This window comes from Arthrobacter sp. NPDC058127 (assembly GCF_042884555.1).
Taxonomy (GTDB): Bacteria; Actinomycetota; Actinomycetes; order Actinomycetales; family Micrococcaceae; genus Arthrobacter.
Window position 1 is genome coordinate 1 of sequence record NZ_JBHVTT010000028.1, and the last position, 55,527, is coordinate 55,527.

Consider the following 55,527-nt stretch of genomic DNA (forward strand, 5'->3'; position numbering starts at 1 on the left):
CCTTCTACACCCGCGGCAAGGTCATCACCTCCCGCTGGCCCGAACCCACCCACGCCTCCGGCGCCTCCTACAACTTCCCCTCCAACTGACCACCCGCCCAACTACCTAGCAGTAGATGTCGTTATGAGCCCTCATAACGACAACAAATGCGAGTCAGTTGGGCTGCGGCCCCCGGTGGGGAGCAGTCAACGTTAAGGATTGAGCAATGACAGAGAACAAACTCATCATCGGCACGGCCCCGGACTCCTGGGGCGTCTGGTTCGCGGATGACCCCAAGCAGACCCCGTGGGAACGCTTCCTGGACGAAGTGGCTGAGTCCGGCTACAAGTGGATCGAACTTGGTCCCTACGGCTACTTGCCGAACGACCCCACCCGCCTCGCCGAGGAACTCAAGCAGCGCGACCTCAAGGTTACGGCCGGAACGGTCTTCACGGCGTTCCACCGCGGCGCCGCACAGTACGAGGAAGCCTGGGAGCCGGCACGCAAGGTGGCCGAGCTGACCGCGGCCATGGGCGGCGAACACATCGTGGTCATCCCAGCCATGTGGCGCGACGACGTCACGGGCGAGGCTGTGGAGAGCGGGGAACTCACCGAGAAAGCCTGGAGCGACCTGTTCGCCGGCCACAACCGCATGGGCAAAGTGCTGCTGGAAGACTTCGGGCTCAAGCAGCAATTCCACTCCCACGCAGATTCCCACGTCGGCGCCCAGGCCGATATCGAAACGCTTCTGGCGTCTACCGATCCCCAGTACCTGAACCTGTGCCTGGATACCGGGCATGCGGAATACTGCGGAGCGTCCAGCCTGGAACTGATCAAAAACTACCCGGACCGGATCGGCTACCTGCACCTGAAGCAGATCAACCCGGAAGTCTTGAAGAAGGTCAACGAGGAGAACATGACCTGGGCCGCTGCCAACCTGGCCGGTGTCATGACCGAACCGCCGAACGGACTGCCGGATCTTCGCGCAGTCATCGAAGCCGTTGAAGGACTTAACCGCCCGATCTTTGGCATTGTGGAACAGGACATGTACCCCGTGGCCTTCGACGTCCCGATGCCCATCGCCAAGCGCACCCGAAACTACCTGCTCTCGTGCGGCTCCCGCACGACTGTCAACTAACGCTGCCTCTCAAGCACAGACAACTAAGGACAGAAACAATGACTGACATTCTCCGCGTGGCCGTCATCGGCGCAGGCCGCATGGGCGCCGACCACATCAAGCGGCTCAGCACCCGCATCCACGGCGCCGAGGTGGCCGCCGTCGTCGACGTCGACCTCGCCCGTGCGCAGGCCGCCATCGCAGGGATCGACGGCGCCGTCGCCCTCGCCAGCGCCGATGAGGCCCTCAACAACGGCGACGTCAACGCCGTGCTGATCGCCACGCCCGGTTTCCTGCACGAGGAAATCCTGTACAAGGCACTGGAGAAAGACTTCCCGATCCTCTGCGAAAAGCCGCTGACTCCGGATGCCGAAAGCGCTTGGAAGGTTGTCCAGGCCGAAACGGCACTCGGCCACAAGCGCATCCAGGTGGGCTTCATGCGCCGCTTCGACGCCGAATACGCCGCCTTGGGTTCCGTGATCCGCGATCGTGAACTCGGCGAGCTGCTCATGCTGCACCACCAGCACCGCAACCCGGACACTCCTCAGGGCTTCACCAACGAGATGCTCATCAACGACTCCGTGGTCCACGAATTCGATGCCATCCGTTTCTTCACGGGTGAGGAAATCACCTCTGTGCAGGTCCGCCTGGGCAAGGCGACGCGCAATGCCCCGAACGGCCAGCACGACCCGCAGCACGTCCTGATCGAGACGGAGTCCGGTGTCCTGGCCGACGTCGAAATTTACGTGAACGCCAAGTTCGGCTACGAAGTCGCCACCCAGGCGTCCTTCGAGGACGGCATTGTGAGCATCGGTGGCGACGGCGGTCCTTACGTCCGCAGCGCCGGCCGCTGGGGCGGCAAGGTCACGCCAGGTTTCGAAGAGCGTTTCGGTGCCGCGTACGACGTCGAGGTCCAGGCTTGGGTTGACGCCGCCCGCCGCGGCGAAATCGGCGGCCCCACCGCCTGGGACGGCTACGCCACCGCTGCGTGCTGCGAAGCCGGCGTTGAAGCCCAGAAGTCGGGCGAAAAGGTTGCGGTACAGCTCAACACCAAGCCTGAGCTGTACAAGTAGGAGTGACCATGAAGATTGCCCTCGATCCCACACCGTTCCACCACAGCCACAGCCTGCTGGAGTTTCCGCGGCTGGCCGCCGACCTCGGCTACAAGTACCTCCAGCTGACCCCGCACGCGGACTTCATCCCGTTCTTCAACCACCCGAAGGCCGACGACGAACTTGTGGGCCAGCTGAAGAAAGCCTGCAAGGACGCCGACGTCGAGATCGCCTCGGTGCTTCCCGTTCTGCGCTGGTCCGGACCGGACGAAGACGCCCGCGAGGCCGCTGTCCGTTACTGGAAGCGTGCCATCAAGATCACTGTTGATCTTGGCGTGCAGACCATGAACACCGAATTCAGCGGCCGCCCGGAGAAGGCAGAGGAGTCGGAAAGGGCCTTCTACCGCTCCATGGAAGAGCTGCTTCCGATCATCGAGCGCGAGGGCCTGGACGTCCTCATCGACCCGCACCCGGACGACTTCGTGGAGGACGGACTCGCCGCCCTGCGCGTCATCCGGGGCGTGAACTCGCCTAACATCGGCATGGTCTACGTTGCGTCCCACACGTTCCACATGGGCAACAAGGCGCTCGACATCATGCGGGCCGCGGGGGACAAGCTGCGCCTGGTCCACGTGTCCGACACCATGGACCACCACGCCTCGCACGGGCTGCGCTACATCACCAACCCGCCCGGAAACGCCGTGCGCGTGCACCAGCACCTCAAGATCGGCGACGGCGACGTCAACTGGGACGAGTTCTTCGGTGGACTCAAGGAAATCGGCTTCCTGGACAAGGACAACACCGTCATGGTGTCCAGCGTCTTCGCCGAGGACGACAATGCCAACGAGGTGTCCCGCTACCAGCTGGAGACCATGGGCAAGTACATCGCGAAGGTCCAATAAGGGCATACAACAAAGGGGGGCGGCGACTCTATCGCCGCCTCCCTTTGTTGTGCTGGCTACCGAAGCAGGGACGCCAGGCAGGTGTTGTACCCGGTCATCACTTCCTCGAAGCTAAGCAGTCGCGGCCTGCCGTGAACGTCGCTTGTTTTGGAAAATGGAGGGAGTCCCTCTGGGGAGCACAAGATTGGTTCGCAGGTGCGCCCGGCGGCATTCAGGGTGGCGATGCCCCAAGGATGAACGGCCTGTGTGACAGTGATGCCGATGGTATTCAGCGGGTCGGTGAGGAGGTTGCGGGTGACCGACTTCCAAGTGGCAAGGAAGGATTCGCGGAGCATTTCGATCTTGTCGTTGTCTTCAAGGTCGTAGGTCCGGAGCAACTCCTCGGAGAGTGTGTCCCATTCCTCGGCGGACCGGACGAGCAGGTGGGCGGCCCGGATACGGGCGCTGGTTTCGTTCAATGAAGGCATTGGTCTTCTTTCAAGGATGGGGCGGACCGGCTGCGGCTGGACCGGTTTACGGGGTCTTGCCGGGGTTGCGTGCGCTGGCGGCGCGGGCGACGTGGCTTCGGGCATGCTCCACGGCGGGGCCCAGTTCGGTGAAGAGGTGTTTGTGGTGGCGAAGGGAGTCCAGAACCCCCACCTGGGTGACGAGCCTAAGGTGGCGCTCCTGGATCCCTTTGATTAGCACGGTGATTCCGCGGCGTTCCAGGGCCTGGACGATGTCTGTGATGGTTCTGGCACCGGTTGCGTCCAAGATCTGCAGCTGCGACATGCGGATGATCACGACGTCGACGTTCCGGATGGCGCTGACCCGCTCCAGGACGCGCTCGGCAGCGGCGAAGAATAGGGCTCCGTCGAGACGAAACACGGCGATGTGCTCGTCCCCTTCGTGGACCGGGCCGGGGATTTCTTCCCGGTGCACACCGCTGGACCGGACTAGGGCACGCAGGGCGAAGAAGGCAGCGACGGCGATCCCGATCTCCACGGCCTCGATCAGGTCGAAGGACACGGTAATCAGTGCGGTGACGAAGAACACGACCGTGTCGGCGCGGGTTGATCCGATCACGCTGCGCAGCGTCTTGAGGGAGACCATGCGCGTCGCGGTGACCATCAGCACCCCTGCGAGCGCGGCAAGGGGGATGCGGGAAACCGGGCCGGTGGCCAGGTACACCACGGCAAGCAGGACCAGCGCATGGGTAATGGCGGCGAGGCGTGTCCGGCCCCCGGAGCGAATGTTGACTGCTGTGCGGGCGATGGCACCTGTGGCCGGCATGCCGCCGAAGAATCCGGACGCGACGGACGCGAGGCCCTGGCCCAGGAGCTCACGGTCCGCGTCGTAGGGGCCGGTATCGGAGATCGACGCCCCGACCCGTGCCGAGAGCAGTGACTCGATCGCGGCCAGGGCTGCGATCGTAGCCGCGGACCCGGCCAGCGCGGTGATCGTCGCCAGGTCCAGGGAGGGGATCATCGGGACCGGCAGGGAATCGGGCAGGGCTCCGATCCGGGTCACCGGCAGGTCGAGGAACTGTGCGGCCACAGTGGCAATGATGATCGCGATGAGCGAGCCCGGGATCCGAGGGTGGATCCGCGGTGACGCAATCATGATGACCGCCACCAGAGCCACCACGGCAACCGGGGCAAGGACCGAGGCAGGGGACACGGTGCCGATGGCCTGGATCGCCGAGATGACAGCGTTGCTACTGGGCCCTGGCTTGGTGCCGAACGCGGCAGGGACCTGCTGTAAGAAAATGATTACCGCGATTCCGACGGTGAAGCCCTCAATCACCGGCCAGGGCAGGAGCGTCACGACCCGCCCGAGTTTGAGTAACCCGGCGGCCACCACTATGACCCCGGCAAGGACCGAGACCGCAGCCAGCGCCCCGAGCCCATGGGCGGCGATGATCGGGCCCAGAACCACGACCATGGCGCCGGTGGGTCCGGAGACCTGGATATTGGAACCACCGAAGACGGCCGCGATCACGCCGGCGATCACGGCGGTGATCAATCCGCTGGCCGCACCCGCGCCGGAGCTGACTCCGAACGCGAGGGCCAGCGGCAGCGCGACGATGCCGACCGTGACCCCGGCAACCAAGTCTCCTTTCCAGGTACCGGGCAATAGCGCGTAATCCTGCCGCCCTGGCAGCAAGGCCCGGACCGCGACTAGGGCCTTCACAGGGTGCTGGCCGCTGCGGCTGACGCGGGTGCAGTCGCTTCTGAGGTCTCAAGCTGCGCCCGGGTGGCGTGGAGCATGTCGTTGAGCAGCAGTCTGGCGACGGTGAGGAGTTCCGCGACCTGCGGGTACGCCAGGGTATAGAACATCTGCAACGCCCGTCGTTCTCCCTTGACCAGGTGATATCGGCGCAGTACCGACAGATGCTGGGACAGGTGCGAGGCCTCCAGGCCCGTTGCGGCCAGAAGCTCTGTCACCGACACCTCGGGCGCCGCCGACAGCAGCTCCAGTACCCGGATCCTGACCGGGTGGGCCAGCCCCTTGAACAGATTGGCCTTCACCTCATACAGCGGTGCCCGGAAATCCGCGAACTCTTCCATGACTACCTCCCTGGCCCAGACCACGAGTCTTTGCTTGACTATTTTATGGATTCATCATCCAGTGTAACAAGGGCTGGAACGGAAGCCCTGCGGGCCAACAAAAGGAGGGCTTCATCCGAAATCGGATGAAGCCCTCCTTTGCAGTTCGAGGAACCTCCTACGCCGTAACCTTCAGCGACGCCGTGAGCGCTGCGTCTGCGTCACGCAGGACCTTCGCCGCCACTTCGAGCCCTTCGATCCGGCCGAGGGAAGTGTCTTCGTGCTCGATGTTGACGAGCATGCCGGGGTCCACCTCGTGAAGCGCGCGCAGGAACTCGGTCCAGTAGGCGGTGTCGTGCCCGCGGCCGAGGGCAACGAAGTCCCACGCGGAGTTCTTGGGCCACTCGTTGGCCCATTCGTCGCCGCCGAGGTTGGTGCGGTTCTCATCCGGCGAGAGGCGTCGGAAGCTGTTGTCGAGAACCCCGTAGAGGGAGGCATTCGCGGTGTTGACGCGGACGTCTTTCGCGGCTGCCTGGAAGACCAAAGGCCCGAGTTCGCGGACCACGGCTACCGGATCCATCTGCTGCCAGAACAGGTGCGAAGCATCCAGTTCAACGCCCACATGGGTAGCTCCGGTGAGCTCGATGAGCTTGTGCACGTCGGCGGTGTTGAACACGATGTTCTGCGGGTGCAGTTCGAGGGCCACCTTGACGCCATGGTCGGCGGCCAGGTTATCGGTCTCGCGCCAGAACTTCGCCGCGACGTCCCATTGGTAGTCCAGCACATCCAAAGCCGCCGAATTCCAGGCGTTGACGATCCAGTTCGTCACGGTCGCGCCGGGCTCACCGCCGGGCAGGCCGGACATGGTGACCACTCGACTCTGGCCGAGACGCTCTGCAAGCCGGATGGAGCGGCGGATGTCCTCGGCATGCTTCTCGCCGATCTCGCGCTTCGGGTGCAAGGGGTTGCCGTTGCAGTTCAGCCCCGCAATCGCGACGCCGGTCCCCTCGAAGATCGCGAGGTAGTCGTCGCGGGCGGCATCCGATACAAGAATGTCGTCGAAGGCGGGGACGTGCACGGCTGGCAGGAATCCGCCGGTGTTGATCTCGATGCCGGTCAGACCTAGGTCCGCGATGACCTTCAAGGCCTCGGGAAGCGGGCGGTCGTGCAGGATTGCGTTGTAGACGCCGAGTTTCATAGCGTGATCGTCTTTCCGTTGTTGAGTGCGGATTCCGCGACGGCACCGAGCAGTTCCATGTTGCGGACGCCTTCATCGAACGTGGCGCAGCGGGGGAGGGACTCGGCCTCGGGAAGGCCGGCAACCTCTTCGAGGAACGCCCGGGCCTGGTAGCCGAAGGCATCGTTCTGGCCGAAGCCGACTTCGGGGGCGTCCATGGCGAGGCCGCCGGCGATGTAGGGGTGGCCCGGGCCGAGGATGACCTGGCGGTAGCCGTTCTCGTTGCCGGAGCCATCGTTAAGGAACAGCTGGATTTCGGAGGGGCGGCGCTGGTCGAACTTGGCCGCACCGTTCTCGCAGAACACTTCGAAGTTGAGGCTGTTGGCGTGGCCGGCGGCAACGCGGGAGACTTCGAAGCTGCCGGCGCCGGTTTCGAACTCTGCGTTGAAGGCGGCGTAGTCGTCGTTCTCCACGGCCTCGAAGGTGTCGCTGACAGCGGCGTGGTCGTGGCCCATTACGGCGGCGAGCGGCAAGGGGCGTTTGTCGATGACGGTGCTCAGGCGGCCGCCGCTGATGGACTTGATGTCGCCGCACAGGAACTCGGAAACGTAGGCCAAATGGCTTCCGACGTCGGCCAGTGCGCCGGAACCGGGGCCGCCTTTGTAGCGCCAGCTCATGGGAGCCGACGGGCTGAAGCCGTAGTCGGTCCAGTAGCGGCCGCTGAAGTGCAGCACCTTGCCGAGGACACCAGTGCGGATCAAATCGCGGATGTAGGCAATGCCGGGCGTGCGGCGGAACGTGAAGCCGATGCGCGCGATGCTCGAGGCGTTGCGGGCAGCATCGGCCATAGCGCGGGCATCCTCAAGGGAGTCGCTCAGCGGCTTCTCGCAGAGGACGTGCTTGCCTGCGGCCAGGAGTCCCTCGACCACCTCGCGGTGGAGGGAGTTCGCGATGACGACGCTGACGACGTCGATATCGTCCGCTTCCGCGATCGCTTGCCATGAGGTGTCATTGCGTTCGTAGCCGAAACGCCGGGCAGCGAGGGACCCGAACTCCGCGTTCACGTCGCCGATCGATACGAGGCGCACCGGCGGAAGCACGGGGCTATAAAGTGCAGACGCTGTGCGGTAGGCCGCCGCGTGTGCCTTGCCGGCCATTCCTGCGCCGATGACGGCGACCCCTAGGCTCTCAGCCATTGATTTCTCCTTCGAAATTCAGCCTGGGTGTCGAGCACACCGGGGCATTTTGGAGCGCTACAATTTAGCACTGGACTTACAGCGTAATCATGTGAGTATGTCCTGTCAATGTCTTGCGAATACCCTTGACGGCAGAGGAGAAAGGTTCCCGAACCATGAGTGCGACAAGTCCTAAAACCCGCCGCCCCACCATCTATGACGTAGCCAAGCTGGCTGGCGTCTCGCCGTCGCTGGTGTCCTTGGTCCTCCAGTCGCCGGAAAGGGTCAGCGACAAGCGCCGCCAAGCTGTCCAGTCGGCAATGTCTGAGCTCGGCTACCGTCCCAGCAGGGCCGCGACCACGCTGGCGAGCAATCGGACCAAGAGCATCGGCCTGCTCATTGACGACTACAGGAATCTTTGGTTCGTCGATCTCCTCAGGGGAATGGAGTCGGTACTTTCGGAGCTCGGTTACCACGTCACGCTGGCCGACTCCCAGCCCGGCGAAAACCGCATCAAGGAAGCAGCCGACGGACTTCTTGCCATGCATGTTGACGCGCTTGTCATCGCCGCAGAACCGAGCGATTCCATGCTGGCCAGGACGTGGGTTCCCACGGTGGTGGCCGGGTGGCGCAAGGGGGTACCGGTCGGTGCCGACCTCATCACCAACGACGACGACGGCGGCGGCGGCGTGGCCGCTGACCACTTGCTGGGGCTCGGTCATACCCGCATTGGCCATCTCTCAGGGTCCGACGGCGCGTCAGCCCATCGGCGTGCCGGTTTCCGGCGGCAGATCCAGGCGGCCGGCGTCGAACTCCTGATTGCCGAGTCCAAAGGTACTTCGGAGGAGGACGGCTACGCCGCGGCTTCTTGGCTCCTGGACCACCACCCGGACACGACGGCGATCTTCGCGGCCAACGACACCATGGCCGTGGGCGCCTTTGCCGTCCTCAAGGCCAGGGGCCTTCGCGTGCCCGGCGACATTTCGGTGATCGGCTATGACAATTCCCCGTTGGCCAAGTCGAGGTACTTGGACATCACTTCCGTCGACAACCGAAGCGACGTTGTCGGAATTAATGCTGCGCACAGGCTGCTCGCCAGGATTGAAGACCCCGCCATCAAGCCCGAGCGCACCCTGATTGATCCCGTCCTGGTGGTCCGCTCGACAACAGCGCGCCCCGCACCTTAATCCGGATCTGACGGTGATCACCGCGACCATCTCACGTAAAAACATCCTAATGTCAGGACAAAGTATTGACATATGTGAGGCTAGTCACCATGATCTGTGTAGAGGGCTTTGAGCTCCTGCAGAGTGGCAGGGCCACAACCCCAATCAAAGGAGATAAATCGTGAAGAAGTTTTCCTGGCGGAAGGCGGCACTCGTTGCGGCCGTCGTTCCGATGATGGCTCTTAGCGCTTGTTCCAGCCAAGGCGGAAAGCCGGCTGACACCGCCAACGCCGCCGGAGGCGGGCAAGCCGTCAGCACTCCGCGCATGAAAGTCGCCCTCATCACCCACGCGGCAGCAGGGGACACGTTCTGGGACATCGTCCGCAAGGGTGCAGAAGAAGCGTCTGCGAAGGACAATGTTGAGCTTCTCTACACAAGCGACCCCGAAGCCGGGCGCCAGGCCCAGCTCGTCCAGCAGGCCATCGACCAGAAGGTTGACGGTATTGCTGTCACCCTCGCCACCCCGGACGCCCTCAAGGACGTCCTCAAGAAGGCCACCGATGCCGGCATCCCGGTGGTGAGCCTCAACGCTGGTGAGGGCGTCTCGGCACAGCTCGGGGCTTTCACCCACTTCGGTTCGAATGAGAAGCTCGCCGGCGAGGCCGTCGGAACCAGGCTCGCGGCACAGGGCTTCAAGCACCCGGTCTGCGTGATTCAGCAGCAGGGCCACGTCGGCCTCGAAGCACGGTGTGCCGGCGTCAAGGCGAAGGTGCCCGGAACTGAGATCCTGTACGTCGATGGCAAGGACATGACGGCGGTCCAGTCCACCGCCACCGCGAAGCTCCAGGCAGCCAAGGATGCAGATGTCATCATCGGCTTGGGCGCGCCGATCACCCTCACGCTCCTCAAGTCCGTCACGGACGCCAGCAGCTCGGCCAAGGTTGCCAGCTTCGACCTGAACGCGGACCTCGCCCAGAAGATCGTGGACGGCTCTGTGATCTTCACAGTGGACCAGCAGCCGTGGCTCCAGGGCTACATGTCCGTCGACTCCCTGTGGCAGGCCAAGCGCGGAGGTTTCAAGCTCGGTGGCGGCCAGCCCGTCCTGACCGGTCCCACCATCGTGGACAAGTCCAACGCCTCCGACGTTCTCAAATTCGCCCAGCAGGGCGTCCGCTAGATCCAGGATTCTGGCCGCGCGGCGGGCGACCGCCGCGCGGCCTGACCAACAAGGAGTTCTTCCTATGGCAAACACAGCAACCCTGCCGCCGGCACCGGCTTCGGCCCCCGGCGATGAGCGGATCGGACGCCGTAGCCCGGTCCAGAAGTTTCTGGGCAGGCCCGAAGTCGGCGCCCTCGTGGGGGCGGTCGTCCTCTTCATCTTCTTCGCGTCCGTGTCCCAGACGTTCACGCAGCCAAACGCGCTCGCGACCGTGCTGTATGGTTCCTCGACGATCGGGATCATGGCGGTGGGGGTGTCGCTGTTGATGATCGGCGGTGAGTTCGACCTTTCCACCGGTGTGGCCGTGATTTCCTCGGCCCTGACGGCTTCCCTGTTCAGCTGGTATTTCTCGATGAACGCGTGGGTCGGCGTCGTGCTGGCGCTCGTCGTTTCACTCGGCATCGGCTTCATCAACGGGTGGATCCTGGTCAAGACGAAGCTGCCGTCCTTCATCGTGACGTTGGCGACGTTCCTGATGCTCACGGGCCTGAACCTGGCCCTGACCCGGCTGATCGGCGGGTCCGTGTCCTCCCCGTCGATTTCGAAGCTGGATGGTTTCGAGTCGGCGCACGCGGTGTTCGCGTCCTCGATCAGCATCGGCGGGGTCGAGGTGAAGATCACGGTGTTCTTCTGGATCATCCTGGTCGCCATCGCGTCCTGGGTCCTGCTGCGCACGAAGGTGGGGAACTGGATCTTCGCCGTGGGCGGGGACGCGAACGCGGCCCGGGCGGTGGGGGTGCCGGTGACGAAGACGAAGATCGGGTTGTTCATGGCGGTCGGGTTCTGCGGCTGGATCCTGGGCATGCACAACCTCTTCGCCTTCGACGCGGTGCAGTCCGGTGAGGGCGTGGGCAACGAGTTCCTCTACATCATCGCCGCGGTGATCGGCGGCTGCCTGCTCACCGGCGGCTACGGTTCCGCGGTGGGCGGGGCGATCGGTGCGTTCATTTTCGGGATGGCGAACAAGGGCATCGTGTACGCGCAGTGGAACCCGGACTGGTTCAAGTTCTTCCTGGGCCTGATGCTGCTGCTGGCCACCATCGTGAACCTCATCGTCAAACGCCGCGCAGAGCTCAAGTAAAGGGGCGGACCAATGAATGCCAAACAGATCGACCAGCAGACCCTGCTCCGGGACGAAAAGGACCCGCTGACCCACACCCCCGTGCACCTGCTCTCCCTGGACGGGGTGGGCAAGCACTACGGGAACATCATCGCCCTGCGCGACGTGACGATGGCCGTGGACAACGGCCGGGTCACCTGCGTGCTGGGGGACAACGGCGCGGGCAAGTCCACGCTGATCAAGATCATCGCCGGCCTGCACCAGCACGACGAGGGCGTGCTGCACGTCATGGGCGATGAGCGGAAGTTCAACTCCCCCCGCGACGCCCTGGACGCGGGCATCGCCACCGTGTACCAGGACCTGGCCGTGGTCCCGTTGATGCCGATCTGGCGGAACTTCTTCCTCGGCTCGGAACTGACCACCGGGTTCGGGCCGTTCAAGTCCATGGACGTCCAGAAGATGAAGGACATCACGCTGAAGGAACTGGCCCAGATGGGCATCGACCTGCGCGATGTGGAACAACCCATCGGCCAGCTCTCCGGAGGGGAGCGCCAGTGCGTCGCGATCGCGAGGGCCGTGTATTTCGGGGCGAAGGTGCTGATCCTGGACGAACCCACGGCCGCGCTGGGCGTGAAGCAGTCCGGCGTCGTGCTCCGCTACATCCTGCAGGCCCGCGACCGCGGGCTGGGCGTCATTTTCATCACGCACAACCCGCACCACGCCTTCCCGGTGGGTGACCGGTTCCTGCTGCTCAAGCGCGGCAAGTCGATCGGCTACTACGACAAGAAGGACATCACCCTGGACGAACTCACCGCCCAGATGGCCGGCGGCGCGGAACTGGCAGAACTCGCCCACGAACTCGAACAGCTCGGCGGGCACACGGAGGCCCTCAAGGAAGTCCAAGCCGAAGTCGCCGGGGTATCCGAAGTGACCGACGTCGCCGGCGCTGCTGACGATTCAAGGGAAAGCAGCCCGCGGCACGCCTAGCGCGCAGGAGACCAGCGCGGACGGAGACGGGGGTCCGCCGGAAAGCGGATGGGCCCCCGCCCGCCATGCCACCGCCGGAATGTGAACAAGAAGTAGACGGGAAGACAGCATGCCGATCCGGGTAGGCGTTATCGGCGCCGGCGTCATGGGCGCAGACCACATCAGAAACCTCTCCACCACTATCAGCGGGGCCGAAGTCACCTTTGTGGCTGACCTCGACGCCGGACGTGCGGCAGCCGCGGCGCCGCCGTCCGCACGCATCACCACCGATCCTTCCGAGCTGATCAACTCCAGCGAGGTTGACGCCGTCGTCGTCGCTTCACATGACTCCACCCATGCCGGACTGGTGCTGGAATGCTTCGAAGCAATGACCCCGGTGCTGTGCGAAAAGCCGTTGGCTCCCACGCTCCTGGAAAGCCGCGAAGTGGTGGAGGCCGAAGCCGATCTCCTTGCAGCAACGGGTGCCCGGTTGCTGTCGATGGGCTTTATGCGGCGGTTCGATCCCGGCTACGTCGCGCTGCGCGAAGCCACCCGGGCACGCACCCAAGGCGAGCCTTTGCAGGTCCACTGCATTAGCCGGACGGCGTCCGCGGGACCGGGCGCGAGCTCGGAATCCGCCATCACCAATTCGGCCATCCACGAGCTCGACATCATCCCCTGGCTGCTGGACTCGCCTATCACCGAGGTGTCCTGGCAAGCGGGGCGGAGTTCCCGGCACAGTACCGGTGATCTACGGGACCCGGCCTTTATGCTCCTGCGCGCGGCCGACGGCACCCTGGCCACCCTCGAACTCTTCCTCAACGCACAGTACGGCTACACCACGCGATGCGAGGTCGTGTCAGAGTTCGGCACCGCCGCACTCCCGGAACCGGCCGCCCTCGATGTCCGGCAGGAAGGGAAGCGCAGTTCCGAAATCCCCGCAGACTGGCGTCCACGCTTCGCCGACGCTTACCGCTTGCAACTTCAGGCGTGGATCTCAGCCCTCGAAAAGGGAGAGCCTGCGCCGCTCGCAACCGGTGAGGACGGTCTGCGGGCGTCGCAGCTGGCACAAGCGATGATCCGCTCGCTCCACAGCGACGGGGCATACACGAAGGTGGTCTACTGATGGTTTCATCCGGGCTGCCAGTATCAAGGGTCCCGGATTCCCGCGATGCTCCAGCGTTGCGCTGGGGGATCATGGGCCCGGGGTGGATCGCCGAACGCTTCACGGAATCGGTGCAGGCCCACTCAACGCAAGTGATCGCCGCCGTCGGCTCCCGTTCCTTGGAACGGTCCAAGGCGTTCGCGGACGCTTTCGGCGTGCCCGCCGCCTATGGGAGCTACGAAGAGCTGGCCACGGCTCCGGACATTGACATCGTGTACGTATGCACGCCGCACAATTTCCACCACGCGCCTGCCGTGCTCGCCATCGACGCCGGCAAACACGTCCTGATCGAGAAACCGATCGGTCTGAATGCTGCGCAGGCGCGGGATATCGCCGCGCAGGCCAAGGCAGCTGGCGTCTTCGCCGCCGAGGCCATGTGGAGCTTCTTCCTTCCGAAGTTCGACGTGATCCGGCAAGTGCTCGACGCCGGGACGCTGGGTACCGTGACAACGGTCCTCGCGGAATACGGCGAGCACTTCGAACCCAGCCACCGCATCTTCGACCCCGCACTGGCTGGTGGGCCTCTGCTGGACCTGGGCACCTACCCGCTGGCACTCATCACCGAGATCCTGGGCGCGCCCGAACGCTTGAGCGCCTTCGGCCAGCCCCACGAATCGGGTGTCAACGCCCAGCTCTCCGCCATTATGCAATTCCCGGGCGGAAGCCAGGCCGTGATGAATGCGCACCTGCACAATTTCACCACCACCGCGGCAACGATCGTTGGTTCCGAGGCCACGTTGACCATCGACGGCCCCTTCAACATGCCCGGCGGTTTCGAGATCCGGTTCCCGGACGGCACGCGGCTTCGCCACAACGAAGCGACTGGCGGGCATTTGGAGGGCTTGCATTACGAAGCAGCAGCGGTGGCCCGCGCCATCGCCGCCGGTGAGATGGAAACCCCACAACGGCCCTTGGCGTCCTCCATCCGGACGATGGACGTCGCCGATGAAATCCGCCGCCAAGTGGGCATTGAATTCCCGGGCGAAGGCAACGTCCCCGCCTGAGCAATTGTTGTACTGACTATCGAAAGGACGGGCCCATGGCCTACATCGAACAGCATTCAGCCGGTCTTCCCACGCCCGTGCGGCTTGGCCTCATAGGCTCCGGCTGGATGGGAGCGTTCCATGGCGAAAGCATAGCCCGCCGGGTTCCCGGTGCGGTCCTGGCCGCCGTCGCCGATCCCAACGTGGACTCCGCGGCGTCCGTGGCTTCCCAGCTTGGTACGGCGAAGGTCACCGCAGACGCCGCGGACATCATGGCGGATCCGGACATCGACGCCGTGATCATTGCCAGCCCGGCACGCTTCCACGCTTCCCTGATTGCCCAGGCCGCAGCTGCGGGCAAGCACGTGTTTTGCGAGAAGCCCGCCGCGCAGAGCCTCGAAGAGCTCGACGCCGCCCTCCGCGCCGTCGAGACCGCAGGGGTACATTTCCAGATCGGATTCAACCGCCGCTACGCCACCGACTTCCAGGCCGCCAAGAAGGACCTGGCCGAAGGAATCGTGGGGGAGCCGCAGCTCTTGCGCTCGTTAACGAGGGATCCCGGCACCGGGAGCATCGGACATGCAGCCAGGATTCCGGCCTGGACGATTTTCCTCGAAACCCTCATCCACGATTTCGACACCCTGAACTGGTTCAACGAAGGGGCCGAGCCGGTGGAGGTCTACGCCGTCGCGGACGCCCTGGTGGAACCGAGCCTGCGTGATCAAGGATTCCTGGACACCGCCGTGGTCACCATCCGCTACAGCAATGGGGCACTGGCAGTGGCCGAGGCCAACTTCAGCGCGCTTTACGGCTACGACGTCAGGGGCGAAGTCTTCGGCTCCAAGGGCATGGTGCAGGCTGGACGGCATACTGAAACGGCTGCCCTGAGGTACACCGCCGAGGGCCTCTCCGCGGAGACTCCGAGGCTCAACGTGGAACTGTTCCGGGATGCCTATACCGACGAACTTGTGGACTTCGCGGCGGCAGTCCGCGCGCGCCGCGACGGCGCGCAACCGCCGTCGGGCGCTTTCACCCTCACCCCGGGAGCCGCTGACGCGCGGCGCGCCCTGGCGATGGCTTTGGCCTGCATCGAGTCGGTCCAGCAAGGCGGACCGGTGGCCGTTACGGCTGTTTCGAGCAACAGCAAGGCGGGTGTCTGATGCGGCTGGCAGTTTGCGCCGAGATGGTCTTCACGGAGTTGCCGTTCACCGAACGGGTACGTCGGATCCATGAGGCCGGATTCGACGTCGAACTCTGGGACTCGAGGAACAAGGACATTGCGGCGCTCAAGGCGAGCGGCGCGGTCTTTTCCTCCATGACCGGGTACACCTCCGGGAGCCTGGTTGACGCTGACACCGCCGATGACGTGGTGAGGACGGCGGAGATGCTGATTCCGACGGCCTTGGAGCTCGGCGTCAGCCGCATGGTGGTGCACTCGGCGGAGCTGATCGACGGCAAAGCAGCCCGTCCCGTCTACCGCTCCAACGGCAGCATGTGGATCACGGGTGCCCGGACCCTGGAGCGACTTGGCGCGCTCGGGGAAAAGCACGGACTGACGTTTTGCCTCGAAAACCTCAACACCGTGCTGGACCACCCCGGAATTCCGCTGGCCCGGGCCAAGGACACCCTCGCGCTTGTGGAGGCGGCCGGACATCCCAACGTGAAGATGATGCTGGACCTGTACCACGCACAGCTGGGGGAGGGGAACCTCATTGAACTGGTCCGCACCGCCTTGCCGCACATCGGCGAGATCCAAGTGGCGGATGTCCCTGGGCGCTGCGAGCCCGGCACCGGCGAAATCAACTACGTGGCTGTGGCCCGGGCGCTCGTCGCTGCGGGCTACGAAGGCACCGTCGGCATGGAGGCATGGGCCAGCGGCGACGACCTGGAGGCGCTTGAGGCGTTCCGCCGGGCGTTCACGCCTGGCGTCGCGGAATCCCAGGACGATTCAGCTTTTTCAACGGAGGCAGCACTATGAAGGATGTCGTTCTCGGGCTGGTTGGAGTAGGGCGGATCGGCGTGATGCACGCCAACAACATCGCGGCCCTCAACGGGGAACTGAATGGACAAGGCATCAACGTGGAGTTGCGGCTCACGGATGTGGCCGCAGAACACGCCCGCAAGGTGGCGGCCGGTCTCGGCGCCGAGTTCCTGCCGTCGGTAGAGGACTTGATCGCCTCCGGAGTGGATGGCTTGGTGATCGCGACCGGAACGGGCACGCACCCGGAACTGATCCGAGCTGGGGTGGACGCCGGTATCCCGGTGTTCTGCGAGAAGCCCGTGGCCATGAATGTGGCCGATTCGCTGCCTGTCCTGGAACATATCCGCGCCAACGATGGTGTGGTGCAGATCGGCCACCAGCGTCGCTTCGATGCCGGTTACATCGAGGCCAAGCGCGCCTACCAGGCGGGGGAGCTCGGCTGGATCCACTCGCTGCGCGCCGTGACCTGCGATATGGCTCCGCCGCCCGTGGAGTTCCTGGCAACGTCCGGCGGGCTGTTCCGTGATTGCTCGGTCCACGACTTCGACATCCTGCGCTGGCTGACCGGCCGCGAGATCGTGGAGGTCTATGCCAAGGGTTCCAACAATGGTGATCCCGCCATCGGAGAAGTGGGCGATGTGGACACCGCCTTGGCTCTGATCACGTTCGACGACGGGACGGTTGGCACAGTCTCGGCCACCCGTTACAACGGCGCAGGGCATGACGTCCGCCTCGAAATCCAGGGCTCCAAGCGTTCCCTCATGGTTGGCCTGGACGACAAGACAGCCATGGAGTCAGCCGAGGCCGGGATCGCCTTCCCGTCCGGAGAACCCCACAAGACCTTCGCCGAACGCTTCGACCAGGCCTATCGCTCGGAAATGGCGGCCTTCGTTGAACTGGTCCTGGGCCAACGGGACAACCCGTGCACCCCGGAGGACGCCGTCGCAGCTTCCCGGGTGGCGGATGCCGCGCAGGAGTCGCTGGCAAGCGGGGTCCCGGTCAGGGTGGCGCTGGTGACGGCCTAAGCCTGCTAGGCGATCACCGGCCCCAACTAACTAGCAGTTGTTGTCGTTTTGACGGCTCATAACGACAACAACTGCTTGGGCCCACGCCGCCAGGGTTCCCTGGCCGTGGGGCCCCGCCGGCGAGGGCCCCAGCCTGAGCTTGCGAAGGTTGGGAGCCGGCGGGGACTTGCGAGGCGAGGGTGGCGGTGGGGATTGGGTGTGCGGACTCCTTAGGCGCCGAAAGGCAATCGGGGGTCGATGTCTTGTCCGTCCCAGCCCTGCCGCACCCACCCGTGGTGGGGGTCGTCGCTGATGAGCCATTCGCGCACGGGTCCCGGGCCGGCCATGACGTTCAGGTAGTACAAGTCATAGCCGGGAGCTGCCATGGCGGGGCCGTGCCAGCCGTAGGGAACAAGAACGACGTCGCCCGTGCGGACTTCCGCGGCCACGTCGATCGGGCGCTCATCGGAGGCGTAGACGCGCTGGTAGCCGATCGCGTCTGCATCTGCGGGGGCGCCGGAGCCATCCGCCACGCGGGTCTCGAAGTAGTAGATCTCCTCGAGTTGCGTTTCGCCGTCCTTTTCCTCGTCATGCTTGTGCGGGGGATAGGAAGACCAGTTGCCCGCGGGGGTCAGCACTTCGCAGACGATGAATCGGTCCGCCTCGAGGGCGGCTGGGGTGCCGAAGTTGTGGACCTGGCGCGAACAGTTGCCTGCTCCACGCAACTCCACCGGGGTTTCCGCGGCGGTCACGAGCCTGGTGGGGTACGAGGCGTTGGCGGGGGCGGTCGCGACGGCGACGCGGCCGCCGTCGGGCGAACTGATGGTGACGGCAGCGTTCGTGCCGGAATACAGGACATCGCTAGGGCCATGGAAAACCGACGCCCGCCCCGCAAGGGGATACTCGACGTCGTCGACCGTCACCGTAAAGGCGCCGTTGAGCGGCACAATGATCCGCTCTTCAGCTGCGGCGGGGAGCTCGACGGCGGCGCCCGCGGCGAGCGTGGCGACCTTGAGCCCGGTGTGGGCCCAACCGTCCACGGTCAAGGCGGAATCGGAAGTTCCGAGCGAGATGTCCCAATCGCCGTCGTTGGCGGTTCCCAGTGGATAGACCCAGTTGGCCATGAAGTTATGTCCTTGCGTTAGCGCTGTACGAGTGTCATTTCAAAGCTGTAGGAATCGGCCCGGTAGACGTGGTGGCCGGTCTCCACCATGCGTCCGGTGTCGTCGACGGCGGTGCGTTCCATGGTGACCAAAGCCGAGCCGACTTCCGCCTCCAAGAGCGGCGCCTGGTAGTCGTTGGCGATCATGGCGCCGATCCGCTGCGAAGCGAGGCGGAAGTTGACGCCGCCGCGGCGGAGGATGGCGTAGAGGCCTTCCTCGGCGAGCATGGCCTCGTCCATGGTCGCGATGTCGTCGCGGACCCAGTTCTCCATGAGCGCCAGCGGCTTGCCGCCCACTTTGCGCAGGCGGGTGAAGTGGTAGACCTTGGAGCCGGCCGGAAGCTGGAGGGCTGTCAGCGTGGCGGCGTCGGCCTCCATGTGCGAGAAGCTGAGGACCTGCGTTGTGGGCTTCTTGCCGTTGTTGGTCAGGTCGTCGTAGAGGCTGGAGAGTTCCAGGGGCCGGCGGACCTGGCTTGACACCACCTGCGTGCCGACGCCGCGCTTGCGGACCAACAGGCCCGAGCGGACAAGTTCGTCCATGGCCTTGCGCATGGTAGGCCGCGACAGGTTGAGCTGGGCGGCGAGGTCTATCTCGTTGTCCAAGCGGCTGCCGGGCTCCAGGACTCCGCTGTGGATGGCGGCCTCGATGCCCTGGACCACCTGGTGGTACAAAGGCACAGGGGAAGAACGGTCGATAGTGAGGCCAAGTTGATTCGCCATTGCATGCTCCCTCGCATTCCGGGACTGTCCCGGAAGTCACAAGCATGTCCGCTCATGTTCGCTTGATAGGACATACTGCTTTACTGATGATAGCAGGAGCATTGTGCGGGTCAAGGGTGCCGGAGGCACGTTTATTGAGCCGTTTCAGGTCTCTTGTTTGGGACATGTCCAGACATCAGGACCAGACCTCGCGCCCTCAGCGGCGGGTGCGCCTTTCGGCGTCGCGCGCCTTCAGCGGCGGCGTCGGGCGCTGCTGCGTTGACGGACGTAGCCGACGGCGGCAAGCACGGCGCCCAGTCCCTCGGCGACTGCGCTGAGGGTCTTCTCGAAAAACCATACGGGCTCGTACATGGACGGGAGCGGACCGATGGCAGGTATGTCGACATAGCGGTAGAGGAGGACCGCTATGAAGGCGCTTCCAGCGACGACCACCGCGGCGGCGTAGGCTGGCCGACTGCCGCGGACCAGGACATACAGGGCGACAAGAATTGCGACCGCGCCCTCAAGGCGGAACAGATTGCCTTCCCCGATTCCGCCGGGGGCACCCAATTGGTAGCCGGAGGCGAGATCGAAGTGCACCAGAGCGTCGATGACCATGGCTGCCGCCACAAGCAGTCGCAACAGGATGTCCTTGGGCCTGCGGCTCATCGGCTTGCGGCGGGCCGCTTCACGAGTGCTCATTTCAGGGTCCTCATTTCACGCACGCTCACTTCACGACCAGCGTTCCGTGCATGTTGGAGTGGTAGGCGCAGTGGTAGGGGTAGCTGCCCGGCGTGGTGGGCGCGGTGAACTGGGCTGTCCCGCCCCCGCCGTCGACGGCGGCGTCGAAGGCCTTTCCGTCGTCCGAGGTGACAGTGTGGGCCTGGGCGTCCTCGTTCCTGACGGTGATTTTGCCGCCAGGGCTGACCGAGACGGGTCCTTGATAGCCGAAGTCCTTGATGGTGATGGTGAGCGATTGGGAGGTCCCGGACGGCGGAGCAGTCGACGACGCGGCGGAAGGCGGGCTCGAAGACGCGCCCTGATAGCCGGTTCCGGACGCTCCGCAACCGTTCACGCCGATCAGGGCGGCCGCTCCTACGACGGCCATCAAGGCCTTGGCGTTGTTCCTCATGATTCGTTCCCCGCTCCTCGTGTCCGGTGGCGAGAACGTGCTTGCCACATTGATGAGACGAATTCCGGAGCCGTCAGGTTCACGGGCGCGGGAAATTGATTCTGGCGGGCGGAGGCTGCCGTCTCCATCACCCCACGGGACGCAGCGTCCTGCAGACTTCCACGAAAGCCTTGAACGGGGCGAGCCGTTCCTCGTCGGGCAGCTGCGAGGCCTCGGGATGCCATTGCACGGATGCCACCCAGCGCTGCGGGTCCTCGAGGGCCTCCACGGTCCCGTCCTCCGCGACCGCCGTGACCACCAAGCCATCGCCTACCCGCGCCACGGCTTGGTGATGTCCCGAAGCAATCCGTACCGAGTTCCGTGAGCCATGGAGGCGAGCGACCTTTGAATGCGGTGAAAGTTCGACGTCGTGCCACGCCCAGGCACTTAGCTCACCTTCCGCCGGGGTCAGGCCGTTATGCTCCACCAGTGAGGGATGCATGTCCTGGATGAGCGTCCCGCCGTAGACCACGTTGAGGAGCTGGTGGCCGCGGCAGATGCCGAGGGTGGGTAAACCGGCGTCGAGCGATCCACGGGCGACCGCCAGGTCCAATCGATCCTGGTCAGGGTTGACGTCGTAGCAGGCTTCAGTCGCTTCTTCGCCGTAGAGTCGCGGATCCAGGTCCCCGCCGCCGGGCAGCAGGACGCCGTTGAGGGAACGGAGCTCGGCGGCCAGCTGGCCGGCTTCGTCGGTGAAGGAGGCGTCCAGCAGTACGGGCTCCGCGCCGGCGTCGCGCACCAGTTCGACGATGAAGTCGAAGAGTTCATTCGCCTCTCCCACGCGGGCATCCGCGTCTTCGGAGCTGCTGAGGCGGACGGGAATACCGATCCGGGGCCGGACGCTGCTCTGCTGTTCGGAAGTCTGCATGCTCCATGATGCACTGGCCGGGCGACTCCTGCGCAACGGGAACCGCGGGCTTACGCTGATGCCATGAATCCGTCCCGCGCCCTGACTCCCAGTCCCCGCACGCTCGACATTGAGAGCGTGGCCCATTTCGACAGGCTTCTGAGCTCCGGTGCCGTGACGATGCACGGATGGCACGCCCAGTCGCTGGACCTGCGGGGCCGACGGGCGGACCTGCAGCGGCTCGATCCGCAAGGCGCCATCTTCCTGGGCTGTACCTTCGATGACGGCGTCGAGGACTCGCTGCGGAGCCGCGGCGCACTCATCTTTCCGAAGCTGCGCGGAGTACCGTTCAACCCGTACCGGGGCAGCCTCTACAGCGCCGCCGAACTATACGAGGACATCGACTCCACGGAGTACGAAGCCACCCTGGACGCCCAGGTCTACCACTGGAGCATCATGCCGGGGCAACGGACCAGCTTGGACGCCACCCTCGCCGCCGCGCTGCACGACCACGCCATCGGGGACGCCCTGGACGAGCTCCTGGGCAATGGGGATTTCGCAGGGAACAAGATCGTGGGAGTCATGGGCGGGCACGTCGCCCAACGCGGAACCACGGACTTCCACGACGCCGCGCGCCTGGGACGGCTCTTGGCCTTGTCCGGCTTCACGGTGGCCACCGGGGGAGGCCCGGGCGCCATGGAAGCCGCCAATTTCGGCGCCTACTTGAGCGGCCTGCCCGACGCCGACTTCGCCGTCGCGCTGAAATCGCTCGCGGCGGTGCCGGGTTTCCGCCCCTCGGTGACGGCCTGGGCGCGGGCGGCGGCCGCCGTCGTCGGGCACCATCCGCGCGGAACGACGTCGCTGGGCATCCCCACGTGGTTCTACGGGCACGAGCCACCCAACCTCTTTGCCACCCACATCGCCAAGTACTTCGCCAACTCCATGCGCGAAGCGATCCTGCTGGAACTATGCAACGGCGGGATCGTGTTCCTCCCGGGCTCAGCCGGCACTGTGCAGGAAATCTTCCAGGACGCGTGCGAGAACTTCTACGGCGCCCCGGAAACCGTCACGCCCATGGTGCTCGTGGGGCGCGACCACTGGGAGCACAAGTATCCCGCGTGGCCCATGTTGCAGAGCCTTGCTGCCGGGAAAGTGATGGAGGGCCGGATCTTCCTGGTGGACAGCGTCGAGGAAGCGCTCGCCGTCGTCGCGGGCTAACTGCGTGGGTTCCGCCCGGCTGGCCCAACTGACTCGCATTTGTTGTCCTTATGGCGGCTCAAAACGACAACGGCGTGGGCCCACACCGCCAGGGTTCCCTGGCCGTGGGCCCCACCGGCGTGGGCCCCTGCCTGAGCTTGCGAAGGCTGGGAGCCGGTGGGGACTTGCGAGGCGAGGGTCGCGGTGGGGACTACTTGGGAGTTAGAGCGGGGCGCGGCCGCCCAGGCGCGTGGTGATTTTGCGGGCTGCGTCTTGGCATGCCTCGCCGAGGCTGGCGAGCGTGTCCTGCGAGACCCGGAACTTTGGCGCGGGGATCAGGACGGAGGCCACGATGTCTCCGCGGTGGTCAAAGACGGGGGAGGCGACGCCGACTTCTTCAATGGATGTTTCGCCGAAATTGAAGGCCCAGCCCCGGGTCACGGACTCCTGCAGCCGAAGTAGGTAGGCCTCGAGTGCTTCCTCGTCGAGCCCGGGCAATGTAATGGAGCCGCTGCGGAGGAGCTTGCGGACACGGTCGGCGTCTTCGGCGGCAAGGAAGACCTGTACCGAAGAGCTGAGCGCCTCGTTGTAGCGGGCACCCAACGGTGCGAGGTGCTTGACCTGGTGCCGGCTGGCGATTTGCTCCACGCACATGGATTCGCTCCCGTTCCACACCATGAGCGCGCTCGTCTCGCCGGTCCGTTCGCTCAGTTCGCGCAGGACGGGATAGGCCACCCGGCGCTCCTCGAGTTCGGCGAGGAGCGGGCCGGCAAGGGCGATCATCCCCAGGCCGAGCCGGAAGCGGCGGGACTCGGGGTCGCGTTCCACCAGGTGTTCTTGTTCGAAGGTCGCCAGGATCCGGGACACGGTGCTCTTGTGCAAGCCGATCCTGCCGGCGATCTCGGTGACTCCCAGCAAGGGTTCCTCGGCGGTGAAGCTGCGGAGCACGGCAATGGCGTTCTCGAGTACCGAAGCGCCTTTGGAATCGCCGTTGGCCGGGGTGTCGCTGATGGTTGTACGCGGTTCTGCACGCCGTTCTGCACGCGGTTCTGCTGGGGTCATGATGGTCACTATATGGCTCTTTTAATGGGGACATGCCCAGCCTTGGCCTACAGCAATGAGCATATGAGTCATATGTCCATTGCTCGGGCGCAAGACAGGGCATGTCCATTGGAGGTGGGTGCTAGGCGCCGATGATGTTGTATTCCGGGCCGAAGGGGAATTTGGTGATGTTCTCGGCACCGTCTTCACCGACCACCAGGATGTCGTGTTCCCGGTACCCGCCGGCACCCGCCTGGCCATCGAGGACCGTGATCATCGGCTCCATGGAGACCACCATTCCTGGCTCCAGGACCGTGTCGATGTCTTCGCGCAGCTCCAGTCCGGCTTCACGTCCGTAGTAGTGCGAGAGGACGCCGAAGGAGTGTCCGTAGCCAAAGGTGCGGTTGGCGAGCAGTCCATGCGCAACATAGATCTCGTTCAGCTCGGCCGCGATGTCCTTGCAGACTGCCCCGGGCTTGATGAGTTCCAGTCCGCGCTTGTGGACCTCCACGTTGATGTTCCACAGTTCCAGGGAGCGCGCATCGGGTTCGCCGTAGAACAGTGTCCGCTCCAGGGCCGTGTAGTAGCCCGAGGTCATGGGGAAGCAGTTCAGTGACAGGATGTCGTGTTCCTGGATCTTGCGGGTGGTTGCCCAGTTGTGGGCGCCGTCGGTGTTGATGCCGGACTGGAACCACACCCAGGTGTCGCGGATCTCGGAGTCCGGGAACGTCCGGGCTATCTCGTGGACCATGGCTTCGGTGCCGATCAGGGCGACCTCGTACTCAGTGATCCCTGCAGTGATGGCGTTGCGGATGGCCTCGCCGCCGAGGTCGCCGATCCGGGCGCCGTGCTTGATGACCTCGATTTCCTCGGAAGACTTGATCATGCGCTGGCGCATCGCGGCCTGGGCCACATCCACAAGCGTCGCGCCGGAGAAGGCGGCTTGGATCTTGTTGCGGTTGTCCAGCGGAAGGGAATCGTCCTCAACACCCAGACGACGGACGTTGATCCCGCGGGTTCGCAGCACTTCCTGGATGCCGAAGATGTAGTTGTCCCGGCGCCAGTCGGTGTAGACAAGGTTGTCCCCGTAGCTGCGGCGCCACGGCATTCCGGCGTCGATGTTGGCGGTAACGGTGACGGTGTCCTCGGCCGTGACCACCATGGCGTAGGAACGGCCGAAGTAGGTGAACAGGAAGTCGGAGTAGTACTTGATGGAGTGGTAGCTGGTCAGGACAACGGCGTCCAGATCCTTCTCGGCCATGATCCGGCGAAGACCCGCGAGGCGTCGTTCAAACTCTGTGTCGGAGAATGTCAGGGAGAGTTTCTCTCCGTTGTTGAGGACCTTGAGGCGTTCAAGCTTGGCGACATCGCTGACGGCTTCATTCTCGGTGATGGTCATGGGTGGTGTTCCTTTCAATGGGTGGGTTGTTTTCAGTCCTGCTGCAGGGGCTTCTTGGAAGTCTCCACAGCGAAGAGGACCGCGATGAGGGAAATTATGGAGGCTGCCACGAGGTACCAGCCGGGGGCCAGCTGGTTGTGGGTCAGGCCGATGAGGAGTGTTGCCATGAAAGGGGCGGTGCCGCCGAACAGGGCGTTGGAGAGATTGAAGCTGACGGCGAAGCCGCTGTAGCGGACCCTCGTGGGGAAGAGCTCGGCAAGGAAGCTGGGCAGGGTGCCGTCGTTGAGCGTGAGCATGGCGCCCAGCAGGATCTGGACCAGGACAATGACCAGGAAGTTGCCGGTGTCGAGGAGCATGAACGCGGGAACGGTCAGCACCACGAACAGCACGGACGCTGTGATGAGCATGCGCTTCCGGCCGAACCTGTCCGAGGCGATACCCGTCAGGAAGATGAATCCGATGTAGCTGACGAGGGCAATCGTGGTGGCCAGGAACGATTCGGCCGCACCGAAGTGAAGCTCCTCGGAAAGGTACGTCGGCATGTAGCTGAGGATCACGTAGAAGCCGACGGCGTTGAGCAGCACCGCGCCCGTCGCGATGATCAGCTGCTTGCGGTACGTCTTGAACATCGCGAAGGCCGGAGCCTTGACCGCGGTGTCCTTCGCGGCCATTTCTCGGAAGGCCGGGGTGTCCTCGAGCTTGGTACGGATGTAGCGGCCAATCAGGCCCATCGGGGCGGCCAGGAGGAAGGGCAATCGCCAGCCCCATTCGCCGAGCTGCTCCGCGCTCAGTACCGTGCTGAGCAGTGCCGCCAGCAGGGAACCGAGCAGCAGGCCTGCCGCCGTGCTGGCAGGTACGACGGCGGCATAGAGTCCGCGCCGATTGGCCGGCGCGTATTCCACCAGGAAGGCTGAGGCACCTGCGTATTCGCCGGCGGCCGAGAAGCCCTGGACAACCCGGACGAGCAGCAGGAGGACCGGCGCCATGACGCCGATGGTGTTGTAGCCGGGGATGAGGGCGATGCAGAACGTAGCCACGGACATGAGCACGATCGAGAGGGAGAGCGCTTGTTTGCGTCCGAGGCGGTCACCGATGTGGCCCCAGATGAATCCGCCCAATGGACGGACAAAGAAGGAGACGGCGAAGACGCCAAACGTTGCGAGCAGTGCGGTCTGCCGGTCCGATGCGGGGAAGAAGACGGTCGAGATGATCCCGGCAAGGTAGCCGTAGACGGCGTAGTCGAACCATTCGACGAAGTTGCCGATGAAGCTTGCAGTGATAACGCGGCGGCGGGTGTCTTTGCTGACTGTGTGGCTAGCCGTTGGCTTTGACGGGCCGCCCGGGGTGGCTGCCGCATCGGGAAGGTCGCCGGACCCGCCTTTGGATCCGGCACTGGCGTTTCCCTGGATTGCTGCCACGGAGGATGTTTCGTTTTTCATGAATCCACCAAGAACTTTTGGGGTTGCATTCAACGCAACGCTGTTGCACCAGAATAGATGTGTTGCGCGTCACCGTCAAGAGTCTTCGCTCACCACCCAACTGACTCGCACTTGTTGTCGTTTTGAGGGCGCTAAACGACAACAAGTGCGAGTCAGTTGGGGGAGGGTGGGGGAAGTGGGGTGCGTTAGTTGCAACATGGTTGCGTTGAGTGGTGCGAAAGGGGCAGGGCCCGCCCGGTAAAGGAAAAAAGAAGCTCCCCGGATCGCAAGGATCCGGGGAGCTTCAGGGGGAGAGGGGTTCAGGGACTATTTGAGCCAGGCGGCCACCACATCGGGGTGGGCATCCACCCATTTCTTGGCGGCGGCGTCCGGCTTCATGCCGCCCTGGATATCCGTTGCGACCGAGTCCTGGTCGGCGTTGGTCCACGAGAAGGCCTTGAGCAGTTTCGCTGCGGGAGAACCGCTGTCCGCAAACTTCTTGGCCATCACTTTGTTCAGTTTGTAATCGGGGTAGTCACAGGCGACCTTCTCGGCGTCGGCATCGCAGCCCGGGGTGTAGGCGGGCAGGCTGACTTTCTTGAGGGGGACCTCTGAGAGGAACCATTGCGGTTCGTAGAAGTAGCCCAGCAGCGGTGTCTTGTTCTTTTCGGCCGTACGGAACGACTGGATCAGAGCTGCTTCCGAGCCCGAGAAGACCACTTTGTAGTCGAGGCCAAGGTTCTTGACCAGGGCTTCGTCGTTGGTCACGAAGGCGGGGTCGCCGTCCAGGACCTGGCCTTTGCCGCCTGATTCGGAGGTGGCAAAGAGTGAGGCGTACTTGTTCAGGTTCTTGCTGTCCAGGATGTCCGGGTACTTCTGGACCATCCATGGTGGTACGTACCAGCCGATGTGCCCTTCGTTGCCCGTGGGGCCTGCGTCCACAGCCACTTTTTGGTCCGTGATGTACTGCTTCGTGAGGTCCGCGTGACCCCAGTTCTCGAGGATGACATCGACTTCACCGGAACCAAAGCCCTGCCAGGAGATCTGCTCCGACAGGTCCTTCTGGACTACTGTGCAACCGAGTTTGTTTTGGGCTACGTAGCTGTAGACGGCCGCATTTGCCGTGTAACCGACCCACGCGTTGAGGGCGACATTGACGGTTCCGCAGGGCGTATCCGAGGAGCCTGCGGCTGCCGCTTGGTTCACGGAAGCGCCTCCGCAGCCAGCTAGCAAGAGGGCTGCAGTAACGGTTCCGGCAAGGACGGGAATTGTTCGTTTCAAAAGCTGTCTTGTTCTACTCATGGTTGGGGTCTCCTTGTTGGGGCGGTGAACGGGGAGGACTAGTGCGCGCTCGATTTTGCTGAGCGGATTTTGCGGACCGGGTCGGCTGCCGCAGCTTGGGTGATGCGGTCCAGCAGGATGCCGAGGAAGACGATGGCCAGGCCGGCGGCGAGGCCCTTGCCGAACAGCGAGCTCTGGACAAAGCCGGCGACGACGTCGTACCCCAGGCCGCCTGCACCGACCAGTGCTCCGACGACTACCATGGCCAAGACGTAGATCAAGCCTTGGTTTGCGGCGAGGGCCAGGGATTTCCTTGCCATGGGGAGCTGGACCTTGGTGATGACCTGCCACGGGGTTGACCCGCTGGATACCGCAGCCTCCATGACGGTGGGGGAGATCGCTGCGATGCCGTCGGCCGTGATCTTGATGGCCACAGGCGCTGCATAGATAATTCCGGCGACGATGGCCGTGAACCTCGTTGCGCCGAAAAGGCCTAGGAACGGAACCAAGTAGACGAAGGCAGGCATGGTCTGGCCCGCATCCAGCATGGGCCGCATGATCTGGTCCACCCTGTTGGACCTTCCCATCGCCACACCGAAGATGATGCCCAGCACCATGACCACGGCCGTGGCAACAAGGGTGCTGGCCAGGGTGACCATGGCATCGCTCCACAGGCCGAGGTAGATGATCGCGGCCAGGCATGAGGCGGTGACCAGTGCCAGCTTCCAACCACCGAGTGCGTAAGCCGCCACGAGGACAACCGCGACGAGGAGGTAGAAGGGGGTGTCGGTCAGAAGGGATTGGAACGGGTTGAGGATTCCGTTGGTCAGGGCCTCGCGGAATGACACCGTAAACAGGGATAGGTTTGTCTGCAGCCATGCGCTGGCAGCGCCGACTCCGCTGATGATGTCCGGGCCAAAGTTGAGGTTCTTCGGAAAGGCCGCGGCCCAGAGCATCGTCCGGGAAAGCTGGACCATGACAAGGACAACGACGAGGCTGACAGCGAGCAGGATGTACCTAGCTCTGCGCGGTATCCGGCGCTTGCGGGCTGCCCCGGGTTCGGCCCGGCGGCTGGCGGCCGTGGTGACCCGGTCCAGCACAATGGCCAGGAGGACGATCGACAGGCCGGCGTTGACTGCCGTCCCGACGTCGAGCGATTGCAGGGCACGCACAACCACTTGGCCCAGCCCCGGCGCCGCGATCAGCGCCGCGATGGTGACCATGGACAAAGCAGCCATGGTGCTTTGGTTGATCCCCATCACGATGGTGCGCCGTGCCAGGGGGAGTTGCAGGGTGAGAAGCCGCTGAAACCCTGTGGTGCCCAAGGAGTCGGAGGCTTCCCGGGTGTTCTCCGGGATGTTCCGGATTCCGTGTGCCGTCAGTCGGATGAGCGGAGGCACGGCGTAGATCACTGTGGCGATGACCGCGGAGGCAGGGCCGATCAGGAAGATGAGGGCCAAAGGAGCCAGATAGACGAACGTGGGGAGGATTTGCATGAAGTCGAGGACGGGGGTGATCACTTGGGAAACCCGGCCCGAGATCCCGGCCAAGACTCCGAGCGGGATGCCGATCAGCAGGCTGAACAGCACGGCTGTGAGGACGAGGGCGAAGGTGTAAGCCGCTTCGGTAAACAGACCCTGGAGGCCGAAGAACGTGAATGCGGCTGCCGTCAGCAATCCCACCCGGGCATTGCCGACCGCAAAGGCGATCCAGCTGAGCAGGCCGACAGTTCCCAGCCAGCCGATTTCCGGTAGGCGAAGCCCGGTAGAGCTGGCGGCAAAAGTGCTGGTGAACAGGTTTGCGACTGAATCGACGGCGGAGCGGAAGGGAGTAAAGACGTACTGGAAAAGGGGATTGTCCGCTCGGTTCGATGCGACCCAGGCATTGAATTGGTTGAGCGAACGGTGCAGGTCAGTCAATTCCGACGCCGGCAGAGTGAGGGTCGATGTGCCGTGCAGGAACAAGAACCCGAGGAGCCAGAGGACTCCGGCGGCACCCAGGAGTACTGCTCGGCGACTCAGCCGCTTGCGCGGCGGGCGGAGGGCGTTGGCGCTGGTCTGAACCGGGGCCCGGTCACGAACGAGAGTGGACATCATGCCGCTACTTCCGTGCTGCGGATGACCGACAAGATGCTGTCGCGGTCGATCTGGCCGGTGATCCTGCCGGAGTCTTCCACGAGCACGGGACACGATGAGTTCATGACGGTGGGAATGGCGTCGCGGATGATCGTGCCGGCGCTCAGGACGGGAGCATCCCCGGGAGTGCCCAAAGCTACCGGATCGGTGATCCATTTGAGCGTCAGGACATCCGCGCGGGGTACTTCGGAGACGAAGTCGGCAATGTACTTGTCCGCTGGCGATCCGACAAGGTCATCGCCGGTGCCGCACTGGACTGTCTCGCCGTTCCGCATGATCAGGATGCGGTCCCCGAGTTTGAGCGCTTCGGATAGGTCGTGGGTAACGAACACCATCGTCTTGCCCATCTCTTTGTGCAGCCGGATGACTTCCGCCTGCATATCGCGCCGGATGAGCGGGTCCAGGGCCGAGAACGGCTCGTCGAAGAGGATGGTGTCCGGATCGCCCGCCAAGGCGCGGCCAAGCCCAACACGCTGCTGCATTCCGCCGGAAAGCTGATCGGGGAAATGCTGCTCGTAGCCCTTGAGGCCTACCAGTTCGATGATTTCGCGGGATTTGGCGTAACGCTCATTTTTTGACGCCCCACGGATCTGCAATCCGTAGGACACGTTGTCCAGCACGGTGCGGTGCGGGAGGAGGCCGAAGTGCTGGAAGACCATGGACATCTTCCTCCGGCGCAGTTCCCGAAGTTCGGTGGTTCCCGCGTCCAACACGTCTTTTCCGTCGACCAGGACGGAACCCGACGTCGGTTCGATCAGCCGGGTGAGGCACCGGATCAGGGTGGACTTTCCTGATCCGGACAGGCCCATGACGACGAACACCTCGCCCTTGGCGACGTCGAAGTTCATGTCCCGCACGGCAGCATTGCAGCCGGTGCGTTCAAGCAATTCGCCTGAGCTCAAGCTCGATAGTTCCGGATTCTTAGGGATCTTTTCACCTCCGGGTCCGAAGACCTTCCAGAGGTTGCGCACTGATATGTCAGGACTGCTCATTGCTGTACTCCTGCCTGCGGCGGCTCGAACCAGTGGCTGGGCCCGGGGCTGATGTTTTGCCAGATGTGTTTTGTTTCTCGGTATTCGGCCAAGCCAGCGAGCCCCAATTCGCGGCCATTGCCTGACTGTCCAAAGCCGCCCCATTCGGCTTGCGGAACGTACGGGTGGTAGTCGTTGATCCAGACCGTCCCGTGACGCAGCGCTTCGGAGACCCGCTGGGCCTTCGAGGCGTCTGCCGTCCACACGGCACCGGCCAGTCCGTAGACGGTGTCGTTCGCCAGCCGGACGGCCTCTTCCTCGGTGGTGAACGTTTCCACCGTCATGACGGGGCCAAAGGATTCCTCCTGGACCACGCGCATCGAGGTCTTGCACCCGTCCAACACGGTGGGCGGGTAGAAACTGCCACGGCCCAGTTCCGGGGTGTCCGGAATGAAGCCCCCGCACAGCAGCCGCGCGCCCTCCGCAACTCCGGCCTGCACGTAGGCATGGACCTTGTCCCGGTGGGCCGTGGAGATCAGCGGGCCGGTCTGGGCCTCTTGGTCGAAGGGGCCGCCCAGCCGGATCTGGCGTGCACGGCGTACCACTTCGGCCACAAACTCCTCGTGAATGGACTCTTCGACAATGAGCCGCGCCCCGGCCGAGCAGACCTGGCCCGAGTTCAGGAAGACGGCAGTCAAGGCGTTGTCGATCGCGGCCTCCCGGTCAGCGTCGGCAAAGACCACATTCGGGTTCTTGCCTCCGAGTTCGAGGGCCACGCGCTTGACCGTCTCCGCCGCGGCCACCATGATCCGCTTGCCGGTTTCCAGCCCGCCCGTGAACGAGACCAGATCGACCCGCGGATCCGAACTGAGCACAGCCCCGACCTCCGGTCCCGTTCCCGTCACGAGGTTCGCGACGCCGTCGGGCACGCCTGCTTCCCGCAGGGTGTCCATGAGGAGGATGGACGTCGAAGGCGTCAACTCACTGGGCTTGAGGACAAAAGTGTTCCCGGCCAACAGCGCCGGTGCAACTTTCCACGAAGCCTGGAGGAGCGGATAGTTCCACGGCGTGATGAGGCCGCAGACGCCCACGGGTGCATGGACGACCCGACTGATGGCGCCAGGCCGGCCGGTATCGATCACGCGGCCCGCGTCCGTGCCTGCCACGCTGCCGTAGTAGCGGAAGCAGGCGATGACGTCGTCGATGTCGTATTCGGCTTCGACCAGGCGCTTGCCGGTGTCGAGGGCTTCGGCCGCGGCGTATGCGGCCTTGTCCCGCTGCAGCAGCCCGGCCACGCGGAGCAGGATCGCGCCGCGTTCCAGTTCCGGAGTGCGCGGCCAGAGGCCGTCGTCGAACGCCGTACGGGCGCTAGCCACCGCTGCCTCGGCATCAGCCGCCGTGCACTCTGCGACGTCGGCAACGTGCGTACCGTCCGCCGGGCAGTTGATGCTGCGGATTCCTCCGGCGGACTGCCGCCAGCCGCCGTCAACGTAGCTGCCGCGCACCGTGTGGGTCTGGGAAAGTTGTGGGCTGTTCATGCCGCTCCTTGGTTCCTTGCCGGAGTGACCTGGGGCTGGCCGTCCAGGCTTTCCAGGTTGTCCGGAACCGGGCTGCTGCCGTGCCGGTAGAACTCGGCGGCGATCGGAGCGAGGGGTTCGCGGCCCTGGATCAAGTCCGCAGCTTTCTCGGCCAGCATCATGACCGGCGCGTAGATGTTGCCGTTGGTCACGTAGGGCATTGCCGAAGCGTCAGCCACCCGCAGGCCTGAGGTGCCGTGCACCCTCATGCTGAGCGGGTCCACCACGGCCATGGGATCGGTCGCCGGACCCATCTTTGCGGTGCAGGACGGGTGCAGGGCGGTTTCGGCGTCGCGGGCTACCCAGTCGAGGATTTCCTCGTCTGTCTGGACGGACGGACCGGGTGAGAGCTCACCGCCATCGAAAGGCGCCATGGCCGACTGCTCCAGGATCTGCCGGGAAATCCGGATGGCTTCGACCCACTCGCGCCGGTCCTGCTCCGTGGAAAGGTAGTTGAATTTCATGGACGGGTGGGCGGTCGGGTCCGTGGAAGTGATCTTCAGGCTGCCGCGCGCATCGGAGTACATGGGCCCGATGTGCACTTGGTAGCCATGCTTGGCGTCGGCCTTTTGGCCGTCATAACGGACGGCAACAGGCAGGAAGTGGAACATGAGGTTGGGGTAGGCCACGTCTTCGTTGGACCGCACAAAGCCGCCGCCTTCGAAGTGGTTGGTGGCCGCTGGTCCCTTGCGCCCGAACAGCCACTGCAGGCCGATCCATGGATAGCGCCACAGGCTCAGGCTCGGCTGCATGGACACCGGCTGGGTGCAGGCGTGCTGGATGTAGACCTCCAAGTGGTCCTGCAGGTTTTCGCCGACGCCGGGCAGGTCGATTACTGGCTTGATGCCGAGGGACTTGAGGTGCGTGGAGTCCCCGACGCCGGACAACTGCAGGAGCTGCGGGGTGTTGATGGCCCCTCCGCACAGGACGACTTCCTGGGCATCCACGCTGTGCTGTTTGCCGTTGCGTCGATAGCTGACGCCCGTGGCCCTGACATCGGACGTTCCAATGCCGTCGAAGTTGATTTTCGAGACGAGGGCCCGGGTCCTGACCGTGAGGTTCGGCCGGTTGAGGTGCGGCCGCAAGTAGGCACGCGAGGCGGAGAGCCGCTGGCCCTTGTGGACATTGCGGTCGAAGGGACCGAAGCCCTCCTGCCGGTACCCGTTGACATCGTTGGTCCGTGCGAATCCGGCTTGTTGGGCCGCGCGGAAGAAGGCTTGGAAGAGGGGATTGCGCGCCGGACCGCGTTCAAGGACCAGCGGTCCGTCGTGTCCGCGCAGTTCATCGTCGGGTTCCGCGGCGAGCGCGGTCTCCATGCGGTTGAAGTAGGGGAGGCAGTGTGCGAAGTCCCAGGTCTCCATCCCGGCGTCGGCTCCCCAGCGTTCGTAGTCCAAGGGGTTGCCGCGCTGGAAGATCATCCCGTTGATGGAACTTGAGCCGCCCAGGACCTTGCCGCGGGTGTGGGCGATCCGGCGTCCGTGCATGTGCGGCTCGGGGTCGGATTGGTACCGCCAGTCGTAGAACCTGTTCCCGCTGGGGAAGGTGAGCGCCGCGGGCATCTGGATGAACAGGTCCCAGGGGTAGTCGCTGCGGCCAGCCTCCAGGACCAGGACGGTCTTGGAGGGGTCCGCGCTGAGCCTGTCTGCCAGCACCGATCCGGCGCTGCCCCCACCCACGATGACGTAGTCAAACTTTTCGTTGGCCATTAGTTGAACTCCTTTGAAGTGATCCCCATTGCTGTGTCGAGTAGCCAGGAGGGGCGTCAGCCCCGTAGCTTTTCCATGGTTGGATCCACGAGCGGATCGGCAGAGATGGTGGCCGGGATCCGCTTCCCGAAGTATTCGATCTCGACGGCGTCACCCTCGCCCGCTTCGGCGGGCAGCCAAGCGTAGGCGATGGGCTTCCGGACGGTGTAGCCGTAGGCGGCGCTTGTGACGTAGCCGGCGGGCTCTCCCTTGAAATAGACAGGTTCCTTGCCCAACACCACGGACGTGCCGTCGTCGACCGTTAGGCAACGCAAGCGGCGGTTGATGGGCAGTTCGCGGCGGGCTTTGAGGGCCTCGGCGCCGATGTATCCTTCCTTGTCCTTGCCGACGGAGAAGCCAAGGCCCGATTGGAAGGGCTCGTGCTCGGGGGTCATGTCGGTGCCCCATAGCCGGTAGCCCTTCTCGAGGCGGAGGCTGTTGAACGCACCGCGGCCGGCCGCGATGATGCCGTGCTCCTGGCCGGCCTCGAACAAAAGGTCCCAGAGCCTTTGGCCGTTTTCCGCCGTCGTATACAGCTCCCAGCCCAACTCGCCTACGTAGGACAGCCGCATCGCGGTGACAGGGATCCCGCCGATCCGGACTTTCTTGGTGCGGAAGTACTTCAATCCGTCGTTGCTGAAATCGTCGCCGCTCACCTTGGCGATGACCTCGCGGGCCAGCGGCCCCCAAAGGCCCACGCAACACGTGGAACCGGTGATGTCCCGGACCTGGACCCACTGCGTGACGTCCTCGGCGGTCTGCTTGCGGGCTTCGGTAGTGAAGTAGGCGAAGTCGATGTTGCCGTTGGCTCCGACTTGGAAGGTGGTTTCGTCGAGGCGAGCCACCGTGATGTCGCTGCGGATGCCGCCGTCGCCGTTGAGGAGCAGGCAGTAGGTCACCGCACCCGGCTTCTTGTCGACCTTCCCGGCGCTGAGGCGCTGCAAGAGGGCTTCGGCGCCCGGGCCGGAAACCTCCAGCCGCTTGAGCGGCGTCATGTCATAGAGCGCGACGGCGGTGCGCGTCTTCCACGCTTCGGCCGCGGAAATGGGGGAGTGGAACATGGCGGCCCACGGTTCGCGTTCAGGTGCGCGCCATTCTTCCGGGAGCACCTCCAGCAAGCCGCGGTTTGCCTCGAACCAGTGCGGGCGCTCCCAACCCTGGGCTTCGAGGAAGAACGCCCCGAGCTCCTTCTGCCGGGCATTGAATGGGCTCACGCGCAGTTCGCGGGGCGAGACGCGTGGCTGTAGCGGGTGCAGGACATCGTAGATCTCTACGAAGTTCTGCTGGGAGGTTTCGCTGACGTAGCTCTCCGCGGTCTGGATCTCTTCGAAGCGGGAGACTTCGCATTCGTGGAGCGGAATCCGGGATTGGCCCTCGATCAAGAGCTCGGCCACTGCCCTGGCCACGCCGGCGGAGTGCGTCACCCACACGGCCTCGGCAACGAAGAACCCCTCAACCTCCTTGGACTCGCCCACCAGGGGACCGCCGTCCGGGGTGAAGGAGAAGATGCCGTTGAAGCCATCCGCAATCCCCGCGCCGGCAAGTGCCGGAAGGAGTTCCTTGGAGTCCTCCCAACTCGGCAGGAAGTCCTCTTCGGTAAACGCCAGTCGGGACGGCATCCGGTGCTCGGACATGTCCGCCGCAGCAACCTCGGGCAGCTCCCGGAGGTCCACGGGCATGGGCTTGTGGGCGTAGGAGCCAATGCCCATCCGGTCCCCGTGCTCGCGGTAGTAGAGGTCTTTGTCCTGGTGGCGAAGGATGGGCATCCACGCGCCGTTGGCGGGATCAAGCAGCCGCGAGGCATCGTTCCGGCCCACGAGCTCCGGTACGGACGTGGTCTTGACGTATTGGTGGGCCAGCGGGAGGAGTGGCACGGACATGCCCACCATCGCGCCGATCTTGGGTCCCCAGAACCCGGCGCAGGAAACTACGATGTCTGCAGGGATCACACCGTCGGGCGTTTCGACCCCCGTGACTTTGCCGCCTGTCTGTTCAATGCCGGTGACGGGAGTGGAACCGCGGAACGTGACGCCTGCGGCGCTCGCCTTGGCGATGAGCAGGCCGACGGCGCGGGCTGCGGACGCCAGGCCGTCGGAGGGGACGTAGAGTCCGCCGAGTACTTTCTCCTGATCGAGCAGCGGGTAGTGCTTGGCGCACTCGTCCGGATCGATGAGCCGGCCTTCCACACCCCACGACGCCGCGTAGCCCAGCTTGCGCTTGAGGTCCTCCAGGCGCCCTGGCGTGGTGGCCACCTCGAGACCGCCCACCTGGTTGAAGCAGGAGACGCCGGAATCGCTGAGGGAGAGCAGCTTGTCCACGGTGTAGGACGCGAATTCGGTCATGGCCTTGGAGGCGTTGGTCTGGAACACGAGGCCGGGGGCGTGCGAGGTTGATCCACCCGCCAACTTCAACGGGCCCTGCTCGACCACGGTGATATTGGTCCAGCCGCGGGTGGACAGCTCATCCGCAAGATTGGCGCCGACGATGCCGGCTCCGATAATGACGACGCGGGGTGATGTGGACATGCGTGTTGCTCCTGAGGTAAGTCGTATGGAGGTTTGGGGCTCGCCGGAAGCTAGACGTGGCCGTCGACGGTCAACCCGGGCGGCAGATTGGGCTCGTCCTCGGATTCCTTGACCATGATCTGGCCGTCCACTACCAGGACTTCGTGGACCCTGACGGGCAGCTTGGCCGGAGGCGCATCGGCGGCTCCCGTGCGGAGATTGAACTTTGAAGCATGGAGGGGGCACTCCACCCAGCAGTCCTCCACCCAGCCGTCGGCGAGGGAAGCGTCTTGGTGCGTGCAGGTGTCGTCGAGGGCAAAGAGTTCGCCCTCTTCGGTGTGGAATACGGCAATCGGCGGAGACGTCTCGAGTCGAATCGCGTCCCCGGGAGCCAACGAGCTAAGCGGACAAGCACTGTGCATCTCACGAACCTCTTTCACCGGATTGGTCGAAAACCTGGGGGCGGTTGTTTCATGATCAACGAAGATCACAATACGCAACAGAGTGATGGACCTCACAGGGGCTTGTCAAGAGGTGGAAATTACTCCGCAGATTGCTTGACACGCGATGTGAAGGCCGTCACACTGTTTCGCATAACGAAGTTCGTTGCGTAATGCGCAATAAAATTTCGAACGGCTCAACGAGGAGGAAGCCATGGAGACATTGGCGATCGTGGGCGCATCATTGGCTGGACTTTCCGCCGCCCGCGCTGCCCGCGCGCAGGGTTTTTGTGGCCGGCTGCTCATCATTGGAGATGAGCAGCAGCGGCCCTATGACCGACCGCCCCTGTCCAAGGAGTTCCTGGCAGGAAAGATCGGCATCAAGCACTTGATGTTGGAAGCGGAAGAGGCGGGAATGGCAGATCCCCTGCAGGCTGAATGGCTGTTGGGCTCGCCTGCGAAGAGCTTTGACGCGGCCAGCAGGACCATCACCCTAGGTAACGGACGCACGGTGGTGGCTGACGGCGTCGTGATCGCCACCGGAGCTTCGGCCCGCACCCTGCCCGAACTTGCGGGCCTATCCAATGTCTTTACGCTGCGGACTCTTGAGGATGCGCAGGACCTGGCTCCGGAACTCGTTCCGGGCGGCCGCCTGCTGGTGGTTGGCGCAGGCTTCATCGGCGCGGAGGTGGCGTCAACGGCCAAGGGCCTGGGAATGGACGTGACCATTATCTGCAAGAGCCCGATCCCGCTGAGCGCTCCGATCGGTTCGGAGATGGCTGCCGTCATGGCCACGCTCCACGGGATCAATGGAGTGGAACTGATTTGTGACACGGGAATCGACTCGTATTACAGCTACGAAGGAAATGTGACCGGTGTCCGGCTCAGCGACGGACAGTACCGTTCCGCCGACGTCGTACTTCTCGGAATCGGTGCGGTCCCCAACGTCGGGTGGCTGGCCGGTTCGGGGCTGGAGCTCGACGACGGCGTCACGTGCGATTCGATGGGACGGACAAACGTCCCCGGCGTGGTTGCCGTGGGAGACTGCGCGGCCTGGTACGACGAACGCAGCGGGCAGCACCATCGCGTGGAGCATTGGAGCGGTGCCCAGGAACGTGCCGCCCTTGCCGTGACAGGGCTCTTGGATCACTCAGCCGCACCCCAACCGCTCAACCTGCCGTACTTCTGGTCGGACCAGTACGGAGTAACGCTCCAGTTCGCCGGCCATGCGCGGGACGCGGAGCGCGTCGAAATTGAGGCAGGGCAGCTCGAGGACCACAGCTTCCTGGCCGTGTACTACCGGGGCGAGGAACCAGTGGGCGTTCTAGGTGTGAACCAGCCGCGTCTGTTCACCCGTTGGCGCCGGCAACTCAACGCCCGCAATGCCCCGCCCGTCCTGGCAACCCCATAGACATTCCGAGCCTCAACCACGTTCATCACTGAATAGGAGTCAGCATGACCACTGAAGTTGTTTCCCCCAGCCTGATCCCCACTCTCCCCGGCCACACTTATGTCAGTGAAGACATCTTCCGTGCCGAGCAGGAACACATCTTCGAACAAATGTGGTTCTGCGCCGTGCGGACCGCGGACCTGGAAAAGGCCGGCTCGTTCAAAACCGTGCAGATCGGCCGTGAGAGCGTACTCATCAACCGCACCCGCAAGGGAGAGATCCGCGCGTTCTACAACATCTGCCGGCACCGCGGCGTGAAGCTGTGCATGGAGGAGTCCGGCGAGGCCAACCGCTCGTTCCAGTGCCCGTACCACGCTTGGACCTACGATCTTGAGGGAAAGCTCATCGCGGCCCCGAACCTCACCAAGATGCCGGATATCGATCGAAACGAATACGGGCTGGTCAAGGTCCACGTCCGGGAATACATGGGCTACGTTTGGGTCAGCCTCGCGGATGAGCCACCGTCGTTCGAGGAAGACGTCATGGGCGCGATCGAGGAGCGCCTCGGGGATCTGCGGGCTGTTGACGACTATGACATCGCGAACCTGAGCCTTGGCCGGCGCATCAAGTACGACGTCAAGGCCAACTGGAAGCTCATCATCGAAAACTTCATGGAGTGCTACCACTGCGCGACGATCCACCCCGAACTCACCGAAGTCCTGCCCGAGTTCGCCGACGGCCTGGCGGCGCAGTATTTTGTGGGCCACGGCGCCGAGTTCGGTGACGACATCAAGGGCTTCACGATTGACGGTTCCGAAGGCCTGGATCGGATTCCCGGCGTCGGCGACGACCAGGACCGCCGGTACTACGCAGTGACCATCAAGCCGAATGTTTTCGTCAACCTTGTTCCGGACCACGTCATCATCCACCGCATGTTCCCGTTGGCCGCCGACCACACGATCGTCGAATGCGACTGGCTGTACCTGCCCAGCGTGGTGGAATCCGGCAAGGACGTGAGCGCTTCGGTGGAGCTCTTCCACCGGGTCAACGAGCAGGACTTCGACGCCTGCGAACGCTGCCAGCCGGCCATGGGATCCAAGATCTACGCAAAGGGCGGCGTCCTGGTACCGAGCGAGCACCACATTGAGGCGTTCCACAGCTGGGTCACGAGCAAGATCGCCGACGTCCCCGCCGACAGCTAGACGGAGGAATGTCTGTCGTCGTAACGAGTAACCAGGAACCTAGGAAAAGGAACGCAAGCCAATGGTTCATAAAGTAAAAGCTGTCATCGCCAAGGAAAAGAACGCCCCCGTCACGCTGGAGACCATCCTGGTGCCGGATCCCGGTCCGGGCGAGGCGCTCGTGGACATCCTCACGTGCGGCGTCTGCCACACCGACCTGCATTACAAGCAGGGCGGTATCACCGATGATTTCCCCATCCTGCTCGGCCACGAGGCCACAGGCGTGGTCAGCGCGGTCGGCCCGAACGTCACCGACGTGGCGCCGGGGGACCGGGTGATCCTGAACTGGCGGGCCGTGTGCGGCCACTGCAGGGCGTGCGCCAAGGGGCAACCGCAGTATTGCTTCAATACGCACAATGCCACCCAGAAGATGACCCTGGAGGACGGCACGGAACTCACTCCGGCCCTGGGGATCGGCGCCTTCGCGGAGAAGACCCTCGTGGCCGCGGGGCAGTGCACCAAAGTGGACGACGACGTCGATCCGGCCGCCGTCGGGCTGCTCGGCTGCGGTGTGATGGCAGGCATCGGTGCCGCTATCAACACCGGTGAGGTCAAGCGGGGCGAGTCCGTGGCCGTGATCGGTTGCGGCGGCGTCGGCATCGCCGCCATTGCCGGGGCAAAGCTCGCCGGCGCCACGACGATCATCGCCGTGGACATCGACGCCAACAAAGTCGGGATGGCTATGTCCCTGGGAGCCACGCACGGCGTGAACTCCAGCCAGGAAGACCCCGTCGAGGCCATCCGGGCCCTGACCGGCGGCAACGGCGCGGATGTGGTGATTGACGCCGTCGGGCGCCCGGAGACCTACAAGCAAGCCTTCTACGCGCGCGACCTCGCGGGCCGCGTGGTGCTGGTGGGCGTCCCGACGCCGGACATGAAGCTTGAGCTGCCCTTGCTGGATGTCTTCGGCCGCGGTGGTTCGCTGAAGTCCTCCTGGTACGGGGACTGCCTGCCTTCCCGCGACTTCCCGATGCTGGTGGCGCACTACAAGCAGGGCAACCTTGACCTCGACGCGTTCGTGTCCGAACGGATCACCATCGACCAGGTGGAAGAGGCGTTCGCCAAGATGCACGAGGGCAAAGTGCTCCGTTCGGTGGTGGAAATCGGATGACTGTCGCCATTGAAAACCTCGTCACCTCGGGCACGTTTTCGCTCGACGGCGGCACGTGGGACGTGGACAACAACGTCTGGATTGTCGGCAACGACGACGAATGCGTGATCATCGATTCGCCGCACGACGCAACGGCGATCATCAATCAGGTCCGCGGGCGGAAGGTGCGCGCCATCCTCCTCACCCATGCGCACAACGATCACATCGGAGCAGCGCTCGACGTCGCGAAGGCCGTGAACGCCCCGATCCACCTGCACCCCGCAGACATGGTCCTGTGGGAGCAGGTGTACCCGGACGCCCGGCCGGACCGCTACATTTCAGACGGCGACATCTTCGAAGTGGCGGGCACGGCCCTGCACGCCATCCACACGCCGGGCCACTCACCGGGTTCCACGTGCTTCTACCTGGAAAGCGAAGGCACGGTGTTCACTGGCGACACCCTCTTCAACGGCGGCCCGGGAGCAACCGGAAGGTCGCACAGCGATCACCCGACGATCCTGGCCTCGATCCGGGAATGCCTCCTGACGCTTCCGCTGGAAACCGTGGTCCGGACCGGCCACGGCGACAACACCACCATCAAAGCCGAGGCGGAAAACCTCGCCCAGGCAGCGCTGGATCGTCAGGCCGACGGTGCTTAGGCGCCGCTGGCTGCTGTGTAACCCATCTTGACGCTGATTGAATACCCGGCTTGCTTGAGCGCATCGAGGAGGCCGGGTATTTTTTCCGGCTCGAAACGGAAGGCCGGTCCGGAAAGGCTGATGGCTCCGATCACCGTGCCGCTGTGGTTGCGGATCGGAACGGCGACGGCGTTGAGTCCGCGCTCGAGTTCTTCATACGTGGCGGCGTACCCGGCCTCTGAAATGACCGGCATTTGCTGTTCCAGCTCGTCGCGGTCGGTGATGGTCTGCGGCGTGTATCGTGCCTGACCGGATTCCCTGAGAACGCGGTCACGCGTCGCAGGCGGCAGCGCGGCAAGCATGACCTTGCCGCTGGACGTGGCGTGGAGCGGGGTGAGCCCGCCGATCCAGTCCTGCGTGCCAAGCGTGTTGGGGCCAATGGCCTGGTCCACATTGACCGCGAAATTTGACCTCAGCACGGCCAGGTTGGCGGTCTCGGCGAACTTCTCCGCCAGGGCTTCGAGATCTTCCCGGGCCTCCTTTACCAAGCTGAGGCGGGCCGGAATAGCGCTGGCCAGGCGCAGGATGTTGAATCCGAGTTGGTATTTTCCGCGCTCGTGGTTCTGCTGAACCATGCCACGGGCGTCCAGGGCGCTCAGCAGTCGCGATGCCGTTGACTTGTGGACGCCCATTTCCTCAGCGATCTCACTCACGCCGGCATCGCCGTTGCGGGCGATGATTTCGAGCACGGTGATGGCCCGGTCCACGGACTGCACACCCGCGTGGTGCGCGCCGGCCGGATCGGAATCGGGGTCGTTGGCAAGGCTTGCATCAGCGTCCATGTGGTTCATCGTCTCAAACGCGGTCAAATGCGCGGCCTCTCTGCGCTGCGTGTCCTGGGATGCTGCCGTCTATCGGGAATTGCATGGCTATATGATCGGGCGGTATGGCACTTCGACTTGTTCAGGTGAATTTCAAGGCCCGTGATGACGCGTCTCTCGGCCGGTTTTGGGCGGAGGCGCTCGGCTGGGATATTTCCAGCGAGGGGCCCGGTGTGACCAATGTTGAACCTGTGGGATTCGCCTGGCCGGACCCCGCGGCCGTTTGCGTCGATGTGGTCACGGTCCCGGACCCGGAGACGGTGAGGTACCGCGAGCACCTGGATCTCGCCACCGCCTCTGCGGCCGATCAGGCGGAGCTGGTGGCGCGCTTGGTGAAGCTCGGCGCGACGCCCGCCGACATTGGCCAGGGTGATGTGCCGTGGACGGTCCTGGCCGACCCGGAGGGCAACCTGTTCTGCGTGCTGGAGCCTCGGCCGATCTATCGGGACACTGGGCCGATCGCCGCGGTGGTGGTCAACTGTGCGGATCCACGGGCCATGGCCCGGTTCTGGAGCGGGGCGACTGACTGGACCCTGCACGAAGTGACCGACGATTTTGCGAGCCTGCGTTCAGCCAAAGGTGTCGGGCCCTATCTCGAGTTCGTTCGCACGCCCGACGCGAATGCCGTGTGCGGCCGGGCCCATCTCGACCTGAGGCCGTACCCCGGCGACGATCAAGCCGCGGAGGTGGCCCGGCTGCGGGCCCTGGGCGCCACAGACGCCGACGTCGGCCAGGGCGATGTGCCATGGGTGTGCCTCGCCGACACGGAGGGCAACGAGTTCTGCGTCCTCACCCCCGGCTGACGCAGCCTATGTTTGAAGTTGTTTTTGGTTTGGCTTTGGCGAGGATTTCCTCGGGTGTCTTGATCACCCGCACACTTAGGGTTCGATGTGCTTCTCCTCAATACCACTCAAATATGGGCGATTCGCTACTCATTTTGATTCGGAAGACCACTCTGTGCCGTTTTCCCTTGTTAGCGTTTGCGATGAAGGCCCCCGTCGCGCTCTAAATCTTTCACGTCGAAGCAGGATAATGAGGGCGCGGCTCTGATTTCGGCCGCCAAGGAAGAGCGCGACATCGCCGGCCGCCATCCAGGAGCGCCTGCGTGGGATGGTGACCTTGCCGGGTTGAGCCCGGCCGGCCTGGAAGCGCACGACAAGGGATTGCAGGCTCACATCGCAAACCTGACGGTGCTCTATCAAGTGCTCGATGGTTGGCGGGTGCGGACGTCGCAGGAGCGCAGCGTTGAAGGTTTCGAGAAGTGGGTGGCACGCCTTGCAGTCGTCCGGAACGAACGCCACCGGTCGAGTATCTGGGCAGCCACAACCCGTTCCCTGACGAGACCGCCGTTGAAGTTTTGCGGGGCGATGGGTCCACCTGGGAGCAGGCTGTCATCGTTGAACGCGTCGGTGTGGACGAGTGGACCGTGGAGTACGAGGACGGCGAGAAAGCATGGCGCGACCATCACGAGCTACGGCCGACGGCCGCCAACTAACGGCAAGCTCCACGTGTCCCATGGGATTCGTTCACGCCTCCGTTGGCCAGGTGTGTGTCAGCTCAGACGATCGCTCACTTTGAGGAGATACACAATGAGCGACCCCATCCTTGCGAAAAGGTAGTCATATGCTTCCGGGGGCAATGTGTGTGTGCCGGTTTCATGATGACGGATCATGAAGTCGTTGCCCACATCGGTGAGTGCGAGCATTTCATTGCTTGTCACCTCGCGGAACGCCTCATTATTGATGTTGCCCAGCAGGACGTTGGCACTCTGCTTTTTGTTGCCTTGCACGTCAATTGTCTTCAGACGCGTGAAGCCATCCCACAGTTTATCTAGCGCCAGACCTCGCTCCTTCTCTTTCCGCGAGAGGAAGAGTTCTTTGGCGTGCAGCAGCCCGTCCAGTTCGGCGTCGCCACTTGCTGGCCTCAGCTGTTCGAGGACCTGCTGGACGGCAGGGGTTCCTGTTCTGATGATTTGTAGCTGGCGGGACAGCTCATACATCGTCCCTCCACGGTGAAGGATGTTGTTCACTTCCTAGTCTGGACGACGCAGATTCGCTCTCCCGGGAGGCCAGGGAGCCTGCACCGTCCGACCTTGAAGCAGCACGGGCCTGGGCCATGGCGAACGATCCCGAGTACGCGGCCAGCGTGGCGTCCGAGAAGGATCGTCTGGACCGTGAGCTTGTGGAGCGGTGGAAGGACTCCGGGGATCCCGACAAGGCCGCGCGGGCTGCCGACGTCCGGCAGGACGCCAAGCAGCGCGAGGCAGCCGGGGACAAGGCGGCAGCCAGGGCCGGTGCCGCCTACGACCGGGCCGCCCAGCTGGAGGCCGACGCCGCACGGATGCGCGCTGCAGGCGCCCCCGAGAAGGCGGTGGCGGCCAAGCAGTTCGGGGAGGCCCAGCAGAAATTTCCCATCTCCCACGCCGCGGCCGGCGGCGGGAAGGCTGTCGGCAAGGTCAAGGTAAACGCCGTTCAGCAGTCCCGCGCCCAGGGCAAGCACATCACCCAGGGCCGGTAAGTAAATTCGCTTCGGCCACCGGCATGAAGCGGCAGTCCGCACATCAGCGCCGGCGCAACCCGGCATTGTAGATCCGGACGCAGGAAGGCCCGGCACCAGAGGGTGCCGGGCCTTCGCCGTGCGGAGATCTCGGTCAGGCTATGCCAAGGAAGACCAGTAGTGCCCGCTCGACCGCGACCAGTTCCGTTGCCGTCAGGTGCCCCACCCGCTTGTGTGCGTTGGCCAGGGGCACGGTGGTCAGTTTGTCGATCATGAGCTGGCTTTTCTGGGTCAGGCCGGTCCGCTCGGACGGCTCCACCGGGATCCGCAGCAGCGGTGCATCTTTCAGAGTGTAGGTCAGGGGGATTACCGTCACGGAGCCCACGTCATCGAACCGGTCATCCTGGATGACCAGCGCCGGGCGGGGTTTGGAGGCGTATCCGCCGCCGGCCACCGTCCAGATCTCGCCCCTCACTCCTCATCCCAGGACACGGAAACCGCGTCGATCCACTCGTGAATGTCCTCGTGCCGGTCGGAGTCCGCCACAATGGCGCTCTGCCGCTTCGCCTCCTCCGCGAAGGACTTGGAGCGGGTGTCCGGGACCCACACCTGAATCGGCCGGAAGCCTGCCTCGCGCATCCGGCGCCTGTGCTCACTGACTCGATCCTTCACACTCATACCCCCATTGTTTCATGTAACACGCGTGGGTGGTAGAGCGAGATTCGGACGGCGGGACTCGTAGGGTTCCGACAGGCGAATATTTTCTGCTGGCGGCGCTGCGCTGGGTGCGATCGTAGGTTGCGTCGTCGGAGCGATAGCTACGGATGGACTCGGGTGCGTATCCGTCGCGGGCACCGGTATAATTGTCGGGTCAATCGCTGGTGCAGCTATCGGTGTGGGATGGGCAATCGGTGAATGGATCAATTCATGAATAATCAAGGTCTTCGAATGCCAGCGGTATTTGCACTTGTTGCCGCAGTAATCTTGGGGTTCGTGATGGCATCAGCTCACCTAAATATAATAGTTGGCTTGATCATTTCAGGATTGTTCCTCATGGGATTTCTGCCGTCATACCTGGTCCTTTATTTTCAACATCGCAAACGCTCGGGCAAATAGACTCGTGGCGGTGTTGTTAGGTGTAGCCGGCCGGTATTTCCCCCAAGTGGTCGGACATCTCCTGCGCGACGCCCCCGGGAGGCGCCAACACCTACTCCTACGACGGCAACGGCAACACCATCGTCTCCGGGCCTACCACTCAGGCCTACAACGTGTTCAACCAGTTCACCTCCAAAGTCAACGGAGGAACCACTACGACCTTCACCTACGCCGGCCCGCGGAACGACATCCGGCTGACCGCAGGGGGCACCTCGTTCCTCAACGGCACCCTGGGTATCACCCAGCAAAGCAGCGGCGGGGCAACCACCTCGTTCATCCGTGACCCGGGCGGTAACCTCATCAGCATGCGCACCAGTTCAGGGGCGAGTTTCTCCTACAAGGCCGCGTCACTCCCGAGTTATTGCCAAGACCAGCGCCCTGGCTTCCCACACCCCTCATGCGCCGGTTCCCAGGAACGAACTCGACCGGCCGGAAAGCCAGGGACGGGCCAACGGCGGTCTCCGCGACTTCTTTGAAGCCAGCGCCTATAGCCTTCAGCCCGCTTGCGATCTGTGCACGCATCAGCGGGTTCCCTCGGTGAGCTGTGACCTTCTGGCCCGGCGGGTGATTTCCCACGAACGGTCTGCAGGCCTTTGGAGACTGCGGTAGAAGATCTGCTCTCCGGGTTCGTTCGACACAGCTACGTCATTCGGGTAGAAGATCCGCAGCGTGCTGAGGGCGACTCCGGGACCCGGCACCTGGAATCCCTGCTTCCGGTAGAAGTCTCCTAGGTCCTCCGTCGCGGTGTACTGCCCGTAGAGCAGGTCACGGCCACTTCTGGTGTAGGCCTCAACCACTCGCTGGAGCAGAGCCCGGGCAACTCCACGGCCGCGGTAATCGGGCCGCACCGCGATCCCGTGCAGCTTCGTCAGGAACATGAACCCAGCAAGCACCGCCCGGATCTCGGCGTCGGGAGCGTTCTGCATGGCTGTCTCCATGATGTGTTCGGCCGGGCCGGCGTGGACACAGCCCACGACCTCGCCGGAACCATTTTCAGCGACCAGAAGCATTAAGAACTCGGTGTATCTGTTCTTTCGATTACCGAAAAGGAACATCGATGAGGCCTTCGTGAGGCGGGTCGTCGACCACGCCCATGACAGTTTCACGATTGGGACCAAATGAATATCAAAAGGATCCTGGCCTGTCTGGCCATGGCTGCGCTCCTAGCCGCTTCAAAAGTGATACGCGCCATGGCTGACGTCGATGCCAACGCGGGAGACGCTCAGGCGAGAGTGGAAAACGCACCCAAGGAAGCTGCGAAGGCCGAGGCCGTGGCTCGCAAGGTCTTTGAGTCCGACGATCCCCCTGCTCAGCTTGGCACTCTGGCTTCCGGCGGCTGGAACACTTCGTCCTGGGTGATAGGAACGAATGCCTTCGGAGGGTGGCTTTACAAGCTGACCGTTAGTGGCGGATGGTGTGGCAACGGTTCGTCAGCAACACGTTCCTGGTTCAACAGCACGTGGGGTGAGACGTTTGCAATCGGATGGCGCGACAATGGCCAGGTCTCCAGCCACGCAATCATCTCGGGCGGCTCGGGAGATGACCAATCATGCAGCCCTTGGTAAGGAAGCGCTCAGGTGTTGCGCTCTCCAGATTTTTCCTGCTGGGAGCGGCCATCTTGTTGATTTTGCCGCTCTATCCGTTCACGGCTATCTCTGCTGTCCTGTCAGGATCTGCCCTCTTTCTTGCAGCCAGAGAAACGCCGAGCCGGAACCGCACCGTCACCATCGCCGCGGCCGTTGTGCTGCTCGGAATGGTCATCCTCTTGACGCTCCTGAGCCTGCAGACAGGAACACTTGGCCCCCACAGCGGCGAGGTCTCAAAAGTGTAGCTCCCGCTGTTCATCGCTCTCAGGCGCGCACGACGGCGACACGCCCCGGAAAGGACACGCCGTCGTTGTTAATTCCTTCGATCCGGCTGATGCGTCGATGGCCAAAAGCCGTTCCTTCTTGGGCGCCGTCGTGCCACACTTGATGCACTATCGAGTGACTGGGGGGATCCGGGTCAGGAGATTGGTATGTGTGTTCTGATGCACCCCCGCACTTCGGGCCGCCGACAGGTGGTGAGCGAACCATGATTATCGGTTGGGCTTACTTCATGGCGGGAGTAATGACAGTTGATGGGCTCTTGCTGGGATTGCTGCTGCTGAACGTGAAGTGGCCCAAACACTGGAAGAGAAACGGGTAGGAGCCCCGTCCCTGCCGAGGCTAGAGCACCTTGCGGATCGACTCTTCGAAACTCACCACGTGGTGCAGGGCGAGCGCAGACGCGCGGTCCGCATCGCCGTCGGCGATTGCAGTGAGCAGTTCTGCATGCTCTGCGACGTGGCCCGTCACTGAAGGCATCTTGTCCAGCATGTGGCACCAGATGCGGGTTGCCAGGTTGTCGTAGCGGATCAGCACGTCCTCAAGGTGCGGATTGGCCGCTGCCCTGTAGATGAGCCGGTGGACCTGGATGTCGTAGCGCATGAGTTCCTGCTGGCCGGCGTCGTGTGCCTCCAGGGCGCTGATGGCTGCGGCGACCTCGCGCAGCTCTTCCCTCAGCTTCGGGCTGGCCATGCGGGCAGCCCGCCGTGACGCCAAAGGCTCAAGCAGCTCCCGGATTTCGGAGACGTTCGCGAGTTGGGTGATGTCGACGCCGGTGGCGAAGGTTCCCCGGCGGGGATACGACACCACAAGGTGGTCGCTTTCCAGCCGCTTGATGGCCTCGCGCACGGGTGTCCGCCCGATGCCGAGTTCCGCGGCGATCTGCCCGTCGTTGATGGGGTCTCCGGGTTTGATGTCCAGCATGATGAGCCGGTCGCGTAGGAGCAGGTAGGCGTTTTCCGCCAAGGACGTTCCCTGCGTGCCCGTGTCCGGTGCTTCCAGTGCAGTGCTCATGTGCCTCTCCCGTTTGCCACAATTCCAAGTCTGGCGGATCGGTTGCCGCCGGGCTGTTGACGGCTGTGTGATCTTCAACATACTATGGCAATAGTTCTAATATATCAGTTGCTGATTAGTCAGTAAATATAAGTATCTCAAAAGGAGACCACGATGGTTGAACCGCTGATCCGCTCGCTCGCCCAGGCGGACCCGGAGGTTGAACAGGCGATCGCCCAGGAACTCATCCGCCAGCAGTCCACGCTGGAAATGATCGCCTCCGAAAACTTCGCCCCTGCAGCCGTCATGCAGGCACAGGGCTCGGTCCTGACCAACAAGTACGCGGAAGGCTACCCGGGCAAGCGCTACTACGGTGGCTGCGAGCATGTCGACGTCATCGAGCAGCTGGCCATCGATCGCGTCAAGGCCCTCTTCGGCGCGGAAGCCGCAAATGTCCAGCCGCACTCCGGCGCCCAGGCCAACGCCGCGGCCATGTTCGCGCTCCTCGAGCCGGGGGACACCATCATGGGCCTCGACCTGGCACACGGTGGCCACCTGACCCACGGCATGCGGATCAACTTCTCCGGCAAGCTGTACAACGTAATCCCTTACCACGTCAGCGAATCCGACCTCCGGGTGGATATGGCAGAAGTGGAAGCCCTCGCCCTGGAACACCGCCCGAAGCTGATTGTTGCCGGCTGGTCCGCCTACTCGCGCCACCTGGATTTCGCCGAATTCCGCCGCATCGCCGACCTCGTGGGCGCCTACCTCATGGTGGACATGGCCCACTTCGCCGGCCTCGTCGCAGCGGGACTGCACCCCAACCCGGTGCCGTATGCCGACGTCGTGACCACCACAACCCACAAGACACTCGGCGGCCCGCGCGGCGGGGTCATCCTGTCGAAGGAACAATACGCACGCAAGATCAACAGCGCGGTTTTCCCCGGCCAGCAAGGCGGCCCGCTGGAGCACGTGATCGCGGCCAAGGCTGTGGCCTTCAAGATGGCGGCAGAGCCTGAATTCCAGGAACGCCAAGCACGGGTGCTGGAAGGCGCCAAGCTCCTGGCCGAACGATTCCTGAAGGACGACGTGGCCGCAGCAGGGATCTCGGTGGTCAACGGAGGCACCGACGTCCACTTGGTCCTCGTCGACCTGCGCCACTCGGAACTGGACGGCCAGCAGGCCGAGGACACCTTGCACCGCATCGGCATCACCGTGAACCGCAACGCCGTCCCGTTCGACCCCCGGCCGCCGATGGTTTCCTCCGGACTCCGCATCGGCACCCCGGCGCTCGCCGCCCGCGGCTTCGGTGCCAAGGAATTCGCGGAGGTCGCGGACATCATCGCGACGGCGTTGATCGCCGCAGCAAGCAGCGGCACCTTGGGCGACCAGGCCGCCGTCGAACTCCGTGCGCGGGTTACCGCACTCGCCGAGCAATTTCCGCTTTACCCGCATCTTTCCCAAAGCGGTAGCGACAACGACGCCGCTGCCACCGAACTTGAGGCAGAAATGATTGGAGCAGCCCAGTGAGCGCAGACCAACTCCCCGAACACCCGGATTTCCTGTGGCGTAACCCGGAGCCCAAAGCTTCCTACGATGCCGTGATCGTGGGTGGTGGCGGCCACGGCCTGGCCACCGCGTACTTCCTGGCCAAGAACCACGGCATGACCAACATCGCCGTCCTGGAAAAGGGCTGGCTGGCCGGCGGCAACATGGCGCGCAATACCACCATCATCCGTTCCAACTACCTGTGGGACGAGAGCGCTGCCATCTACGAGCACGCCCTGAAGCTCTGGGAGATCCTGCCCGAGGAACTTGAATACGACTTCCTCTTCAGCCAGCGCGGCGTCATGAACCTCGCCCACACCCTCGGCGACGTCCGCGAAAGCATCCGCCGCGTCGGAGCGAACAAGCTCAACGGGGTCGACGCCGAATGGCTGGACCCGCAGCAAGTCAAGGAACTCTGCCCCATCCTGAACATCAGCGACAACATCCGCTACCCGGTCATGGGCGCCACCTACCAGCCCCGCGCAGGCATCGCGAAGCACGACCACGTCGCCTGGGCCTTCGCCCGCAAATGCGATGAACTCGGCGTGGACATCATCCAGAACTGCGAAGTGACGGGCTTCCTCAAGGACGGCAACCGCGTGGTGGGCGTCCAGACCAACCAGGGAACCATCCGCACCGAAAAGGTTGGCCTCGCCGCCGCCGGCCACAGCTCCGTCCTCGCCGAAATGGCCGGCTTCCGCCTCCCGATCCAGTCCCACCCCCTCCAGGCGTTGGTGTCGGAGCTGCATGAACCCGTCCACCCCACGGTGGTCATGTCCAACCACGTGCATGTCTACGTTTCCCAAGCACACAAGGGCGAACTGGTCATGGGCGCGGGCGTCGACTCCTACAACGGCTATGGCCAGCGCGGCTCCTTCCACGTGATCGAGCACCAGATGGCTGCCGCCGTGGAACTCTTCCCGATCTTCGCCCGGGCCCACGTGCTCCGGACGTGGGGCGGAATCGTGGACACCACTATGGACGCCTCGCCGATCGTCGGTACCACCCCGGTGGAGAACATGTTCGTCAACTGCGGTTGGGGAACCGGTGGCTTCAAGGGCACGCCGGCTGCCGGCCTGACCTTCGCACACACCATCGCCACGGGTACGCCGCACGAGCTCAACAAGCCGTTTTCGCTGGAACGCTTCGAGACCGGTGCCCTGATCGACGAACACGGCGCCGCCGCCGTCGCCCACTAGCCGCAGCCCTTTAGGAGACCAACCATGCTGCTCATCAGCTGCCCCAATTGCGGGCCACGAGACGAAACAGAATTCCACTACGGCGGCCAGGCCCACGTGGCCTATCCGGAAAACCCGGACGCGCTGACCGACCGCCAGTGGGCCGAGTACTTGTTCTACCGCGACAACACGAAAGGCGCCTTCGCCGAACGCTGGGTGCACAGCACGGGTTGCCGCCAATGGTTCAACATGCTCCGTGACACCGTCAGCTACGACATCCAGGCCATCTACAAAATGGGCCAACCGCGACCTGACATGGAACGCGCCGATGTGAACACCTCAGCAGCCACCACCCCGGAAGGAGCAACCAAGTGACCCCGCAGAACGCCCGCCTCGCCACCGGCGGCCGCATCGACCGCAGCATCTCATGGCGGTTCACTGTGGACGGCCAGGAATTCACCGGCCATCCCGGCGACACTGTGGCTTCCGCACTGCTGGCCAACGGCCGCATCAACGCAGGCAACTCGCTCTATGAGGATCGGCCCCGCGGCATCATGTCTGCCGGCGTGGAAGAATCCAACGCCCTGGTCAAGGTGGCTGCCCGCTTCCCCGGGCATGTCGCCGAGTCGATGCTTCCGGCAACCACCGTGTCCCTCGTGGACGGGCTCAACGTTGAGTTCCTGAACGGCCTCGGCAAGCTCGATCCCAACGAGGACCGCGCCGAGTACGACAAGAAATACGTCCACACCGACGTCCTGGTGGTTGGCGGCGGCGTTTCCGGCCTCGCGGCTGCCCGCGAAGCGGTCCGCACCGGCGCACGGGTCATCCTGATCGATGACCAGCCCGAACTCGGCGGCTCGCTTCTGTCCAGCTCCACTGCCCCGGAACTCGCCGAGGTGATCGAAGGCAAGCCGGCCCTGGAATGGATCGCCGACGTCGAGGCGGAGCTCGTTTCCGCGGCGGAATACACCGTCCTCAACCGCACCACCGCGTTCGGCTCCTACGACGCGAACTATGTGATCGCGGCACAGAACCGTACGGACCACCTCGGCAGCCCGGCCGCCGACGGCGTCTCCCGCCAGCGTATTTGGCACATCCGTGCCAAGCAGGTGGTCCTGGCCCCCGGCGCCCACGAGCGTCCGCTCGTCTTCGAGAACAACGACCGGCCCGGCATCATGCTGGCCTCGGCGGTCCGCAGCTACCTCAACCGCTACGCAGTCGCCGCCGGGCGCCGGGTCGTCATCGGCACCACCAACGATTCGGCCTACTTGCTGGCCGCGGATCTGCTGGCCGCTGGTGTCAAGGTCGCCGCCGTCGTTGACGCCCGCCCGAAGCTCAGCGACAAAGCTGCCTCCGCCGTCGAAAGCGGCATCCGCGTCCTCGTCGGCAGCGCCGTCGCCGATACCTCCGGCGCGGGGGAGAACGGCCGGATCGACGGCGTCACCATCCGCAGCCTCAACGACGACGGCGAAGTCACCTCCGGCGTCGAACGGATCGCTTGTGATCTGCTGGCGGTCTCCGGTGGCTGGAGCCCCGTGGTCCACCTCCACAGCCAGCGCCAAGGGAAGTTGCGTTGGGACGATGACCTGGCCGGCTTCGTGCCGAGCTCCGTGGTCAGGGACCAGCAGGTTGTCGGCTCCGGCCGCGGCAGCTACGAACTGGCAGACTGCCTCGGCGAAGGCGTATCAGCCGGTGCCGCGGCAGCCATAGCCGCGGGATTCAACACCGAGACGGTTCCCACACCGGTCTCCGAGCCGAAAGCCTCCGCCCCCACCCGCCAGTTGTGGCTCGTGCCGGGCCAGAGCGGAAACGCGGGGGAGTGGCACCACCACTTCGTCGACTTCCAGCGCGACCAGTCCGTGGCCGACGTGCTCCGTTCCACAGGGGCCGGCATGCGCTCGGTGGAACACATCAAGCGGTACACCTCCATCAGCACCGCCAACGACCAAGGCAAGACGTCCGGCGTCAACGCCATCGGCGTGATCGCGGCGGCCCTCAAGCAGGCTGGCGAGGCCTCCGCCGGAGGCAGTCGCAGTATCGGTGACATCGGAACCACGACGTACCGTGCCCCGTTCACGCCGGTGGCCTTCGCGGCATTGGCCGGACGTCAGCGCGGCGAGCTGTTCGATCCCGCCCGCGTGACCTCCATCCACCCTTGGCATGTTGCCCAGGGAGCGCTCTTCGAGGACGTCGGCCAGTGGAAGCGTCCGTGGTACTACCCGCAAGCGGGCGAGGACATGGACGCCGCGGTGCTCCGTGAATGCGCCGCAGTCCGCGAGTCGGTGGGCTTCATGGACGCCACCACGCTCGGCAAGATCGAGATCCGTGGCAAGGACGCCGGTGAGTTCCTGAACCGCATTTACACCAACGCGTTCAAGAAGCTTGCCCCCGGCTCGGCCCGCTACGGCGTCATGTGCACCCCGGACGGCATGATCTTCGACGATGGCGTGACCTTGCGCCTCGACGAGGGCCGCTTCTTCATGACCACCACTACCGGCGGCGCCGCCAAGGTCCTTGACTGGCTCGAGGAATGGCACCAGACCGAGTGGCCGCAACTCGACGTCGTGTGCACTTCGGTGACCGAACAGTGGACCACGATTGCCGTCGTCGGGCCCAAATCCCGCGCCGTGATCGCCAAAGTCGCCCCGCAGTTGGCGGCCGACGGAGGGCTCGACGCCGAAGCATTCCCGTTCATGACGTTCCGCGAAACCACGCTGGCCTCCGGAGTCCAGGCACGGGTTTGCCGCATTTCGTTCTCCGGTGAGCTTGCCTACGAAATCAATGTTCCGTCCTGGTACGGGCTCAACACCTGGGAAGCCGTTGCTGCCGCAGGTGCCGAGTTCAACATCACCCCCTACGGTACGGAGACCATGCACGTGCTGCGTGCCGAGAAGGGCTACCCGATCGTCGGGCAGGACACGGACGGCACCGTCACCCCGCAGGACGCAGGGATGGAGTGGATCGTTTCCAAGGCCAAGGACTTCATCGGTAAGCGTTCATACAGCCGCGAAGACGCAGTCCGCACGGACCGCAAGCACTTGGTCAGCGTCCTCCCGGCGGATGGTTCGTTCCGTCTCCCGGAAGGCACCCAGCTCGTGGAAAAGGGAATTCCGGTCAACCCGGCATACGGTCCCGTGCCGATGCAGGGCTTCGTGACCTCGAGCTACCACAGTGCCGCCTTGGGCCGGTCCTTCGGCCTGGCACTGATCACCAACGGCCGCAACCGCATCGGCGAGACCCTGGTGGCCTCCGTCGGCGACCAGTTGCTGGACGTCGTTGTGGGAGAAACCGTACTTTTCGACGCTGAAGGGACCCGTAAAGATGGCTGAAACAGCAACACCCGCAAACCCCGAGACGCTCCGTGCGGCACGCCGCAGCCCGGCGTCGCACCTCGCGCCGACCTTCGAGTCCGGTTCCGTGGCCGGAACCGTGGCGCTGAAGGAAATCCCGTTCCAGACCATGGTGGGGATCCGGGTTGACAGGAATTCCGACGCCGGAGCCCGCCTCGCGTCCGTGACCGGCGGCCTGCCGGTCGCCTGCGGCGAGATCAGCGGGGATGAGAGGGCAACCACCCTCTGGCTTGGGCCGGACGAATTCTTGGTGGTCGCACCGGAATCGGCCCACGATTCCCTGGGCGGAGACCTTGTCCGCGCCCTGGTGGAGGCCCTGGGCGACGACCCGGGCCAAGTGGTGGACTTGTCCGCCAACCGCACCACCTTCGAACTGTCCGGGATCCGTGCCCGGGACGTCCTTGAAAAGGGGTGCTCGTTGGACTTGCACCCCCGCGCCTTCCGCGCCGGAACAGCCTTGGCCACGGAAATCGGCAACATCCCCGCCATGCTGTTCAAGACCGGCGAGGACAGTTTCCGGATCTTTCCACGGGCTTCGTTCGCCGACTTCCTGGGCCGCTGGCTGCTTGACGGCATGAGGGAATACGCCTCTCCTGAGGTCCCCTGATGGCACTGAGCGTTCTTGACCTGTTTTCCATTGG

General features: G+C 64.1%; 55 protein-coding genes (1 of these 55 only partly in view). 29 read left to right on the plus strand and 26 right to left on the minus strand.

Annotated features, from left to right (window positions below; translation table 11 throughout):
* The first annotated feature begins 205 nt into the window (after positions 1–205).
* From ACFVTG_RS23430 to ACFVTG_RS23440, 3 genes are read left to right on the plus strand one after another with little or no spacing between them, the layout of a single operon-like run.
* A complete protein-coding gene (locus ACFVTG_RS23430; protein WP_284756046.1) occupies positions 206–1,117 on the plus strand; it encodes a sugar phosphate isomerase/epimerase in 912 nt (303 codons plus the stop codon).
* Between the two features lie 38 nt (positions 1,118–1,155).
* Positions 1,156–2,169: a Gfo/Idh/MocA family oxidoreductase gene (locus ACFVTG_RS23435; protein ID WP_284756044.1), complete on the plus strand. Its 1,014-nt coding sequence runs from the start codon at positions 1,156–1,158 to the stop codon at positions 2,167–2,169.
* 8 nt (positions 2,170–2,177) lie between these two features.
* A complete protein-coding gene (locus tag ACFVTG_RS23440; RefSeq protein ID WP_390283162.1) occupies positions 2,178–3,050 on the plus strand; it encodes a sugar phosphate isomerase/epimerase family protein in 873 nt (290 codons plus the stop codon).
* A gap of 56 nt (positions 3,051–3,106) precedes the next feature.
* Here ACFVTG_RS23440 and ACFVTG_RS23445 read toward each other — a convergent pair whose 3' ends face one another.
* The 5 genes from ACFVTG_RS23445 to ACFVTG_RS23465 form a co-directional block, all read right to left on the minus strand.
* Positions 3,107–3,517 carry a hypothetical protein gene (locus ACFVTG_RS23445; RefSeq protein WP_284756041.1) on the minus strand — a complete coding sequence of 137 codons (411 nt, stop codon included), beginning with the start codon at positions 3,515–3,517 and terminating at the stop codon, positions 3,107–3,109.
* A gap of 46 nt (positions 3,518–3,563) precedes the next feature.
* Positions 3,564–5,222 carry a SulP family inorganic anion transporter gene (locus ACFVTG_RS23450; RefSeq protein ID WP_390283165.1) on the minus strand — a complete coding sequence of 553 codons (1,659 nt, stop codon included), beginning with the start codon at positions 5,220–5,222 and terminating at the stop codon, positions 3,564–3,566.
* On the minus strand, positions 5,219–5,599 hold the full coding sequence (locus ACFVTG_RS23455) for a metalloregulator ArsR/SmtB family transcription factor (protein ID WP_284756037.1): 381 nt from the start codon (positions 5,597–5,599) through the stop codon (positions 5,219–5,221). The genes ACFVTG_RS23450 and ACFVTG_RS23455 overlap by 4 nt, the downstream gene beginning before the upstream one ends.
* Positions 5,600–5,756: 157 nt before the next feature.
* The gene (locus ACFVTG_RS23460) at positions 5,757–6,776 is read right to left on the minus strand and encodes a sugar phosphate isomerase/epimerase family protein (RefSeq protein ID WP_390283167.1); all 1,020 of its coding nucleotides are present in this window, start codon (positions 6,774–6,776) and stop codon (positions 5,757–5,759) included.
* Positions 6,773–7,951, minus strand: a complete 1,179-nt coding sequence (locus tag ACFVTG_RS23465) for a Gfo/Idh/MocA family protein (protein ID WP_390283169.1) — start codon at positions 7,949–7,951, stop codon at positions 6,773–6,775. Before ACFVTG_RS23465 ends, ACFVTG_RS23460 begins: the two co-directional genes overlap by 4 nt.
* Before the next feature lie 155 nt (positions 7,952–8,106).
* Between ACFVTG_RS23465 and ACFVTG_RS23470 the strand changes: the two genes are divergently transcribed.
* The 9 genes from ACFVTG_RS23470 to ACFVTG_RS23510 all read left to right on the plus strand — a co-directional run bounded on the left by ACFVTG_RS23470 (position 8,107) and on the right by ACFVTG_RS23510 (position 17,495).
* Positions 8,107–9,117, plus strand: coding sequence for a LacI family DNA-binding transcriptional regulator (locus tag ACFVTG_RS23470; protein WP_390283171.1), 1,011 nt, complete (start codon positions 8,107–8,109; stop codon positions 9,115–9,117).
* A 160-nt stretch (positions 9,118–9,277) separates the two neighbouring features.
* Positions 9,278–10,273 carry a substrate-binding domain-containing protein gene (locus ACFVTG_RS23475; protein ID WP_284756031.1) on the plus strand — a complete coding sequence of 332 codons (996 nt, stop codon included), beginning with the start codon at positions 9,278–9,280 and terminating at the stop codon, positions 10,271–10,273.
* A gap of 64 nt (positions 10,274–10,337) precedes the next feature.
* Positions 10,338–11,396, plus strand: coding sequence for an ABC transporter permease (locus tag ACFVTG_RS23480; protein ID WP_390283173.1), 1,059 nt, complete (start codon positions 10,338–10,340; stop codon positions 11,394–11,396).
* Positions 11,397–11,408: 12 nt separating this feature from the next.
* Positions 11,409–12,362, plus strand: coding sequence for an ATP-binding cassette domain-containing protein (locus ACFVTG_RS23485; RefSeq protein WP_390283175.1), 954 nt, complete (start codon positions 11,409–11,411; stop codon positions 12,360–12,362).
* 109 nt (positions 12,363–12,471) lie between these two features.
* Entirely contained in the window at positions 12,472–13,467 is a 996-nt protein-coding gene (locus ACFVTG_RS23490) for a Gfo/Idh/MocA family oxidoreductase (RefSeq protein WP_390283177.1), read from the plus strand.
* Positions 13,467–14,510, plus strand: coding sequence for a Gfo/Idh/MocA family protein (locus tag ACFVTG_RS23495; RefSeq protein ID WP_390283179.1), 1,044 nt, complete (start codon positions 13,467–13,469; stop codon positions 14,508–14,510). The genes ACFVTG_RS23490 and ACFVTG_RS23495 overlap by 1 nt, the downstream gene beginning before the upstream one ends.
* A 35-nt stretch (positions 14,511–14,545) precedes the next feature.
* Positions 14,546–15,649: a Gfo/Idh/MocA family oxidoreductase gene (locus ACFVTG_RS23500; RefSeq protein ID WP_390283181.1), complete on the plus strand. Its 1,104-nt coding sequence runs from the start codon at positions 14,546–14,548 to the stop codon at positions 15,647–15,649.
* Positions 15,649–16,467 (plus strand): TIM barrel protein, encoded by an 819-nt coding sequence (locus ACFVTG_RS23505; protein ID WP_390283183.1) that lies wholly within the window; start codon positions 15,649–15,651, stop codon positions 16,465–16,467. Before ACFVTG_RS23500 ends, ACFVTG_RS23505 begins: the two co-directional genes overlap by 1 nt.
* The gene (locus tag ACFVTG_RS23510; RefSeq protein WP_390283185.1) at positions 16,464–17,495 is read left to right on the plus strand and encodes a Gfo/Idh/MocA family oxidoreductase; all 1,032 of its coding nucleotides are present in this window, start codon (positions 16,464–16,466) and stop codon (positions 17,493–17,495) included. The genes ACFVTG_RS23505 and ACFVTG_RS23510 overlap by 4 nt, the downstream gene beginning before the upstream one ends.
* A gap of 209 nt (positions 17,496–17,704) precedes the next feature.
* On the opposite strand, the gene iolB is transcribed toward ACFVTG_RS23510, so the two are convergent.
* The 5 genes from iolB to ACFVTG_RS23535 all read right to left on the minus strand — a co-directional run bounded on the left by iolB (position 17,705) and on the right by ACFVTG_RS23535 (position 21,374).
* Positions 17,705–18,598, minus strand: coding sequence for a 5-deoxy-glucuronate isomerase (iolB, locus tag ACFVTG_RS23515; protein WP_284751405.1), 894 nt, complete (start codon positions 18,596–18,598; stop codon positions 17,705–17,707).
* A gap of 17 nt (positions 18,599–18,615) precedes the next feature.
* A complete protein-coding gene (locus ACFVTG_RS23520) occupies positions 18,616–19,356 on the minus strand; it encodes a GntR family transcriptional regulator (protein ID WP_059388160.1) in 741 nt (246 codons plus the stop codon).
* 231 nt (positions 19,357–19,587) lie between these two features.
* Positions 19,588–20,037, minus strand: coding sequence for a hypothetical protein (locus ACFVTG_RS23525; RefSeq protein ID WP_390283188.1), 450 nt, complete (start codon positions 20,035–20,037; stop codon positions 19,588–19,590).
* A gap of 25 nt (positions 20,038–20,062) precedes the next feature.
* Positions 20,063–20,467: a cupredoxin domain-containing protein gene (locus tag ACFVTG_RS23530; RefSeq protein WP_390283190.1), complete on the minus strand. Its 405-nt coding sequence runs from the start codon at positions 20,465–20,467 to the stop codon at positions 20,063–20,065.
* 127 nt (positions 20,468–20,594) lie between these two features.
* Positions 20,595–21,374 (minus strand): gamma-glutamyl-gamma-aminobutyrate hydrolase family protein, encoded by a 780-nt coding sequence (locus tag ACFVTG_RS23535; protein WP_390283192.1) that lies wholly within the window; start codon positions 21,372–21,374, stop codon positions 20,595–20,597.
* A 63-nt stretch (positions 21,375–21,437) separates the two neighbouring features.
* On the opposite strand from ACFVTG_RS23535, the gene ACFVTG_RS23540 reads away from it, so the two are divergent.
* Positions 21,438–22,571: an LOG family protein gene (locus tag ACFVTG_RS23540; RefSeq protein WP_284751409.1), complete on the plus strand. Its 1,134-nt coding sequence runs from the start codon at positions 21,438–21,440 to the stop codon at positions 22,569–22,571.
* A gap of 201 nt (positions 22,572–22,772) precedes the next feature.
* Here the strand turns inward: ACFVTG_RS23540 and ACFVTG_RS23545 are convergent, their stop codons facing one another.
* The 10 genes from ACFVTG_RS23545 to ACFVTG_RS23590 form a co-directional block, all read right to left on the minus strand.
* On the minus strand, positions 22,773–23,612 hold the full coding sequence (locus ACFVTG_RS23545) for an IclR family transcriptional regulator (protein ID WP_390283194.1): 840 nt from the start codon (positions 23,610–23,612) through the stop codon (positions 22,773–22,775).
* 121 nt (positions 23,613–23,733) lie between these two features.
* Positions 23,734–24,990, minus strand: a complete 1,257-nt coding sequence (locus tag ACFVTG_RS23550) for an aminopeptidase P family protein (protein ID WP_390283196.1) — start codon at positions 24,988–24,990, stop codon at positions 23,734–23,736.
* 32 nt (positions 24,991–25,022) lie between these two features.
* Complete coding sequence (locus tag ACFVTG_RS23555) at positions 25,023–26,429, minus strand: MFS transporter (RefSeq protein WP_390283198.1); 1,407 nt, start codon at positions 26,427–26,429, stop codon at positions 25,023–25,025.
* Between the two features lie 306 nt (positions 26,430–26,735).
* Positions 26,736–27,710, minus strand: a complete 975-nt coding sequence (locus tag ACFVTG_RS23560) for an ABC transporter substrate-binding protein (RefSeq protein WP_284751413.1) — start codon at positions 27,708–27,710, stop codon at positions 26,736–26,738.
* Positions 27,711–27,748: 38 nt separating this feature from the next.
* The gene (locus ACFVTG_RS23565) at positions 27,749–29,782 is read right to left on the minus strand and encodes an ABC transporter permease (protein WP_390283200.1); all 2,034 of its coding nucleotides are present in this window, start codon (positions 29,780–29,782) and stop codon (positions 27,749–27,751) included.
* Entirely contained in the window at positions 29,782–30,816 is a 1,035-nt protein-coding gene (locus tag ACFVTG_RS23570) for a glycine betaine/L-proline ABC transporter ATP-binding protein (protein ID WP_390283202.1), read from the minus strand. Before ACFVTG_RS23570 ends, ACFVTG_RS23565 begins: the two co-directional genes overlap by 1 nt.
* Complete coding sequence (locus tag ACFVTG_RS23575) at positions 30,813–32,333, minus strand: aldehyde dehydrogenase family protein (protein ID WP_390283204.1); 1,521 nt, start codon at positions 32,331–32,333, stop codon at positions 30,813–30,815. The genes ACFVTG_RS23570 and ACFVTG_RS23575 overlap by 4 nt, the downstream gene beginning before the upstream one ends.
* Complete coding sequence (betA, locus tag ACFVTG_RS23580; protein WP_284751417.1) at positions 32,330–34,078, minus strand: choline dehydrogenase; 1,749 nt, start codon at positions 34,076–34,078, stop codon at positions 32,330–32,332. Before betA ends, ACFVTG_RS23575 begins: the two co-directional genes overlap by 4 nt.
* Before the next feature lie 56 nt (positions 34,079–34,134).
* On the minus strand, positions 34,135–36,642 hold the full coding sequence (locus ACFVTG_RS23585) for an FAD-dependent oxidoreductase (protein WP_390283206.1): 2,508 nt from the start codon (positions 36,640–36,642) through the stop codon (positions 34,135–34,137).
* Positions 36,643–36,692: 50 nt separating this feature from the next.
* The gene (locus ACFVTG_RS23590) at positions 36,693–37,043 is read right to left on the minus strand and encodes a bifunctional 3-phenylpropionate/cinnamic acid dioxygenase ferredoxin subunit (protein ID WP_059388150.1); all 351 of its coding nucleotides are present in this window, start codon (positions 37,041–37,043) and stop codon (positions 36,693–36,695) included.
* Positions 37,044–37,275: 232 nt separating this feature from the next.
* On the opposite strand from ACFVTG_RS23590, the gene ACFVTG_RS23595 reads away from it, so the two are divergent.
* From ACFVTG_RS23595 to ACFVTG_RS23610, 4 genes are all read left to right on the plus strand, one after another.
* Entirely contained in the window at positions 37,276–38,472 is a 1,197-nt protein-coding gene (locus ACFVTG_RS23595; protein ID WP_390283209.1) for an NAD(P)/FAD-dependent oxidoreductase, read from the plus strand.
* 44 nt (positions 38,473–38,516) lie between these two features.
* The gene (locus ACFVTG_RS23600) at positions 38,517–39,653 is read left to right on the plus strand and encodes an aromatic ring-hydroxylating dioxygenase subunit alpha (RefSeq protein WP_284751421.1); all 1,137 of its coding nucleotides are present in this window, start codon (positions 38,517–38,519) and stop codon (positions 39,651–39,653) included.
* 61 nt (positions 39,654–39,714) lie between these two features.
* The gene (locus ACFVTG_RS23605) at positions 39,715–40,803 is read left to right on the plus strand and encodes an S-(hydroxymethyl)mycothiol dehydrogenase (protein WP_390283212.1); all 1,089 of its coding nucleotides are present in this window, start codon (positions 39,715–39,717) and stop codon (positions 40,801–40,803) included.
* Complete coding sequence (locus tag ACFVTG_RS23610) at positions 40,800–41,441, plus strand: MBL fold metallo-hydrolase (RefSeq protein ID WP_390283214.1); 642 nt, start codon at positions 40,800–40,802, stop codon at positions 41,439–41,441. Before ACFVTG_RS23605 ends, ACFVTG_RS23610 begins: the two co-directional genes overlap by 4 nt.
* Here the strand turns inward: ACFVTG_RS23610 and ACFVTG_RS23615 are convergent.
* A complete protein-coding gene (locus tag ACFVTG_RS23615; RefSeq protein ID WP_390283216.1) occupies positions 41,438–42,262 on the minus strand; it encodes an IclR family transcriptional regulator in 825 nt (274 codons plus the stop codon). The genes ACFVTG_RS23610 and ACFVTG_RS23615 overlap by 4 nt on opposite strands.
* Before the next feature lie 104 nt (positions 42,263–42,366).
* Here ACFVTG_RS23615 and ACFVTG_RS23620 point away from each other — a divergent pair, with 104 nt between their 5' ends.
* Positions 42,367–43,104, plus strand: a complete 738-nt coding sequence (locus tag ACFVTG_RS23620; protein ID WP_390283218.1) for a VOC family protein — start codon at positions 42,367–42,369, stop codon at positions 43,102–43,104.
* Between the two features lie 458 nt (positions 43,105–43,562).
* Entirely contained in the window at positions 43,563–43,796 is a 234-nt protein-coding gene (locus ACFVTG_RS23625) for a tudor domain-containing protein (RefSeq protein ID WP_390283220.1), read from the plus strand.
* A 57-nt stretch (positions 43,797–43,853) separates the two neighbouring features.
* Here the strand turns inward: ACFVTG_RS23625 and ACFVTG_RS23630 are convergent, their stop codons facing one another.
* On the minus strand, positions 43,854–44,330 hold the full coding sequence (locus tag ACFVTG_RS23630) for a hypothetical protein (RefSeq protein WP_390283222.1): 477 nt from the start codon (positions 44,328–44,330) through the stop codon (positions 43,854–43,856).
* Between the two features lie 86 nt (positions 44,331–44,416).
* Between ACFVTG_RS23630 and ACFVTG_RS23635 the strand changes: the two genes are divergently transcribed.
* A complete protein-coding gene (locus tag ACFVTG_RS23635; RefSeq protein WP_390283224.1) occupies positions 44,417–44,818 on the plus strand; it encodes a hypothetical protein in 402 nt (133 codons plus the stop codon).
* Positions 44,819–44,951: 133 nt separating this feature from the next.
* Here ACFVTG_RS23635 and ACFVTG_RS23640 read toward each other — a convergent pair whose 3' ends face one another.
* Both ACFVTG_RS23640 and ACFVTG_RS23645 read right to left on the minus strand, forming a co-directional pair.
* A complete protein-coding gene (locus ACFVTG_RS23640; protein ID WP_390283226.1) occupies positions 44,952–45,272 on the minus strand; it encodes a type II toxin-antitoxin system PemK/MazF family toxin in 321 nt (106 codons plus the stop codon).
* The gene (locus tag ACFVTG_RS23645; RefSeq protein ID WP_390283228.1) at positions 45,269–45,475 is read right to left on the minus strand and encodes an antitoxin MazE family protein; all 207 of its coding nucleotides are present in this window, start codon (positions 45,473–45,475) and stop codon (positions 45,269–45,271) included. The genes ACFVTG_RS23640 and ACFVTG_RS23645 overlap by 4 nt, the downstream gene beginning before the upstream one ends.
* Positions 45,476–46,065: 590 nt before the next feature.
* On the opposite strand from ACFVTG_RS23645, the gene ACFVTG_RS23650 reads away from it, so the two are divergent.
* On the plus strand, positions 46,066–46,428 hold the full coding sequence (locus ACFVTG_RS23650) for a hypothetical protein (RefSeq protein ID WP_390283230.1): 363 nt from the start codon (positions 46,066–46,068) through the stop codon (positions 46,426–46,428).
* 45 nt (positions 46,429–46,473) lie between these two features.
* Here the strand turns inward: ACFVTG_RS23650 and ACFVTG_RS23655 are convergent, their stop codons facing one another.
* Entirely contained in the window at positions 46,474–46,962 is a 489-nt protein-coding gene (locus tag ACFVTG_RS23655) for a GNAT family N-acetyltransferase (protein WP_390283232.1), read from the minus strand.
* Between the two features lie 180 nt (positions 46,963–47,142).
* Between ACFVTG_RS23655 and ACFVTG_RS23660 the strand changes: the two genes are divergently transcribed.
* Positions 47,143–47,517 (plus strand): hypothetical protein, encoded by a 375-nt coding sequence (locus ACFVTG_RS23660; RefSeq protein ID WP_390283234.1) that lies wholly within the window; start codon positions 47,143–47,145, stop codon positions 47,515–47,517.
* 53 nt (positions 47,518–47,570) lie between these two features.
* Positions 47,571–47,783 carry a hypothetical protein gene (locus ACFVTG_RS23665; protein ID WP_390283236.1) on the plus strand — a complete coding sequence of 71 codons (213 nt, stop codon included), beginning with the start codon at positions 47,571–47,573 and terminating at the stop codon, positions 47,781–47,783.
* A 376-nt stretch (positions 47,784–48,159) separates the two neighbouring features.
* Here the strand turns inward: ACFVTG_RS23665 and ACFVTG_RS23670 are convergent, their stop codons facing one another.
* Complete coding sequence (locus tag ACFVTG_RS23670) at positions 48,160–48,831, minus strand: GntR family transcriptional regulator (RefSeq protein ID WP_390283238.1); 672 nt, start codon at positions 48,829–48,831, stop codon at positions 48,160–48,162.
* Positions 48,832–48,984: 153 nt separating this feature from the next.
* Between ACFVTG_RS23670 and glyA the strand changes: the two genes are divergently transcribed.
* The 6 genes in view from glyA to ACFVTG_RS23700 are tightly spaced (at most 24 nt apart) and all read left to right on the plus strand, a layout consistent with a single transcriptional unit that may run on beyond the window.
* Entirely contained in the window at positions 48,985–50,340 is a 1,356-nt protein-coding gene (glyA, locus tag ACFVTG_RS23675; protein ID WP_284751436.1) for a serine hydroxymethyltransferase, read from the plus strand.
* The gene (locus ACFVTG_RS23680; protein ID WP_390283241.1) at positions 50,337–51,557 is read left to right on the plus strand and encodes a sarcosine oxidase subunit beta family protein; all 1,221 of its coding nucleotides are present in this window, start codon (positions 50,337–50,339) and stop codon (positions 51,555–51,557) included. The genes glyA and ACFVTG_RS23680 overlap by 4 nt, the downstream gene beginning before the upstream one ends.
* Positions 51,558–51,581: 24 nt before the next feature.
* Complete coding sequence (locus ACFVTG_RS23685; protein WP_284751438.1) at positions 51,582–51,911, plus strand: sarcosine oxidase subunit delta; 330 nt, start codon at positions 51,582–51,584, stop codon at positions 51,909–51,911.
* Positions 51,908–54,865, plus strand: coding sequence for an FAD-dependent oxidoreductase (locus ACFVTG_RS23690; protein ID WP_390283244.1), 2,958 nt, complete (start codon positions 51,908–51,910; stop codon positions 54,863–54,865). The genes ACFVTG_RS23685 and ACFVTG_RS23690 overlap by 4 nt, the downstream gene beginning before the upstream one ends.
* A complete protein-coding gene (locus ACFVTG_RS23695) occupies positions 54,858–55,493 on the plus strand; it encodes a sarcosine oxidase subunit gamma (RefSeq protein WP_390283246.1) in 636 nt (211 codons plus the stop codon). The genes ACFVTG_RS23690 and ACFVTG_RS23695 overlap by 8 nt, the downstream gene beginning before the upstream one ends.
* Positions 55,493–55,527, plus strand: partial view of an L-serine ammonia-lyase gene (locus ACFVTG_RS23700; RefSeq protein ID WP_390283248.1) — the start only. 1,357 nt of this gene lie beyond the right edge of the window; the window shows 35 of its 1,392 coding nt (coding positions 1–35); it begins with the start codon at positions 55,493–55,495; its stop codon lies off the right edge, out of view. Before ACFVTG_RS23695 ends, ACFVTG_RS23700 begins: the two co-directional genes overlap by 1 nt.

Excerpts from the sequence above, each read along its gene's own strand:
- ACFVTG_RS23575 (WP_390283204.1), bottom strand. The coding sequence starts at position 32,333 with ATGAACAGCCCACAACTTTCCCAGACCCACACGGTGCGCGGCAGCTAC.
- ACFVTG_RS23440 (WP_390283162.1), top strand. The coding sequence starts at position 2,178 with ATGAAGATTGCCCTCGATCCCACACCGTTCCACCACAGCCACAGCCTG.
- ACFVTG_RS23455 (WP_284756037.1), bottom strand. The coding sequence starts at position 5,599 with ATGGAAGAGTTCGCGGATTTCCGGGCACCGCTGTATGAGGTGAAGGCC.
- ACFVTG_RS23485 (WP_390283175.1), top strand. The coding sequence starts at position 11,409 with ATGAATGCCAAACAGATCGACCAGCAGACCCTGCTCCGGGACGAAAAG.
- ACFVTG_RS23430 (WP_284756046.1), top strand. The coding sequence starts at position 206 with ATGACAGAGAACAAACTCATCATCGGCACGGCCCCGGACTCCTGGGGC.
- ACFVTG_RS23695 (WP_390283246.1), top strand. The coding sequence starts at position 54,858 with ATGGCTGAAACAGCAACACCCGCAAACCCCGAGACGCTCCGTGCGGCA.
- ACFVTG_RS23435 (WP_284756044.1), top strand. The coding sequence starts at position 1,156 with ATGACTGACATTCTCCGCGTGGCCGTCATCGGCGCAGGCCGCATGGGC.
- ACFVTG_RS23505 (WP_390283183.1), top strand. The coding sequence starts at position 15,649 with ATGCGGCTGGCAGTTTGCGCCGAGATGGTCTTCACGGAGTTGCCGTTC.
- ACFVTG_RS23480 (WP_390283173.1), top strand. The coding sequence starts at position 10,338 with ATGGCAAACACAGCAACCCTGCCGCCGGCACCGGCTTCGGCCCCCGGC.
- ACFVTG_RS23655 (WP_390283232.1), bottom strand. The coding sequence starts at position 46,962 with ATGCTTCTGGTCGCTGAAAATGGTTCCGGCGAGGTCGTGGGCTGTGTC.
- ACFVTG_RS23595 (WP_390283209.1), top strand. The coding sequence starts at position 37,276 with ATGGAGACATTGGCGATCGTGGGCGCATCATTGGCTGGACTTTCCGCC.
- ACFVTG_RS23510 (WP_390283185.1), top strand. The coding sequence starts at position 16,464 with ATGAAGGATGTCGTTCTCGGGCTGGTTGGAGTAGGGCGGATCGGCGTG.
- ACFVTG_RS23545 (WP_390283194.1), bottom strand. The coding sequence starts at position 23,612 with ATGACCCCAGCAGAACCGCGTGCAGAACGGCGTGCAGAACCGCGTACA.
- ACFVTG_RS23470 (WP_390283171.1), top strand. The coding sequence starts at position 8,107 with ATGAGTGCGACAAGTCCTAAAACCCGCCGCCCCACCATCTATGACGTA.
- ACFVTG_RS23445 (WP_284756041.1), bottom strand. The coding sequence starts at position 3,517 with ATGCCTTCATTGAACGAAACCAGCGCCCGTATCCGGGCCGCCCACCTG.
- ACFVTG_RS23645 (WP_390283228.1), bottom strand. The coding sequence starts at position 45,475 with ATGAGTGTGAAGGATCGAGTCAGTGAGCACAGGCGCCGGATGCGCGAG.
- ACFVTG_RS23560 (WP_284751413.1), bottom strand. The coding sequence starts at position 27,710 with ATGAGTAGAACAAGACAGCTTTTGAAACGAACAATTCCCGTCCTTGCC.
- ACFVTG_RS23615 (WP_390283216.1), bottom strand. The coding sequence starts at position 42,262 with ATGGACGCTGATGCAAGCCTTGCCAACGACCCCGATTCCGATCCGGCC.
- ACFVTG_RS23685 (WP_284751438.1), top strand. The coding sequence starts at position 51,582 with ATGCTGCTCATCAGCTGCCCCAATTGCGGGCCACGAGACGAAACAGAA.
- ACFVTG_RS23490 (WP_390283177.1), top strand. The coding sequence starts at position 12,472 with ATGCCGATCCGGGTAGGCGTTATCGGCGCCGGCGTCATGGGCGCAGAC.
- ACFVTG_RS23600 (WP_284751421.1), top strand. The coding sequence starts at position 38,517 with ATGACCACTGAAGTTGTTTCCCCCAGCCTGATCCCCACTCTCCCCGGC.
- ACFVTG_RS23565 (WP_390283200.1), bottom strand. The coding sequence starts at position 29,782 with ATGTCCACTCTCGTTCGTGACCGGGCCCCGGTTCAGACCAGCGCCAAC.
- ACFVTG_RS23555 (WP_390283198.1), bottom strand. The coding sequence starts at position 26,429 with ATGAAAAACGAAACATCCTCCGTGGCAGCAATCCAGGGAAACGCCAGT.
- ACFVTG_RS23610 (WP_390283214.1), top strand. The coding sequence starts at position 40,800 with ATGACTGTCGCCATTGAAAACCTCGTCACCTCGGGCACGTTTTCGCTC.
- ACFVTG_RS23620 (WP_390283218.1), top strand. The coding sequence starts at position 42,367 with ATGGCACTTCGACTTGTTCAGGTGAATTTCAAGGCCCGTGATGACGCG.
- ACFVTG_RS23540 (WP_284751409.1), top strand. The coding sequence starts at position 21,438 with ATGAATCCGTCCCGCGCCCTGACTCCCAGTCCCCGCACGCTCGACATT.
- ACFVTG_RS23460 (WP_390283167.1), bottom strand. The coding sequence starts at position 6,776 with ATGAAACTCGGCGTCTACAACGCAATCCTGCACGACCGCCCGCTTCCC.
- glyA (WP_284751436.1), top strand. The coding sequence starts at position 48,985 with ATGGTTGAACCGCTGATCCGCTCGCTCGCCCAGGCGGACCCGGAGGTT.
- ACFVTG_RS23520 (WP_059388160.1), bottom strand. The coding sequence starts at position 19,356 with ATGGCGAATCAACTTGGCCTCACTATCGACCGTTCTTCCCCTGTGCCT.
- ACFVTG_RS23495 (WP_390283179.1), top strand. The coding sequence starts at position 13,467 with ATGGTTTCATCCGGGCTGCCAGTATCAAGGGTCCCGGATTCCCGCGAT.
- ACFVTG_RS23500 (WP_390283181.1), top strand. The coding sequence starts at position 14,546 with ATGGCCTACATCGAACAGCATTCAGCCGGTCTTCCCACGCCCGTGCGG.
- ACFVTG_RS23465 (WP_390283169.1), bottom strand. The coding sequence starts at position 7,951 with ATGGCTGAGAGCCTAGGGGTCGCCGTCATCGGCGCAGGAATGGCCGGC.
- ACFVTG_RS23635 (WP_390283224.1), top strand. The coding sequence starts at position 44,417 with ATGGCGAACGATCCCGAGTACGCGGCCAGCGTGGCGTCCGAGAAGGAT.
- ACFVTG_RS23585 (WP_390283206.1), bottom strand. The coding sequence starts at position 36,642 with ATGTCCACATCACCCCGCGTCGTCATTATCGGAGCCGGCATCGTCGGC.
- ACFVTG_RS23605 (WP_390283212.1), top strand. The coding sequence starts at position 39,715 with ATGGTTCATAAAGTAAAAGCTGTCATCGCCAAGGAAAAGAACGCCCCC.
- ACFVTG_RS23525 (WP_390283188.1), bottom strand. The coding sequence starts at position 20,037 with ATGAGCACTCGTGAAGCGGCCCGCCGCAAGCCGATGAGCCGCAGGCCC.
- ACFVTG_RS23670 (WP_390283238.1), bottom strand. The coding sequence starts at position 48,831 with ATGAGCACTGCACTGGAAGCACCGGACACGGGCACGCAGGGAACGTCC.
- ACFVTG_RS23590 (WP_059388150.1), bottom strand. The coding sequence starts at position 37,043 with ATGCACAGTGCTTGTCCGCTTAGCTCGTTGGCTCCCGGGGACGCGATT.
- ACFVTG_RS23660 (WP_390283234.1), top strand. The coding sequence starts at position 47,143 with ATGGCTGACGTCGATGCCAACGCGGGAGACGCTCAGGCGAGAGTGGAA.
- iolB (WP_284751405.1), bottom strand. The coding sequence starts at position 18,598 with ATGGCCAACTGGGTCTATCCACTGGGAACCGCCAACGACGGCGATTGG.
- ACFVTG_RS23570 (WP_390283202.1), bottom strand. The coding sequence starts at position 30,816 with ATGAGCAGTCCTGACATATCAGTGCGCAACCTCTGGAAGGTCTTCGGA.
- ACFVTG_RS23550 (WP_390283196.1), bottom strand. The coding sequence starts at position 24,990 with ATGACCATCACCGAGAATGAAGCCGTCAGCGATGTCGCCAAGCTTGAA.
- betA (WP_284751417.1), bottom strand. The coding sequence starts at position 34,078 with ATGGCCAACGAAAAGTTTGACTACGTCATCGTGGGTGGGGGCAGCGCC.
- ACFVTG_RS23535 (WP_390283192.1), bottom strand. The coding sequence starts at position 21,374 with ATGCAGACTTCCGAACAGCAGAGCAGCGTCCGGCCCCGGATCGGTATT.
- ACFVTG_RS23530 (WP_390283190.1), bottom strand. The coding sequence starts at position 20,467 with ATGAGGAACAACGCCAAGGCCTTGATGGCCGTCGTAGGAGCGGCCGCC.